This is a genomic window from Plantibacter auratus, from assembly GCF_050587365.1.
Classification (GTDB): domain Bacteria; phylum Actinomycetota; class Actinomycetes; order Actinomycetales; family Microbacteriaceae; genus Plantibacter; species Plantibacter auratus.
Map to the genome: position 1 here is coordinate 115,344 of NZ_JBOBFV010000005.1, position 57,498 is coordinate 172,841.

Consider the following 57,498-nt stretch of genomic DNA (forward strand, 5'->3'; position numbering starts at 1 on the left):
GAAACCGCACGAAGACCGGAGCGGCAGCTCAGCGGCGGCGACGCGTCCCGAAGATGCCCTCGACGACGCCGGTGAGGATCGACCGTGTCGCCTTCGACCCGAGGATCTCCTCGAGCGGACTCTTCGAGGACGTCGACGACGACCTCGTCGACGTTCGGCGGGTCGTGCCGGCGGTCTTCCGGAGCAACCGTTCGTACTCGGCGTCGGCCTGCTTCTGTGCTGCGGCCTGGGCCTTGTCGGCGGCGGCCTGCTGCTTCGCGAGTTCCGCCGCGATGCGCTGCCGCTCGAGTTCGGCCTCGGCGGCGAGCGCGGCCTGGTTGGCCTCCTCGAGCTTCGCCGTCAGGATCTCCCTCGCCGACTCACGGTCGACGGGCGTTCCGTACCGCGCGAGCAACGGTGACGCCGCGATCGCCGCGTCGATCGCGGTGTCGGCACTGGGCGACATGAGTCCCTGCGGCGCCCGCAGTCTCGTCCACGCGACCGGCGACGGCGCCCCTTTCTCGTTCATCACGGTGACGACCGCTTCACCGGTGCCGAGGGAGGTGAGGACCTCGCCGAGCTCGTAGCCGGAGGTCGGGTAGGTCGACACCGTCGCTTTGAGCGCCTTCGCGTCGTCCGGGGTGAAGGCGCGGAGGGCGTGCTGGACGCGCGAACCGAGCTGCGCGAGCACCTCGCCCGGGACGTCCTTCGGCGTCTGCGTGACGAAGAAGATGCCGACACCCTTCGACCGGATGAGCCGGACCGTCTGCGTGATCTGCGCGAGGAAGTCCTTCGACGCGTCGCGGAACAGCAGGTGCGCCTCGTCGAAGAAGAACACGAGCTTCGGCTTCTCGGGGTCGCCCACCTCGGGGAGGGTGTTGAAGAGGTCGGCGAGCAACCACATGAGGAACGTCGAGTAGAGGGCCGGCTGGTTCTGGACGCCCGGCACCTCGAGCAGACTGACGATGCCCTTGCCGCTCGGGTCGAGGCGGATGAAGTCGGCGGTGTCGATCTCGGGTTCGCCGAAGAAGACGTCGGCGCCCTGGTCGGCGAAGGTGATGAGCTCCCGCAGGATCACCCCGACGGTGGCGCCCGACAGCCCGCCGAGCTCCTGCAGCTCACCCTTGCCGTCGTCGCTTGCGAGGTAGGTGAGGACCGCGCGCAGGTCGCTCAGGTCGAGGAGCGGCAGGCCCGCCTTGTCGGCGTAGTGGAAGACGAGACCGAGGCTGGACTCCTGCGTGGCGTTGAGGCCGAGGACCTTGCTCAGCAGCAACGGGCCGAAGGCGGCGATGGTGGCTCGGATCGGGACGCCCTTGCCGACGCCACCGAGCGCGAAGTACTCCGTCGGGGTGGCGGCCGGCGTCCAGTCCTGGCCGATGCCGCGGGTGCGGTCGAGGAGCTTCTCGTTCGACTCCCCCGGGGTCGCGATGCCCGAGAGGTCACCCTTGATGTCCGCGGCGAACACGGGGACGCCGGCGGCCGAGAGCTGCTCGACGAGGCCCTGGAGCGTGCGGGTCTTCCCGGTTCCGGTGGCGCCGGCGACGAGTCCGTGCCGGTTCATGACACTGAGCGGGATGCGGACCTGCACCCCCGGCAGCGGTTCCCCGTTGACCAGGGCGCCCATCTCGAGCGCCGGGCCGTGCACGAGGTAGCCGTCGCGGATCTTCAGCACGTCGTCGAGGCCGAGCGGGCCCGGACCGATGGTGTCGGCGCTGAGCTCCTCGGAGCTGCTGGTGTCGGCAGTGCCAGTGCCGGCGGTGCTGGTGTCGGCACCGACTGCGTCGTCGGTTGGGACGTCTGCTGGGGCCTCGGCGGCCGGCGCATCACTCGCGGAACCGGGGTCCACCGGCTCGACCGGTGACGCTGCTCCGGTGGCCCCGCCCGACGCCGTGATCCCGGCCCCGGCGAGCGCCGCTGCCGCCTCGGCCGCCTTCACTTTGGCTGCGGCGAGTGCCGCCTGCGCCTGGGCGGCTTCGAGCTCGGCCTGGGCTTGGGCGGCGGCAGACTGGAGTGCGGCGATCTGCGGGTCGGATGCTGCATCACTGGGCGTCATGTGCCGAGCCTAGCGACGCGTTCCCCACCGGTCGAGGGGTCGCGCGAGGGCTGGACGACTGCTCCGATCACCACTGTTCGCGGGTGTGCTCCTGGTCGACGACGGCGCGCAGGTCGGACAGTCGGCGCATCCCGGCCAGCGGTTGCGCCATACGGGTGTTGTGCCGGATGCGCGGTTCCACGCGGTCGAGGAAGGCCCAGTACCCGGCGGTGAAGGGGCAGGTGTCCTCGCCCAGCCGCACCTTGGGATTGAAGACGCACCCACCGCAGTAGTCGGACATCTTGTCGATGTACGCACCGCCCGAGGCGTAGGGCTTCGTCGCGACGATGCCGCCGTCCGCGTGCTGCGACATGCCGATGACGTTCGCGGGCATCACCCAGGGGGTGCCGTCGACGAACATGTCGATGAACCAGTCGTTGAGTGCGACCGGGTCGTACCCGTGCTGCAGGGCCCAGTTGCCGAGCACCATGAGCCGCTGGATGTGATGCGCCCAACCGTGGCGACGCATCCCGTCGATCGTCTCGCGGAGACAGTTCGACTGGATGGCGGTGGCGTCGAGTTCGCGGAACTGGCGCGGGAGCGGCTCGTGTGCTCCGAGGGCGTTGTGACTCGTCCGGTACGGCTCGCCGAGGTGCCAGTAGAGATGCCAGACGTAGTCGCGCCAGCCGATGATCTGGCGGGTGAAGCCCTCGACACTCGACAGCGGTGCGCGACCGGCGTGGTACTCGGCGACCACGGTCTCGACGGCGTCGCGCGGGTCGAGCAGGCCGAGGTTGAGCGGCGCGCTCAGCAGGGAGTGCGCCATCGTCCAGTCGCCGCCGAGCATGGCGTCCTCGAACGGGCCGAAGTCGCCGAGCCTCGTCTCGATGAAGTCCGCGAGCGTCGCCTCCGCCTCGGCCGCCGTGGCCGCGAAGCGTCGGGGCCCGTCATCACCGACCAGCTGGACCAGTCCGTCGCGCTGCCACCGGTCGAGGTCCTCCCGGACCTCCGCGTCGATGTCGTCCTCCTCGGGCCAGAGCGGTTCGGGCAGACCGAGCCGGGCGGCACCCTTCGGCGGCGGGTTCCGGTTGTCGTGGTCGTAGTTCCAGCGGCCACCCTCCGGCTGGTCGCCGCGCATGAGGATCCCGGTCCGCTCCCGCACCGTCCGGTAGAAGTCCTCCAGGAGGAGCCGCTTGCCGTCCCGCGTCGACGCCCAGGCTGCGAAGTCCGGTTCCGACGTCACGAAGCCGCGGCTCGGGAGCACCCGGAGGCCACGCTCGCGGACGAAGCGCCGAGCCGTCCACGAGGGTGGGTCGATCACCTCCAGGTCGGCGCCGACCTCGACGACCTCCTCGTAGCGGTCGACCTGGTGGAACTCCGCCCGGTCGCCGAGTTCCGCCGCTCGATGTCGGATGGCCGAGAGGAAGAGGTGTGCCTTCGCCCGGTGCATCGGTCGCTTCGTGAAGGTGGACTTCGATTCGATGAGCAGGATCGGTCCGCCGTCGTCGAACGCCGGGCCGAGCTGGCCGGTGAGGATCCATCGCCGGCGAGGGGCCGCTTCATCGGGGTGCTCGGCGGCGCTCCGGCCGGTGGTGTCCATCGCCTCAGCGTACGTGGGGCGACGGACACCACCGGGGGCTTGCTCAGCCTGCTCCGATGCTGCTCGGTTCTGTTCGGCGGTGCCCCGCTCGGCTCACAACGCTCAGAGCGTCGCGGCGAACGGGTCCCAGTCCTCCGCGACGAGCGGCACCGACGCGACCCGGCTCGCCACGTCGACGGTCTGGCCGGACACCACGGACTCGTCGATCGAGACGAGCGTGTCGAGCACGTGGTAGCCGAGGGCGCCCGAGGCGAGCGGCGTGCCGCCGGAACGGATCGCCCGGGCGAGGTCGAGGACCCCGGTCCCGCGGCCGGCGAGGACGCCCTCGGTCGGCACGACCTCCCACTCCGGGTCCTGCTGCATCCGCTCGATGGGAGCGGCGCGGGTGATCCGCACCTCGCCCGTGAACATGTTCGGGTCGGGGATCACGAGCGTCCCCTCGGTGCCGGTGATCTCGACGACGCCCATCTTCGCGAGCGGCGACTCGAAGCTGAAGACGCTCTGGCTCACGCCGCCGTCCACGAAGCGGGCGATGGCGCTGACGTGCGTCGGCACCTCGACGGCGAACTCGGTGCCGACGCGGTCGCCCTGCTGGATCGTCCGCGTCGCACGCCCACGGGAGCCGGCTGCCGACACCGAGGCGACCGAACCGAACACCTGCACGAGCGTCGTCAGGTAGTACGGCCCCATGTCGAACAGCGGCCCGCCGCCCTTCGCGAACAGGAACTCCGGGTTCGGGTGGAAGATGTCCGGGCCGGCGTACTGCATGACGGTCTGGGCGGTGAGCGGCTGACCGATGTCTCCGCGGGCGATGGCGCGACGCGCGGACTGGACGCCCGGGCCGAGCACGGTGTCCGGCGCGATGCCGACGAGGAGTCCTGCGGCGTCGGCCTGCTCGAGGAGCGCGAGCCCGCTCGCACGGTCGACGCTGATCGGCTTCTCCGTCCACACGTGCTTCCCGGCGGCGAGCACCTGCGACGCGACCTGCGCGTGGACGGCGGGGATCGTGAGGTTCACGACGAGCTCGACGTCCGGGTGCGCGAGGACGTCGTCGGCGGTCCCCCACTCGCCGACGCCCCACTTCTCGGCCTGGGCCTTCGCGCGGTCGACGTCGAGGTCGCCGAGGATCACGACGTGGACGTCGGGGAACGCGGTGAGGTGCTCGAGGTAGGTGTCGCTGATCATGCCGGTGCCGATGAACCCGACGCCGACCGGGCCGCTGCCCTGCGGTGCGCGTGCTGTCGTGCCCTGCGCTGCCGCGGGCATCAGCGGACCACCGCTTCGGTCGAGACGAGCTGTTCGGCGACGAGCGCGTCGACGCTCGCCTGGATGCCGTCGAAGATGTCGCCGGCGCCGTAGTGGTCGAACTCGATGATCGCGAACCGCGCCGAGGGCGCTGCGGCGAGGGACTCACGCAGCGGGACCTCGCCCTGCCCGAACGGTCGCTGGTCGAGACTCGTCGGCACGAAGGGGGCGGCGCCCGGTGCGAACGGGTCGGCGGGCAGCAGGCCGTCCTTGACGTGGAGCGCCTGGACGCGGTCGCCGAGGCGGCCGAGCAGCGCGGGCACGTCCTGACCGGCGGTCGCCGCCCAGAACAGGTCGACCTCGAGCGCGACGTCGTCACGCAGCTGGTCGACGAAGACCTCGAACGCGCTGCGTCCGCCGAACGATGCGACGAACTCCTGGGAGTGGTTGTGGTAGCCGACGCGGAGACCGTGGTCGGCGGCGCGCTCCGCTGCGGCGTTGAGGCGGGCGGCCGTGTCGGCGACGGCGGCTTCGTCGAGCCAGCGGTCGGGGCTCACGAACGCGTCGATGACGATCTCGAGGCCGAGGGCCTTCGCTGCCGCGAACACCTCCTCCTGTGGGGCGACCGGCATGACCTGGTCGCCGAAGCGGATCTCGTCGGAGAGGAGGGTCGCGTGGCCGGTGCGGGCGGCGAGACCGTGGCGGTCGAAGGCCTCGCGGAGCTCGGGCGCGCGGGAGACGAAGTCGAAGGCTTCGACCTCGCGCAGGCCCATGCCGGCGAGCCGGGCGAGGGCGTCGTCGAGGCCCTGGTCGAGGTGCTCCTTGATGCTGTAGAGCTGCACGGAGAGCGCTGGTGCGGTCATGGTGTTGCCGTCCGTTCTGACGCCGTCCTTGGCGTCGCTGGGTGATGGAGTGGAGCTGGTGATCGGGGTGCGAGAGGCGCGACCGGGATCACCCACGGGTCGCGATCGATCCGGTGATCGTCCCGTCGGCGTTCCGGGTCATGCGGTGTCGGACCGGCAGGATCGTCAGCGCGCCGAGCACGGCGATCACCCCGGCGCCCCAGAACAGGGCCGTGTAGTTGTTGCCGACCGCGCCGAGTCCGAGGAGGAACGCGCCCACCGCGCCGGCGAGCGACTGCGGCAGGGCGTTCGCGATGTTGAGGACACCGAGGTCCTTCGCCGCGTCGTCCGGGTTCGGCAGGACGTCCACGACGAGGGCGGTGTCCACCGCGACGTACACGCCGTACGCCGCCCCCATGATCGCCTCGACGACGTAGAACATGGGCACCGTCGTGGTGTGGGCGAGCAGGATGAGTCCGACCGCGAACACCGCCGTCGACCCGATGACGAACACCTTGCGGTTGAGCATCCGGTCCGACAGCCAACCGCCGAGCTTCGCGGTGATGACGAGCGCGATCGTGTAGATCAGCACACCCATGGTCAGGGTGTCGACGGCGCCCTGCTGCGAGAGCCCGACCTCCTCCTGCAGGAAGAACAGGCGGAACGCGACGAAGAGGAACGAGGCGAGCGTCAGCAGGAACCGTGAGAGCCAGACCCAACCGAAGTCCGGGTGCTTGAGCGGGTTCACCCAGAAGGTGAAGAGCAGACCCTTCCATCCGCCGACGTCCGGACGGGTGGTGATCGCGCGGTCGGGCAGGACGAAGCAGTACAGCCACACGGTGATGAGTGCGAAGACGGCCGGAGCGACGAAGAGGAGCAGCATGTCGGTGACGAACCAGCTGGCCACGAAGGCCGCAGCGAGGATGCCGACGTTCTGCATCACGCCGACGTTCGCGGAGACGCTCCCGCGCTGTTCCGGCGGGACCTGGTCGGCGATCGTCGCGAGCAGCGGGCCGAGGATGGCGTTGCCGGTGAGTTGTGCGAGGCACCAGCCGGCGATGAGGACCGGGACGTTCGGAGCGAGGGCGACGATGGTGAGCGAGGCGACGAAGCCGATGGCGCCGAGGAACATCCACGGGCGGCGGCGGCCGAAGCGAGAAAGCGTGATGTCGGACAGGCGGCCGATCACCGGGTTCGCGACGAGGGCGAACAGGGCGGCGATGGAGAGGACGTTGCCGTTGACGACCGCCGCCTGGTCACCGGCGACGAGCTGCTGCGTCTTGAGGGCCAGGCTCACGGTGACCGGGGCGAGCAGGGCCACGAACAGACCGAACTGGGCGAGCGCCATGGTGGTGACGACACGCTTCGATGCTCGTTCCGTCGGTCCCGACGGGCCGGTGACGAGGCTGACGTATGGGCCGCTCGAGGCACGCTGACCGGTGGGTTTTGGGCGGCGGGGTGGGTTGGACATCCGAGTTCCTCTCAACGCTGAGCTGCGGACCGGCTCTGGCCCGCGGGTGGTGCTGTCCTGGCAGGACCGGGAAACCGATCACTGCACGGCTTTGAGTATAGGCGCGAAACCCGAGTGGTCAAAAGGTTTTCACGAAACCTGTCGGTGTGGGCTGCTGCCAGCGCGGTGCGCTGACGCGAGCGCGGCCCAGCCGCGTGAGCGCGGGTCTCCGGAGGGGCGCGCCCACGCGGCCGGGGCGCACCCACGCCGATTCCCCAGCGCTCGCGTCACCGCACCGCGCCGGGCCCCACAGACCCGCGCTCGGGTCAGCGCACCGCGCCGGCGTCACCGACGAGGAGGGCCCAGGCGCGCTCGAGGTCACCGGCCATGTCGACGGAGGGATCGAGCGTCCACTGCACTTGCAGCCCGTCGGCGAGGGCGACCATGACGCGCGCCACGTGCTCGGGATCGATGCCCGCGGTGACCCGCCCGGAAGCCTGGCGATCCCGGACGACGTCGGCGATGCTCCGGCGCACCGCTGTGACGTGATCGACGAAGAACCCGCGCACCGGGTGTTCCGCATCTCCGGCGGCGGCCGCCATCGTCAGGTACAACTCGACGAGGCCCGGGACATCGCTGTTGTGCCGCATGACGGCGACCAGACCCTCGATCGCGTCCTGGGAGCCGGCCGCGGCGAACTCCTCGTAGTCGACGGCGTCGCGCTCCCGCAGGATCGCCGCGAACAGGTGCTCCTTGGATTCGAAGTAGTGCATGAGCCCCGGCAGGCTGACGCCGACCTCACGCGCGACCTCACGGAGCGACGTGCCGCGATACCCCTCGCGCGCGAACACCGCGAGCGCGACGCGCAGGATCTCCTCCCGACGCGCAACACCTTTCGCGTAGGAGCCCCGTGCCGTCATGTGCCGATTGTAGGGCCGCGCGACGTCGGCGGTGGGTGGGATTCCTCCACCCGCCGCCGACGCCGATACGTGCATCACTCAGGACGGGTCCGGCGCGCCGTCCCGCGATCGTCGCGAGCGAGGCAGACCCGCCGCGATCGTCCTGAGTTGCGAACGTCGAGACCCCTGGCTCGCAGTCCGCTTCCCGCAGCCCGCAGCCCGCTTCCCGCTTCCCGCTTCCCGACTCAGGCGCCGAGTGCGACCGCCGTCCACGACACGGGCGGGAGCGTGATCGTGAGGGTGCCGTCGGCGAGCGACGCGCTCTCGTTCGCGACGAGACCGACGCGCTCGCGGTCGTCGATCGTGTTCTTCGCGTAGACGTCCTCGTCGTGGATGCCGTTCGCCTCGACGATCGAACCGACGCCGAGTGCCGAGACGTCGACGGTCACCGTGATCGCCTCGTCCTGGTGGCGGTTCACGAGGAACACGGCCGCGGTCCCGGCCTCGGCGTCGTACGTCGCGACCGAGTCGACGAGCGGTGCGTCGCCGTGGACCTTCGTGGAGTAGCTGCCGACCTCGATGCGCGGAGCGAGCACGACACCCGACGCGAGCCGGCTGGTGACCGAGAACGGGAAGAACGTCGTCTGCCGCCAGGCTCCGCCACCCGGCTCGGTCATGATCGGGGCGATGACGTTCACGAGCTGCGCGAGGCTCGCGGAACCGACGCGGTCGCTGTGCTTGAGGAGCGTCATCAGCAGGTTGCCGAACACGACCGCGTCGGCGACCGAGTAGACGTCCTCGATGAGGCGGGGCGCGTAGGCCCACTCCTCGATCGTGCCCTCGATCGCGTTCCACTCGTCGAGGTACCAGACGTTCCACTCGTCGAACGAGAGCTGGATCTGCTTGTCGGAGTGACGCTTGTGCTGCACGTGGTCGGCGGCCGCGACGACCGTGCGGATGAAGTACTCCATGTTGAGCGACGAGGCGAGGAACGACCCGAGGTCGCCATCGCGCTCCTGGTAGTACGCGTGGCAGGAGATGTAGTCCACCGAGTCGAAGCTGTGCTCGAGGACGGTGCGCTCCCAGTCGCCGAAGGTCGGCATCGAGGAACTCGACGATCCGCAGACGACGAGTTCGAGCTTCGGGTCGACCATCTTCATCGCCGACGCAGTGCGGGCGGCCAGCTTGCCGTAGTCGTCGGCCGACATCGCGCCGACCTGCCACGGCCCGTCCATCTCGTTGCCGAGACACCACATGCTGATGCCGTAGGGCTCTGGTGCGCCGTTCGCGATCCGCTGGTCGGACAGCGCGGTGCCGCTCGGGTGGTTCGTGTACTCGAGGAGGTCGAGCGCTTCGAGCACCCCGCGCGTGCCGAGGTTGACGGCCATCATCATCTCGCTGCCGGTGAGCTTGCACCACTTGGCGAACTCGTCGACGCCGACCTGGTTGGTCTCGAGCGAGTGCCAGGCCAGGTCGCGGCGCACGGGGCGGTTCTCGCGCGGCCCGACGCCGTCCTCCCAGCGGTAGCCGGAGACGAAGTTGCCGCCGGGGTAGCGGATGGTGCTCGTACCGAGCTCCGTGACGAGGTCCACCACATCGCCGCGGAAGCCGTCGGCGTCGGCGGTGGGGTGGCCGGGCTCGTAGATGCCGTCGTAGACGCAGCGGCCCAGGTGCTCCACGAACGAGCCGAAGATCCGGCGGTTGACGGGGGCGACCGTGACGTTCGGGTCGATGGCGATGCGTGCGGTGGTCATGACGGGAGGTGTCCTTCGTTCGGGCCGGAGTCGGCCGTGGCGTGCAGTGCTGGTCGTTCGTGCGTTGCGTGGGCGGTCGTGGTGTCGATGATGTCGTGGAGTGCCCGGTCGGGGCGACGCCGCGGCGGCGCGTCTGTGGAGCGGCTCACTTCACGCTGCCGAGGGAGAGCCCGCCCTGCCAGTACCGCTGCAGGGAGAGGAAGGCGATGATGAGCGGCACGATCGAGATGAACGCCCCGGTGACGATGAGGTTCCACACCTGCTCGCCGCCGGCGCCCGCGTTCGACAGCGCCGTCCAGTTGTTCAGTCCGACCGTCACGGGAAGCAGGTTCGGGTCGCTGAGCACCGCCAGCGGCAGGAAGAAGTTGTTCCACGTGCCGACGATCGAGAGCAGCAGCACCGTGACGATCGCCGGTCGCAGCAGCGGGAGCGCGACCTGGAAGAACGTCCGCAGCTCCCCTGCGCCGTCGACCCGCGCGGCGTCGAGGATCTCGTCCGGGATGGCGTCCTGGGTGTAGATGCGCATGAGGTAGACGCCGAACGGGCTGAGCAGCGACGGGAGGATCACGGCCCAGATCGTGTTGACGAGCCCGACCTGGCTGAGCAGGACGAAGGTCGGGATGACCAGGGCCGTGAGCGGGACCATGACCGCACCGAGCAGCAGGTTGAAGAACAGGGAGCGACCACGGAACCGGTACTTGGCGAAGCCGTATCCGGCGAGCACCGCGAGGACCGTGGCACCGATCCCGCCCGAGAACGCGTACAGGAAGGAGTTCCCGAGCCAGCGCCAGTAGATGCCGCCCTGGTGGGTGGAGAGCTCGGCGACGTTGTCGAAGAAGTTGAACTCACCGTCGAACCAGAGCGGCCCGCCGGAGCCGGTGAAGAGCCCGGAGGTGTCCTTCGTGGCTGCGACGATCAACCACCACAGCGGGAGGATGAAGTAGATGACGAGGGCGAGGAGGAAGAGGTGCGAGCCGACGCGTCGGCCACCGGTACGGGCCTCGGGACCCTGACGTCGTCGTCCGGCCTTCGGGTTGACGGCCGGGATGGCGGTGGTGGCGCTCATCATTTGAGTCCGCTCTGCTTGCGCGTGAGGAAGAGGAAGACGTACGAGCCGATGAACACGATGATCCCGAGCGCGAAGGAGATCGCGGAGGCGTAGTTGAACTGGCTGTACGAGAAGGCGAGGGAGTACGCGTACATGTTCGGTGTGTACGAGATGGGAATGGCACCTTGGGCGACCCCGCGCAGCACCTGCGGTTCGGTGAAGAACTGCAGCGTGCCGATCATGGCGAAGATGAGCACCATGACCATCGACGAGGAGATCATCGGCACCTTGATGCGCAGCGCGGTCTGGAACGCGTTCGCGCCGTCGATGCGGGCGGCTTCGTAGATGGACGGGTCGATGCCGCGGAGCGCCGCATAGATGATGATCATGTAGTAGCCCGACCACTGCCAGGTCACGATGTTGACGAGGCTGCCGAAGATGCTGCTCTGGTCGAGGAAGGACGGCGCCGTGGCCCCGAAGAGCGCGAAGACGTCGGTCGCCGGACCGAAGCGGGGGCTGTAGAGGAAGCCCCACATGAGCGCGCCGATGACCACGGGGATGGCGTACGGGACGAAGATCATGAGCCGCGAGAACTTCGACAGGACGGTCGCCAGGTTGTCGAGCACGAGGGCTGCGACGAGCGCGACGAGCATCTGTGCGGGGATCATGACGAGCGCGAACATCGCCACCCGCGCGAGCCCGCTGAGGAAGATCGGGTCGGTGAAGGCCTTCGCGTAGTTCGCGAGGCCCGTGAACTCGGTACCGGTCGCGAGGGTGGAGGTCTGGAGGCTCATCCAGAACGCGTAGCAGAGCGGGAAGATGAGGAAGGCCGCGAAGACCACGGCGAAGGGGGCGACGAAGAGCCAGCCCCAGCGTTGCCGTCGCCGGTCGATCGCGCCGATGCCGCCTCGTCGCGGACGGACGATCCTGGCGGCCGACGCGGCGGTGGAGGCCGATCCGGTGGTGAGTGCCATGATGCTGCTTTCGAGTCGTGGGGACCACCGGGGCGGCGACTGCGCCGCCCCGGTGACGGAGGACGTGCGGGGCGGCGTCGCGGCCGCCCCGGCGGGCTACTTCGAGGTGAAGCCCTGCTCGGTGGCGTACGTCTCGAGGCTCGCCTGGAGGTCGTCGAGCGCCTCGTCGGCGGTCTTCTCCCCCTGGACCATCGCGTACTGCTGCTCGGTCAACTGGTCGAACGCGTAGTTCTGGAACGGACTGAACGTGAAGCCGCTGTAGCCGGCCGCCGCGGCGAGGAAGACGTCCTTGTTGATCTGCTGACCACCGAAGAACGGGTACTCGAGGTTCGTGAAGTAGTCGGACTCCAGGATCGGCTTGTACGTCGGGAACAGCGCACCCTGCTCGATGCCGATCTTCCACGCCTCGTCGGTGCCGAAGATGTCCTTCGCGACCTCGGCGGCGAGTTTCTTGTCCTTCGCCTGCTCGGTCACGGCGAAGGTGGAACCGCCCCAGTTCACCTGGACGGGGTTCGCCGCGTCCCACTGCGGGAGCGGGGCGGCGCGCCACACGGCGGTGTCGTCGGCGTCGGAGAGGCCCTGCAGGTAGCCCGGGCCCCACGCGGCCGCGAGGTAGACGGCGTAGGTGCCGTCGACGAGGCTCGTGTTGTAGTCGGCGGTGAAGGCGTCGTCGGTGGTGACGAGTCCCTCCTTCACGAGGCCGTCCCAGTAGTTGAGGACCCGCTTGGACGCGTCGTCGTTCACGTCGATCGACACCTCGGTGGGCTTCGTCTTGTCGTACTCGAACGGCTTGGAGCCGGCCTGCGCGAACAACGCCTGGTTGAAGGCCCGGCCGTTCGTCGGGAAGTTGGCGAGGACACCCGTGCCGGCGTCCTTCAGCTGCTTCGCGGCGGCGGCGAACTCGTCCCAGGTGGTCGGGACGGCGATGCCGGCCTTGTCGAAGAGGTCCTGGCGGTAGAGCATACCCATCGGGCCGCTGTCGACCGGGATCGCGTACACCGAATCACCGCTCGTGACGTCGTTCCACGCGCCCTCGGTGTACTTGTCCTTGACCTCGTTCGCGCCCAGCTCGCCGATGTCGACGAGCGCCTTGCGGATCGTGAAGCTGGAGATGACCTCGGACTCGAGCATGATGACGTCGGGTGCGCCGGACTTCGCCTCGATGGCGGTGGAGAACTTCGTGTACTCGTCGTTTCCCTGGCCGGCGTTTGTCCAGCAGACCTGGACGTCGTCGTGCGTCTCGTTGAAGAGGTCGACGACCTGCTCGAAGGCGGGGAACCAAGCCCAGACGGTGACCTGCGGCACGTCCTTCTTGGTGATGGTGTTGGTGCAGGAGGCTTCGCCGCCTCCGCTTGCGCCACCGGTGGAGCATCCGGTGAGGGCCATCGCTGCAACGGCGACCGTGCCGACTGCTGCGAGAACTCGTGACTTCATGTGGGTGCTGTCCTCTCGGAGATGGAACTTCATTGTCATCGTGCCGGGTTTTACAACGTTGAAGGTAAACGTTGTAAAAGCATGATGCCGGGTGGTTCCAGCGATGTCAAGGACGAATCGAAGTGGTGGATCAGACGGCTGGGAGCGCGGTGGACTCCCGCTGGACGAGCTCGAAGTCAGCGAGCACGAGGCGCGGCGGGAAGGACTCGTCGCGCCGCTCGATGCGCTCCAGCAGCAGATCCACGGCCGTCTCGGCGATCTGGTCGCGCCCCGGCGCGATCGTCGACAGCGACGGCAGGGAGTAGCGTCCCTCGTCGATGTCGTCGAAGCCGATGATCGCCACCTGCTCCGGCATGCGGATGCCACGCTCACTCAGCACGCGCATCGCGCCGAGGGCGAGGGCGTCGTTGAAGGCGACGATGCCGTCGAACCGCACTCCCTCGTCGAGCATCGCGCGCATCGCGACCGCGCCGTCCAGGCGATGCCAGATCTCGACCTCCCGCACGAGGGACGCGTCGTACGGCAGCCCCGCGGCGTCGAGCGCTTCACGGTAGCCGACGAGGCGCAGCCCGGCCGAACCGATCTCCTCCCCCGGGTGTGCCCCGAACGCCACGATCCGTCGGCGCCCCGAAGCGATCAGGTGCTCCGTCGCCGCCCGGACACCCTCGGTGTTCTGCATCGTGACGTGGTCGTTCGGAGCGTTGAAGATCCGTTCGCCGAGGAGGACCATCGGTGTGCGCACCTCGGCGAGGATGTCGACGTCCTCCTCCCCCAGCTCGAGCGCGGAGTACAGGATGCCGTCGACGAGCTGCGTCCGCGGACCACGGACGAGCGCCGCCTCGCGCTCGCGGTCGCCACCGGTCTGCTCGATGAGCACGTACAGACCACGCTGCGCCGCGGCGTGCATGACGGCGTCGGCGAGCTCGGCGAAGTAGGAGTTCCGGAGGTCGGGGATGATCAGGCTGATGACGCCGGACCGGCCGGAGCGGAGCCCACGCGCGGAGAGGTTCGGGCGGTAGCCGAGCTCGGCGATCGCCGCGAGCACCCGCTCCTTGGTCGCCTGCTTGATGTGCGGGTAGTCGTTGACGACGTTCGAGACGGTCTTGGCGGACACCCCGGCGAGCTTCGCGACGTCGTGCAGGGTGGTCGCCATGATCCTCCTCGGCGGCGGCATGCCCGGCCGCCCTGTACGCACTCTACAACGTTGAAGGAGCGGCCCTGGATCCGGGCGTGTGGGCGATCACGGAGCCGGTGGACTCCCTCGGGACGACGCGGAAGCCACTGACGATCGCGCGCGGTGCCTCCGGCTGCCCGGGTGCGGCGATCCGCTCGATCAGGAGCTCGACGGCGCGCTCCGCGATCTCCTCCCGGCCGATGTCGACCGTGGACAGGGTCGGGAGGGCGTAGCGCGTCTCGTCCAGGTCGTCGAAGCCGATGATCGCGACGTCGTCGGGGATGCGGAGCCCGGCGTCCTGGAGGACGCGCATGGCACCGAGGGCCATCGCATCGTTGAAGGCGACGACGCCGTCGAACGGCAGGCCCGCGGCGATGACCTCGCGCATCGCGTTCGCCCCGTCGCTACGGTGCCAGCTGACGACGGTGCTGACGTAGGCGGGATCGGCCGGGATGCCCGCGGCTTCGAGCGCCTCGCGATACCCCTGGAGACGGAGGGCGGCCGGCCCGAGGGTGTCGTGCGGGTCGGTGCCGAGTGCGACGATGCGGCGTCTGCCCTGCGCGAGCAGGTGTTCGGTCGCCGCGCGGGCGCCGTCGACGTTGGCCATCGTCACGTGGTCGCGGTCGCCGTCGAACAATTGCTCACCGAGGATCACCATGGGCCCGTCCGGAAGTAGCGCACTGTCGTCGCGGTCGAGGCTGAGCGGACTGTAGAGGATGCCGTCGACGAGCTGCATGCGCGGCCCGCGAAGGATCTCGAGCTCGACGTCGCGACCGCCGGCCACCTGCTCGATGAGCACCGAGAGCCCGCGCGCACGAGCCTGACGCATGACCGCGTCCGCGAGCTCCGCGAAGTAGGCGTTGCGGAGGTCGGGGATGATGAGGCTGATCACGCCGGACCGGCCGGAGCGGAGGCTCCGGGCCGAGAGGTTGGGGCGGTAGCCGAGCTCGGCGATCGCGCGCTCGACCTTGGAGCGGGTCGCGTCGCTCACGTGCGGGTAGTCGTTGACGACGTTCGAGACGGTCTTGATCGAGACGCCCGCGCGTGCGGCGACGTCGTGCATCGTGATCGACACGCGTCTCCTCCCCCGGCCGGCTCCCGGCTGTCAGCAGACTACCGCTCCGCCGGCACGGGGTGTCGTGGCCGCCAGCGCGGTGCGCTGACGCGAGCGCGGGTCTGTGGCGTGAGCGCGGGCCTCCGGAGGGGCGCGCCCAGGCGGTGGACCCGCGCTCACGCCGATCCGAGCGGTCTGGGGTCAGCGCACCGCGCTGGCGTCACGACAGCACGCGAACGACGGGCGGTAGACGTCAAGCGACGAGCGACGGACGTCCACTCGATCAGCCGTCGGTGAGCGGGACCCGTTTCTTCGGTTCGGTCGACATCCGGTGCAGCAACGGCACCGCGATGATGAGCGCGACACCGGCACCGAGCAGCAGCCCACCGATCGTGTCGCTCACCCAGTGGGCACCGAGATAGGTCCGCGACAGCATCATCAGCAGCGTGTAGGCGACACCGATCAGCCACACCCAGACCCGCGGGAAGATGATCCCGAACGCGACGGCGATGGTCGCCGCGTTCGCACTGTGCCCCGAGGGGAAGGAACCGAAGTCCGCGTGGACGAGGATGTCCTCGGGCCGTGACCGACCGACGATGTTCTTGATGATCTGCACCGCTCCGGCACTCAGGGCCGAGACGAGTGCGAAGTACAGGGCGGCCCATGGACGGCGCAACAGCAGCAGGACGGCGATCCCGAGCAGCGGCACGACGAAGATCGCGACGACCCCGCCGCCGAGCCAGTTCATGACGAGCGCAGCCTGGACGAGCCACGGCGAACGCTCCTCAAGGACCTCCTGCATCCACTCCTCGTCGAACCCGAACGGGGCGTTCGGACCGCGCTGGAAGAGCAGTACGCCGAGCAGGAGGACGAGGACCACGGCGATCGCGCCGCTGATCAACGGCCACCGCCGGGAGACCTTCGCGGCGAGCTTCGGATCGGGCCGGATCGACGCCGGGTCCGGATCCATCGCGAGCGAACCCGACTCGTCGAGCGCGGGCGAGACCGCCTCGTGCACCTCGGGAGCCGGTGCAGCTGCGGGATCGTCGTGGTCGTCGGGTGCCGTCATCGTCCCATCATGCCGTGTCGGGCATGTCTCACGCGCGGGCTTGCGCCGAGAGGATGTCGTGCTGATCGCCGCGCCGATGCGCCACCGGACGCGTGCCGATGGGCAGTGACAACCGACGTCCGGCGAGCACGACCCGCGAGCCTGGCGGGCGATACTGGAGCAGTGACGACCGACGCCCGAACCGCTGCCCTCGCCGACGACGCACGGTGCCCCTGCCTGTCCGGTGAGACGTACGGCGCTTGCTGCGGCCGCCTGCACCGAGGCGAGTCGTCGGCGGCGACCGCGGAGGCGCTCATGCGGTCACGGTTCTCGGCCTTCGCGGTCGGCGACCCGGAGTACCTGTTGCGCACGTGGCATCCGTCGACCAAGCCGGCATCGCTCGAGTTGGACGACTCGCTCCGCTGGTACCGGCTCGACATCGTCGCGACGTCCCGAGGTGGGCTGCTCGACACCGAGGGGATGGTCGAGTTCGTCGCGCACCACAAGGTTCCCGGCGTGCGGGGCTCCGCGGGGAGCCAGCACGAACGGAGTCGGTTCTCGAAAGACACCGGCGCGTGGACGTACGTCGACGGCGTGGACCCCTCAGTCTGACCGGGACCCGCCCGACCGATCCGGCCCCGATGCCGGCGTCAGCGCGGTGCGCCGGCCCGAACCGCCCGGAACCGGCGTCAGCGCGGTGCGGCCACGTGAGCGAGCCCGAACTGGCGCGACCGCGGGTCGCAGCCGTGAGCGCGCCGCTCCGGAGACCCGCGCTCACGCCACAGGCCCGCGCTCACGTCAGCGCACCGCGCTGGCGCAACCCACCAGGTCAGCCGGCGAGGGCCGGGACCTTCTTCGGTTGCACGATGAACCAGAGCGCACACACCGACACGACCGAGGTCGCGGCCATCACGGCACCCATGGGGATCGCGGTACCGATCCCGAGCACACCGACGATGGGCGAGATGAGTCCCGCAAGCCCGAAGTTGAGCGCCCCGAGGAGCGACGCCGCAGTCCCGGCCTCGTGCCCGTGGTTCGCGAGGGCGAGCACCTGCACCGCCGGGAAGCCGAAGCCACACGACAGGATGAAGAAGAACAGCGGCACCAGCACACCGAACAGCCCGACGTCGGCCATCGTCAGCGCGACGATCGTCACTGCGGAGATGAGCTGCACGATGGTCGTGCACGCGAGGATCCACTGCGGCCCGTACCAGCGCATGAGGCGCGACGAGATCTGCACCCCGGCGACGATGCCGAGCGAGTTCACCGCGAACAGGAGACCGTACTCCTGCGCGTCGAAGTCGTAGACCTCCTGGAAGAGGAACGACGAGCTCGAGAGGTAGGCGAACAGGCCCGAGAAGCTCATGCCACCGATGAGGGCGACACCGACGAACACGCGGTCGCTGAACACCGAGCGGTAGCGGTCGCGGACGGTACTGTGCCCGGCGTCGCGACGCCGCGCCGGCGGTAGGGTCTCGACGATCCAGAGCGACACCGCGATGACGACGAACAGCCCGTAGGCGGCGAGGAACACGAAGAGTCCGCGCCAGTCGAGGACGAGGAGGAGCTGCGACCCGATGACGGGGGCGGCGATCGGCGCGAGCCCGTTCACGAGCGCGAGTCGCGACAGCATCCGCACGAGCGGCTTCCCGCCGAAGAGGTCGCGGACCATCGCCATCGCGACGACACCACCGGCCGCCGCACCGGCACCCTGCAGCACGCGGAACACCATGAGCCACCCGATGTCGGGCGCGAACGCGGCGCCGACCGAGGCCAGGATGTGGATGCTCGTCGCGAGGATGAGCGGGAGACGCCTGCCGACCTTGTCGCTCCAGGGCCCCATGAAGAGCTGACCCACCGCGAAGCCGATCGTGGTCCCGGTGAGGGTGAGCTGGATGAGGCTGACCGGGACGTCGAGGTCCTGTTCGAGGATCGGGAACGCCGGCAGGTAAAGGTCGATGGTGAACGGCCCGAGCGCGGTGAGCGCGCCGAGCACGAGGATGTAGACGAGGCGCTGCCTGCCCGAGAGCGAGTCCCCTGGGTGGACGACGGTGATTCCTGCGGTGTGCACTGGTGAACGGATTCCTAGCGAGGTGCGGGGTGGGAGGGGTGGTTCGAACCGATGTCGAATCGATTCGAGAAGCGCCGTCAAGGCTAGCAGCCGGGGACGCGTTTTCGCGACACCCCCCGACGACCGATCGGCGTCGACCTCGCTCCACAGGCCCTGGGGAGCAGGGTCGCCTCGACGACCCCCAGGCGACCGCCCAGCATCCGTTTCACGACGTTCGCTAGGCTGATCCGGCTGCAGACGAACCGGTCGCGGTCCGTCTGCCTGGAGCCCGATCCACCCTGCATGTACCCCCGATGCAGGCCCCGTAGCCGCCGACGGAAGAGAGCCATGCCAGACCACTCCCGAGCCCCGCTGCCGTTCCAGGTCGATCTCCGCGGAGTCGTCGACCTGCTCAGCCGCCACATCTACTCGGGACCGCGCGTCTACCTCCGCGAGCTCCTGCAGAACGGACGCGACGCCGTCGCAGCCCGTCGCGCAGACGACCCGACGGCGCCTCCCGGCAGACTCCTCATCACCCCGCACGTGCCGCCGTCCGGCTCGGAGGCGGGTACGCCGTTCCGATTCCGCGACGACGGTGTCGGGCTCACCCGCGACGAGGCCGCCGAGCTGCTGGCGACGGTCGGCCGCAGCTCCAAGCGCGGCGACCTCGACGAACTCCAGCGCGGCGACTACCTCGGCCGGTTCGGCATCGGTCTGCTGAGCTGCTTCATGGTGGCCGACACCATCACCGTCCGCAGCCGTTCGGCTCGTGGCGGTCCGGCCATCGAGTGGATCGGCGACGCCGACGGCACCTTCACGATCCGCGAACTCGACGACGCCACGACCACCGCCATGCCGATCGGCTCGGAGGTCGTACTCGACCCACGCATCGACGGTCCACTGCACGACGGCAGTCTGCTCGGGCACGGCACGGTGCTCGGCCTCGCCACCACCTTCGGACGGTTCCTCGACCTCGACGTCGGGGTGGTCGACCCCTCCGCACCCGACCACCCCGTGCGCATCAACGTCGACCCGGTGTTCCGGACGGCTGAGGCGACCACTCGCGAGGCGCTCCTGGCGTTCGGGGAGGACCTCCTCGGGACGCGCCCCTTCGACGCCGTCGAGATCGTGGTGCCCGGCACCGGCACCCGGGGCACCGCCTTCGTCCTCCCCTCACCGCCTCCGCCGGGCGCCCGGCAGGCGAGTCGGGTCTACCTCGGCGGCATGCTGCTGAGCGAACAGATCGACGACCTGCTGCCCGAGTGGGCGTTCTTCGTCCGCTGCATCGTCGACACGACGGGGCTCCGCCCGACGGCGTCGCGCGAGCAGCTCGTGCAGGACGACGCGTTGGAGTTCACCCGCGAGGCCATCGGAGCAACCCTGCGACGGTGGATCCTCGACCTCGCCCGCCAGCGGCCGCACCGACTCCAGGAGTTCATCGGCGTCCACCAGCTCGGCATCAAGGCGATCGCCGCTCACGACGACGACCTCGCGAGCGCCGTCGTCCGGTGGCTCCCGATCGAGACCTCCGCCGGCACGATGACCATCGACGAACATCTGTCGCAGACCGGTGTCATCCGGTACACGGCATCCCGCGACGAGTTCCGTCAGATCGCCGCGGTCGTCGATCCGGCCTCACCGATCGTCAACGGCGGGTACGTGTACGACCAGGAGATCCTGGAGCGGCTGCCCCACCTGATCGACGGCGTGCGGGTCGAACGGGTGACGGTCGCCGACGAGCTCGACAACCTCGAGCCGCCGCACCTGGACGACCTCGCCGCGACGACGGCACTCGAGGACCGCGCCAGCCGCGTGCTCGCCGAAGTCGAATGCCGGGTCTCGGTGCGCCGGTACCGGCCGGACGATCTCGCCGCGCTGTACGTCGCCGACCCGTCCGTACTCCGACGGCTCGAGCGGCACCGGGCCGCCTCGGTCGCGCCGGGTATCTGGTCGCAGGTCGTCGGGGCCGTCGACTCCTTCCTCGCCGACGCCGGCCCGGGAGGCACTGAGGCCGACACTGCAGCCCGGCTCTGCCTCAACTGGAACGCGGCGCTCGTCCGCCGCTTGGCGACCCTCGACGACGACCTCGTGTTCGAGCGCAGCATCCAACTGCTCTACGTCCAGGCGCTCCTCGCCGGGCACCGCCCCCTCGAAGCACGCGACCGCCGCATGCTCGACGCAGCCATGACCGACCTGATCGGCCTCAGTGTCGGTCTCGACGACAAGGAACTCCGATGACCGACACCACCGACACCCCTGTGAACGACATCGACCCCGACGCGAGCGTCCAGGACCTCCTCGAGGAGGCCGACACCCTGCCGTGTGGTCCCGCCGAGCGCGCCCTGCTCGACGAGGCACTCCGGCGAGCTGAGGCCGCCGGCGACGAGGAGGCCGCGTACGCGACCCGCATGCGGTTGACCCAGTCGGCACACATGACGGGCGACACCGACGCCATGTTCAGCTCCTTCGGCTGGTGCGTCGGCAAGCACGACGCGGACCCGGAGCGCTTCCCGATCACGGTCGACGGCTGCGACCTGCTGTTCCAGTACAAGTGGATGGCCGGCCGGCTGTCGACGAACCCGACGTTCTCGCTCGCGCAGATCGAGGCGATGCACGAGGACATGCGGGCGAGGTACGCGGCAGCGGGCGCCACGATGAGCGGCGTGGTGCAGTCGCAGTTCCACATCGCGACGGTGACCGGTCGCCTCGACGAGGCCGCCGCGTTCCTGGAACGCCGCTCGACCATCGAGGACGACCGCTACAGCCACTGCGAAGCGTGCGTGCGCAATGAGGACGCCTGGTTCCACCAGCTCCGCGGGCACGACGACGACGCGATCCGGATCTACGACGAGATGTTCGAGAACCGCATGAGCTGTGGCGAGGAGCCGGAGACGAGCGAGGCACAGGCGCTCCTCCCCTACCTCCGCGCCGGCCGATTCGACGATGCCAAGGCGGCGCACCAGCGCAGCTACCGGGTCGCCCGTTCCAACGCCGACGGGTTCGGCATCATCGCCGACCACCTCGTGTTCTGCGCCGTCACGGGCAACGAGGCGCGCGGCCTGGCGATGCTCGAACGCCACCTGCCGGCCCTCGTCAACGACCCCATCAACCTGTCCGGGCACGCCGACGGGCTCATCGCGGTCGGCGTCCTGCTGGATGCCGTCGCCCGAGCCGGTCACGGTGATCTGCCCGTCCGCGGTGCCGACGCCCCGGACCTTGCCCGGTACCTCGGCTCCGAGTCGACCGACGCCGCCGACTGGACCGTCAGCGCGGTCGCGGCGCGCGCCTGGGCAGCAGCCGAGCACCTGACCCGTGCCTTCGACGAACGCAACGGCAACGGCTTCCGCACCGAGCGGCTCGAGGCCGCGCGGGCACTCGCGACGGAACACTGGGACCTCCCGCTGTCGGTCGAGGGGTTCGCAGCCCCGGTCGCCGAGCCGGAACCGGCGACCACGGCCGCCGAGTGGCGCGAACGGACCTCCGCGCTCCTGCAGAGCGCCGACCCACGCGGTGCGATCGTCGCCGCCGAGCAGGGCCTCGCGCTCCTCGCGGACGACGCGGATCCCGACGAGAACCTCCGCGCCGGGCTCCTCGGCGCGATCGCGCAGGCAGCGGTCATCGAGGGTGACGACGACCGCGCGAGCGGGGCCTGGGCCGACCGCGACACCGCGCTCCGTGCGGCAGGACGCATCGCGGTCGCCGACGTCGAGGCCCGCTTCGGTGTGGCCCTCCTCGGCACGGCGACCGAGGACCGGCTCACCCTCCTGCTCGCCGAGCTCGACGACGCCCGTCTCGTCCCCGTCGACGCGGACCGGCTCATCCACACGCTCGTCGTCACCGCACGCCATGCGTTCGAGCTGGCGGGAGCGCAGACCGAGCAGGAGTCCGCGGAACGGTTCATGGGGATCGCCGACCGGCTCGCCGGTGAGGCCGTGCTCGCCGCCGCGGTCGACGACCCGGGCGAGGCAGGCCCGCCGGCCCGTCTCCTGCACGCGCACCTCTTCGCCGTGACCGGCCGGATCGAGGAGGCGGCAGAGCTTCTCGACCCACTCCTCGAGCCCGGGCAGCGGGCGTCGGTCCGCCTCCCCGCGCTGACGCTCCGCACCCGGATGCTCGGCGGGGCCGGGGCCTTCGCCGAAGGGGTCGCGCTCGCCGACGAACTCGTCGCCCTCCAGACACTCCTCGGCAACCGGCTCGGCATCATCCAGGCGTGCTCCCTCTCGGCGGCCCTCCTGAGCGACGCCGACCGTGACCGCGAGGCCGCGGCCCGCATGCAGCTGGCGATCACCCACGCGAAGCGGGCGGAGTACGACGACCTCGACTCGCTCACCCTCCAACTCGCGCGGTACCTCCAGTTCGCGGGCGATGCCGCCACGGCGCTCGAGCACTACGACGAGGTCTACCAGGCGAAGCGCGAGCACGCCGCGCCGGGTGAGCTCGCGGACCTGCTCGCCAACATGGGCGAGGCCGCGCGCATGATCGGCGAACACGGCATGGCGTACGGCGTGTGGCGCGCAGCGATCGACGACGCCGCGTCCGTCGGGAACGACCAGGTGGTCATCCGCACCGGCTTCGGGTTGAGCACGCTCCTCGTCCAGTTCGAGGACGACGACGCGATCGAGGTCATCGACCAGGCCCTCGCCGCCGCTCGCCGGCTGGGCGACCCGCAGCTCCTCGTCCAGGCACTCCAGCGTGCGGCGAGCGCACGGGCGGCCTTCGGCGACGACACCGGGCTGCCGCTCTACTCGGAGGCTCGTGACATCGCCTCGGCGCACGAGGCCGCGTGGCTCGTGGCCGACATCACCGATTCGGAGGCCCGCTCGCTCGGTGCGCTCGGACGCGCCGACGACGCGACGGCGACGGCTCGGCTCGCCGCCGCGGGGTTCGTGGCCGCCGGCGACGAGAACGGCGCGGCGGTGGCCGAGGTGTTCGCGGCGAGGTCGCGGGTCGCCGTCGACGACCACGCCGGTGCTGTCGACCTGTTCCGTTCGGCTCGCGGACGCCTGCCTGCCGGCTCGCCCGACTGGACGACGGTCACGGCCGAACTCGCGGACGCGCACGAGCGCTTGGAGCAGCACACCGATGCGGCACTGCTGCGGGCCGAGATCGAGGAGTGATCGGGACCGTCCTCAGCGCGCCGACGGCACCGCGAGGACGGTCTTCCGACCGCGCCTAGGGCAGTCGCGCGAAGGCGCGGACGGGGAAGGTCGCGAAGTCCTCGACGAGCGGCGGCGTCGCGGTGAAGACGGCGCCGCTCGCGGGGAGCTGCTCGAGGCCGGTGAGGTGCTCGACCACCTGGATCCCGGCTTCGAGGAGCAGCGAGTGGGCCGGACGCGCGCCACCGGATCCCGGCTCGGTGTCGTCGATGTTGATGGAGTCGATGCCGACCAGCACCACGCCCTGCTCGACGAGGTACCGCACCCCGTCCTCGGCGAGGTAGGGAGCGTCCTTCGTGTAGGCCTCGGTCGCGAAGTGGCGGTCCCAACCGGTGTGCAGGAGGACGGCGGTCCCGCGCAGCTCGCGCTCGAGGAAGACGTTCGCGCCGATGCCGCGTTCGGTGGAGTCCTGGAGGTGGAACACCTCGGCCGGGAGGTCGACGAGCTGCTCGAGTGTCAGGCTCGCGAGGTCGCCGCCGCCGGCGTAGCGGTGGTACGGGCTGTCGAGGTAGGTGCCGGTGTTGCCGACCATCTCGATGATGTCCATCGCGAACTCGGTGCCCTCGGCGTACTTCGGGCGAGAGTCCTCACGGGTGAGGAACGGACGGATCACGGGTTCCGGCAACCCCGGGTAGGTGCGGAGGCCGGCACGGATCGGGTGGCTGAGTTCGACGAGCGCGCCCTCCGGACGGGGGCGCACGGTGTCCGCATGCGCTGCGGCGTCCGGGATCTCGAGTCCGGCTGCCGCTGCCGCCGCCAGGATCCCGCGGGAGCCCTTGTGCTGCTCGCGCACGATCTCGAGCTTGGTGATGCGGATCTCGCCGACCATCGCGAGACCGAGGTGCGTGACGAGCAGCCGACCGACCTCCTGCTGCTGCGCCTTCCCCTTCGCCTGCGCGATGGCGGGCGGCAGGTCGAGACGGAAGTCCTCGACGGCGAGACCGCCGCCGTTCAGGAAGCTGACGGTGGCATCGAGGACGGCGCGTTGTTCGGTCATGCCCTCATTCTGACGGGTGCTGCGAACCCTGCCGAGGGATTCCCGGCCATGGGCCACCGATATCCGGCCATGACCATGGGGTTCCGTCGACTGGACGGCTGAGTGCACTCCACAAGCAGCCCTCATGAGGCTTTTGTACACAGGGCTTGCATATCACATACCTCATGCTTATCCTCGATATGCAAGGACGGTTGACGAACCCGTCCGCGGACGAGGAGAGCCCCCATGAAGCACCAACGAACCCTGTCGATCGCCGCTGCAGCCGCCACGCTGGCCGTGCTCTCCGCGTGCACGAGCGACGCCGGGGGCGAGCGTGTCGGTCGCTGCGCGATCGCAGACGAGTTCGCCGCTGGCACGCCGGTCGACGCGACGCCGTCCGGCGAGATCACCTTCCAGACCACCGCACTGAAGGCCTCGTTCTCCGAGTACTTCACCGAACTCATCGAGGACTTCGAGGCCGCCTACCCCGGCACGACCGTCACCTGGGAGGACGACCCTGGCGACGGCAGCTTCGCCACCCGGCTCGTCGCGGACGCGCAGGCGTGCTCGCTGGCAGACGTCGTGAACATGCCGCTCGCCACCGCCGGCGGGCTCCGCGAACAGGGCTTCCTCGCCGACATCGACGCCGCGTCACCGGGCATCGGCGACGACTTCATCCCGAGCCTGTGGGACAGCCTGGTCCTCCCCGGCGACGACCACCACTACGTGCTCCCCTGGTACTGGGGCCTCATCGGCCTCCAGACGTACAACACCGAGCTCATGCAGCGCGCCGGACTCGACCCGGAGCAGCCGCCGACCACCTTCGAGGAACTCTTCGACTCGGCCGATCAGGTCGCCGAACGGTCGAACGGCGAGTTCAGTGCCTTCTCCGCGAGTCTCGGTCTGCGACTCCCGCTCGAGTGGCAGCTGCAGGAGGCCGAGGTCATCGCCGACGACGGTTCGGCGTTCGTCTTCGCCGACGATCCGGCCGTGCAGGAGTGGACCGAGCGCATGACGCGACTCGCGCTGGCCGGCGGCATCCCGAAGGACTCGATCGCGTCCGACGACGAGCCCACCGCCCTGTTCACCCAGGGCGCGACCGTCTGGGGCTCACCGAACGCCTCGTCGCTCCGGTACGTGCAGGAGGGCAACCCGGGCGTGTACGAGCACGTGGGCGTCTCTTCCCTCCTCGACCGCCGCGGCACCGCGATCGCCGAGGTGCAGACCATCGGTGTCCCGAGCACGAGCACCAACCCGGCCACCGCCATCGCCTTCGCGCGATTCCTCCTCGCCGCCGAGCAGCAGAACCGCTTCATCAGCGACCCACGCATCCAGAACTTCCCGAGCACCACCGAGTCGCTCGGCATCCCGAAGCTCACGGACATCACCGGTACCGCACCCATCGACGAGGCGAACCGTCTCGCCGTCGACCTCGCCGACGAAGCGGAGATCGTCACCATCGTGCAGTGGAGCGACGCGGTCGCGAACGCGGTCAACGCCGAGCTCCAGCTGGCGCTCACCGGGAAGAAGGCGCCGCGTGAGGCACTCCAGGCCGCCCAGGACGCGGCCAACCGGGTCATCGGAGCCGATGCTCGATGACGACCGCGATCCACCTGAACGGCGCGGCGCGTTATCGACCGCCCTGGGTGCCGCTGCTGTGGTGCGCACCCGCGCTGCTCATGATCACGATCTGGAGCGTCGGGCCCTTCATCGGGACCATCGCGCTGTCGTTCACCGACACCTCCCCGCTCGGCATGGGTGGAGCGTTCGTCGGCCTCGACAACTACCGCTCGATCCTGCAGGACCCCGCGTTCTGGTCCGCGACCGGCAACAGCGTGCTGTACGCGATCATCGCCGTCCCCCTGCTGGTCGTCCTCCCGTTGCTGCTCGCGCAGCTCGTCCACACCCGACTCCCCGGGATGGGGTTCTTCCGCTCCGCCTACGCGGCTCCGATCGTGGCGTCCGTGGTCGCGGTCGGGCTGGTCTGGCAGAACCTCCTCGGTGAACAAGGGCCCGTCAACACGGTGCTCCAGCGGGTCGGTCTCATCCAGCAGGCGGTGCCGTTCCTCTCCGAGGGGTCGCTCATCCTGCTCAGCGCCATCGCCCTCACGGTGTGGCGTGGGCTCGGGTGGTACCTGATCTTCTACCTGGCGGCGCTCTCGAACATCCCTCGCGAGTTGTACGAGGCGGCCGAGCTCGACGGCGCCGGCCCGACGCGACGGTTCCTCACCATCACGGTGCCGGGCACCCGCCTCACGATGCTCCTCGTCGGGCTCCTCGCCGGCATCGGGTCGCTCCGCGTGTTCAGCGAGGTCTACCTGCTCGGCGGCGCCACCGGTGGTCCGGGAGGCGAGGCACGGACACTCCCCTTCTTCATCCGCGACGCAGCGCTCGACCCGATCACCGGGAACGCGGGCTACGGTGCGGCCGCGAGCGTGGCACTCTTCGCCCTCACCGCGGTGTTCGCCGTGCTGGCGCAGCGCTTCGGCGGGGAGCGGGACGCATGAGCGCGCGCATCGAGCAGTCGCCCGCACGACCGCTCCTGCGGCGTCGGCGTCGGCGCTGGTCGAGGACGACACCGGTGCGGTACGCGCTCCTGCTCCTCGTCCTCGTCATCTCCGTCGGCCCGCTGCTGTGGCAGTTCCTGTCGTCGCTCAAGGGCTCCGGCGAAGCACTCTTCGGGCGCGACGCCACCCTGTTCCCACAGCTGCCGACGTTCGACGCCTACGTCACGATCTTCCGGCAGATCCCGATGGACGCCTACCTGACGAACAGCGCGATCGTCTGCGCGCTCACCATCGCCTCCCAGGTGGTGCTGCCGACCGCAGCCGGGTACATGCTCTCCCGACGCGGCTGGCGCGGGCGGCGGGTCACCTTCACCGTGCTGATCGTGTCGATGGTCGTGCCGTTCGAGTCGATCATGGTGTCGCTCTTCCTCATGACCCAGGAGCTCGGTCTGCTCGACACCCTCGTCGGCGCGTGGCTCCCCGGTGCGGTCTCCGCGATGAACGTCCTCATCGTGCGGGCCTCATTCACGGCGGTGCCCGACGAGATCGAAGACGCCGCGTTCCTCGACGGAGCCTCGGAGTGGCAGCGGTTCACCGCCCTGTTCCTGCCGTCGTCCATCGGCGCGATGCTGGTCGTCGTCGTCAACTCGTTCATCACCGCGTGGGACGACTTCCTCTGGCCGCTCCTCGTTCTGCGGAGCGAGTCGTCGTTCACCGTCTCGCTCGGACTCGCACGACTTTCGGCGTCGTCGTTCGGGTTCGACCCCAGGGTCGTGATGGCCGGATCCATCATCGCCGTCGTCCCCGTCCTCGTGGTGTTCATCGTGCTGCAACGATGGTTCCACCGAGGCGTCGCAGCAGGAGGAGTCAAGTGAGTCGACAGCCGCACCACCACGAGCATCGTCCCGTCCCGACCGAGGGCCAGTTGCGTTGGCAACAGGACGGCTTCGGCGTGTTCTTCCACTTCGGGGTCAACACCTTCGCCGGCAAGGAATGGAGCGACGGCACCCTGCCCGCCTCGAGCTTCGATCCGAGCGACCTCGATGTGCGGCAGTGGGTGCGCGTGGCGGCATCGATCGGTGCCGGATACGTCATCCTCACCGCGAAGCATCACGACGGGTTCTGTCTCTGGCCGACCTCGACGACCGACTACAGCGTCGCATCCTCACCGTGGCAGGACGGCCACGGTGACGTCGTGGCCGAGCTCGCTGCAGCCTGTCGCGAGGCGGGCCTCGGACTGGGGCTGTACCTCTCGCCCTGGGATCGCCACGCCCCCGAGTACGCCGACGAGGCGCGCTACGCCGAGGTGTACGCCCGGCAGCTCACCGAACTGTGCACGAACTACGGCGAGCTCGTCGAGCTGTGGTTCGACGGCGCCGGGTCCGAGGGGTACACCTACGACTGGCCCGGCATCTCCGCGATCATCGAACGGCTTCAGCCGCAGGCCATGGTGTTCAACATGGGCGCCCCGACGATCCGCTGGGTGGGTAACGAGAACGGTCTCGCCGAAGACCCGGTCCGGTATGTCGTCGACCACACCGACTTCAGCAACTACACCGTCATCACCAGCCGGTTCGAGGAGGCCCTCTACCTGCCGCCCGAGTGCGACGTCTCGATCCGACGCGGCTGGTTCTGGCACCCGGACGACGAGCCGAAGTCGGTAGAGCATCTGCTCGCGATCTTCTACCGGTCCGTCGGACTCGGCGCGAACCTGCTCCTCAACCTCCCACCCGACACCCGTGGGCTCCTCCCCCACGCCGATGTGGAACGCGTGACCGCCTGGGCCGCGGAGCGCGACCGACGCTTCGCACAGCCGATCCCGGGAACGCTGACCACCGACGGGTCGACGGCCACCGTCACGTTCGCGGAGCCGGTCACCTTCGATCATCTCCGGCTGCACGAGGACCTCACCGCCGGACAGCTCATCGACCGCCACGAGGTCCGGACACCGGACGGCCGCACGCTCGTCGAAGCCGGTTCCGTCGGCGTCTCGAGGGTGCACGTGTTCGAACCGGTCACGACCGACCGGCTGACGATCGCGCTCGTCCCCGACGTCACCGACGACGCGGTTCGCCCCGCGGAAGCACCGGTGCCGGCGCTCCTCGCGGTCACCGCGTTCCGCACTGGCTCGAGCACCGTCCCCGAGCTGCCGGTCGGCTACGAGGCCCCGACGGAGGCCCCCGACTGAGCGGGCCGTGCCTCGACGCGGAACTAGGCTGGAGGGCGTGCAGGCGCTTCCCGAACCACTCGACACGAGTGCGCTCACCCGGCCGCTTCCCCGTCACGAGGTTCACGAGCAGTGGCGAGCCTTCGTCAGGGAGGACCCCGGCGCCCGCGATCGCATCGGGCGAGTCCGACGGCTCACCACCACCCTCGGCGCGATCGGCGGACTGTTCGGCATCTTCTTCTTCGGCCTGGTCGGCCTGCTCGCCTACGCTCAAGGCGGCAGGAACGCGGGAGGGATCGCCTTCGGCATGGGCACGCTCGTGGTGGTCATGATCCTCCTCGCCGTGATCCTCGTCCGCATGACGATCCGGGTCTGGTCGCGTAGGACCCTGCGGCGCACACACCTCCGCCTCGCCAGCTTCGCCGAGGCCAACGGGTTCAACTACCGCGTCGGTCCCATCGCCCTCCAGCGCGACATGCCCTGGCGGAGCCGCGGGTCGGTGAACCTCCACCGAGTCCTCCGGAGCCGGGAGCCGCGCGGCATCGAGATCGCCGACTACGAGGTCATCGGCAACCGCAAGAACCTCGCGGCCCCCTTCGGTGGCTACTGCGCACTCCGGATGCCCGTCGCCCTCCCCCACATCCTGCTCCGCGCCCAGGACGGCCGCCGCCGAGGGATGACTGGCGCCGGCGCCCCGGCCGATGCGCAGCGGCTCAGCCTCGAGGGCGGGTTCGACCGCCACTTCCAGCTGTACTGCCCGGTCGGCTACGAGGCCGATGCCCTCTATCTGTTCACGCCCGACGTGATGGCGCGACTGCTCGACCACGTGCGCGGCTTCGACGTGGAGATCGTCGACGACTGGCTCCTGCTCGTGACCAGCGACGATCTCGTCACGACGAAGGTCGACGATTGGCAGGACATCGCCGCCGCTGTCGACGCCGTGGACGACCGCGTCGAACGCTGGGCACGGTGGCGGGAGACCCGAGGTGACCGGCGAAGCGCCAAGACGGACGAGTCGGCCTCGACCGCGGCGGCCGGCCGCGTCAGCACCCGTGGTCGGCGCCTCAGCGTCCGGATGAGCGTCGACGACATCCTCATGTGGAGCGCGCTCGGGCTGTTCGTCGTCGGCACGATCATCGGGCTCCGGTAGCGCGCTCGAACGCTCCCGACCCGATCCGGGTCAGTCGCCGTACTCGTCGAGGAAGGTGTCCGACTCGGCATCGAGCGCACATCCCTCGGCGGCGGCCTCGGCCGGGGTGCGGTCGCCGGCGTCGACGATGCGGCTCGACTGCTCCTCGATGCACCGTTCCATCGCCCGCTCGGCGGCTGCTGGGTCGGCGGCGGTGAACCCGCCGGTCGCTGCGACGATCACGAGGACCGCTCCGACACCGGCGACGAGGACGGTCCCACCGATCGCGAGCTTCCATCCGAGCCTCGTCGGCTCGGCCGTCCCCTCATCGCCCGGCTCCTGCTGCTCCGTCTGCGTGAACACATCCGTCATCGGTCGACCCGCGTCGCTCAGCGCGCCACCCCCGGCGCGTCGCCCCAGGCTAGCAAGCGCCGTCGTCGCACCGCACGATCGACGACACCACGACGCGAGACGGCCTCCCGCCGGTGGGCGGGAGGCCGTCTCGGTCGGATCGTCCCGGGGCTAGAACCCCTGGGCGAGGCGGTAGTACGCGTTGTTCCAGCGGACCTCACGCTGGAAGTCGCGCGTGGTGGTCGACTCGTCGATCACGAGGAGCTCGGTCTTGGCGATCTCCGCGAAGTCGGCGAAGACCTCGACCCCGACCGCGGTCGACATGACGGTGTGGTGCGCGGCACCGGCGGTCAGCCAAGCGGCGGCAGACGTCGCGAAGTCCGGAGCCGGCTTCCACACGGCGCGCCCGACGGGCAGCTTCGGCAGGGCCTCGATGGGCTGGACGACCTCGACGACGTTCGCCGTCAGCCGGAAACGGTCGCGCATGTCACTCATCGCGACGACCACGGCGGGGCCGGAGTCGGCCGTGAAGACCAGGCGCACCGGGTCCTCCTTGCCGCCGATGCCGAGCGGGTGCACCTCGAGGGTGGCACGAGCCGAAGAGAGCGTCGGGCTGACCTCGAGCATGTGCGCCCCGAGGATGAGCTCGTTGCCGGGCTCCATGTGGTACGTGTAGTCCTCCATGAGCGACGCGCCACCGGGGAGGCCGGCACCCATGACGGACGCGGCGCGCACGAGGACGGCGGTCTTCCAGTCGCCCTCCGCACCGAAGCCGTAGCCGTCGGCCATGAGGCGCTGGACGGCGAGGCCCGGCAGCTGACGCAGCTCACCGAGGTCTTCGAAGCTCGTCGTGAACGCGGCGAAGTCGCCGGCCTCGAGGAAGGAGCGCAGGCCCAGTTCGATCGCGGCACCGTAGCGGAGCGACTCGTGCCGCTCGCCACCCTTGCGCAGCTCGGGGACGACGTCGTACAGCTCCTCGTACTCGGCGACGAGCGCGTCGACGTCGGCGTCCGTCGACGCGTGCACGGCCTCGGCCAGCTCGTTGACGCTCCACGTGTTGACCTGCACTCCGAAGCGCAGCTCGGCCTCGGTCTTGTCGCCCTCGGTGACGGCGACGTAGCGCATGTTGTCGCCGAAGCGCGCGAGCTTGAGCTCGTGCGTGGCCGCCCAACCCGCAGCGGCGCGCTGCCAGGTGCCGACCTCACGCTGAACGCGCGGGTCGGAGACGTGGCCGACGACCGTCTTGCGGGCGACGCCCAGACGCGTCTGGATGTACCCGAACTCGCGGTCGCCGTGCGCGGCCTGGTTGAGGTTCATGAAGTCGAAGTCGATCTCCGACCACGGCAGCTCGACGTTCGCCTGCGTGTGGAGGTGGAGCAGCGGCTTCTGCAGCGCGTCAAGCCCGGCGATCCACATCTTGGCCGGGCTGAAGGTGTGCATCCAGGTGACGAGACCGATGACGCTGTCGTCGGCGTTCGCGTCGAGCATCGCGCGACGGATCGACTCGGAGTCCTTGAGGACGGGCTTCCACTCGATCCGCACGGGGACGTCGGCGGCGGCGCCGAGCTCGGCGGCGATGGCCTGGGACTGCTCGGCGACCTGACGGAGGGTCTCCTCGCCGTAGAGGTTCTGGCTGCCGGTGAGGAACCAGACGGTGTAGTGGTCGAGCGTGGTGGTGGGCTTCGGCATGGGTGGGTTCTTTCTTGAGGTCGTTTCGGTCCCTGAGCCTGTCGAAGGGCGGGACCGTGGTGGGGTGGCCCTTCGACAAGCTCAGGGACCGGGAGGGTGTCAGGGACCGGAGGTCAGTCGGGTTAGAGCGCGCCCTGCGGCGCCTGGCCGTAGACGTTCTGGTAGCGGTCGAAGAGGGCGTCGATCGCCTCGGTCGGCATGGGCTTCGGCTCGCCGAGCTGACGCGAGATGTGCACGGTGCGGGCGACGTCCTCGACCATCACCGCGGCCTTCACGGCGTCGCGGGCGTCCTTCCCGATCGTGAACGGACCGTGGTTCTGCATGAGCACCGCGCGCGACCGGTGACCGGTGAGCGTCTCGACGATGCCGCGTCCGATCGAGTCGTCGCCGATGATCGAGAACGGACCGATCGGGACCTCCCCGCCGAACTCGTCGGCCATCGCCGTGATGACGCACGGGATGGGCTCGGCGCGTGCCGCCCAGGCCACCGCGTAGGTGGAGTGGGTGTGCACGACGCCGCCGACCTCGGGCATATGCCGGTAGACGTATGCGTGTGCCGCGGTGTCGCTCGACGGCGACCGCTCAGCACCGGGTGTGCCCGGTATGACCTTGCCGTCGAGGTCGCAGAGGATCATGTTCTCGGGCGCGAGGTCGTCGTAGTCGACGCCGGAGGGCTTGATGACGAAGAGCTCGGCTCCCGGCACGCGCCCGGAGACGTTGCCGCCGGTCCAGATGACGAGCCCGTACCGGACGAGCTCCCCGTGCAGCTTGGCGACGTCGGACCGGACGCGCGCGATCGCGACCTCGATCTCGGGCGAGTAGGTGTTCACGCGGTTGCTCCTTCGAGGGCGGTGGTCTCGGTGTCGGTCGGCAGGCTGTCGACGCCGCCACCGAGGGCGGCTCGGCGGATGCGCTTCAGGCGCTTCATGACGTCGTTGGCGCCACGACCGAAGTAGTCGTGGAGCGTCGCGTACTCCGCGTAGAGCAGGTCGTACGCGTCGGCCGCGGCCTCGTTCGGCGTGTAGACGGCGCGGTTCACCTTGCCCATCGCGGCGCTGGCGGCCGGGACGTCCGGGTAGGCCCCGGCGGCGACGGCGGCGTGGATGGCCGAGCCGAGCGCGGGCCCCTGGTCGCTCGCCGTGATGGAGATCGGCAGGCGGAGGATGTCGGAGTACGTCTGCATGAGGAAGGGGTTCCGCTGCAGACCGCCGGCGACGATGAACTCGGTGACGGGGACGCCCGAGGCGTTGAACGTCTCGACGATCTTCCTGGTGCCGAACGCGGTCGCCTCGAACAATGCGCGGTAGACCTCCTCGGTGCGGGTCGTGAGCGTCAGGCCGAGGACGGTGCCGGAGAGCTCGTGGTCGACGAGGACCGAGCGGTTGCCCGAGTGCCAGTCGAGGGCGACGAGCCCGTGCGCGCCGACGGGCTGGTCCTGGATGAGCGAGGTGAGGTGCTCGTGGATGCTGACACCACGCGCCGCAGCCTCCTCGGTGTACCGGGCGGGGACCTGGTTCGCGACGTACCAGGCGAAGATGTCGCCGACGCCCGACTGCCCGGCCTCGTAGCCGTAGAGGCCGGCGATGATGCCGCCGTCGACGACACCGCACATGCCCGGGACCTCGCGGAGGACGTCGCCGTTCATGACGTGGCAGGTGGAGGTGCCCATGATCGCGACCATCTGGCCGGGCGAGACGGCCTGCGCCGCGGGTGCTGCGACGTGCGCGTCGACGTTCCCGACCGCGACCGCGATGCCCTCGCGAAGACCGGTCCACGCAGCGGCTTCGGCCGACAGGGTGCCGGCGGCGGCGCCCAGTTCACCGATCTCGTGGGCGACCTTGTCGTCGGCGAACCGCTCGAACGCGGGGTTGAGAGCCGCGAGGAACTCGTGGCTCGGGTAGGCACCGTCCTGGTAGATGCCCTTGTAGCCGGCGGTGCAGGCGTTCCGCACGTAGGTGCCGGTGAGCTGCCAGATGATCCAGTCGGCCGCCTCGACCCAGTGGTCCATGCGCTCGTAGAGTTCGGGGTCCTCCTCGAGGAGCTGGAGTCCCTTGGCGAACTCCCACTCGCTCGAGATGAGGCCGCCGTACCGCGGCAGCCAGGACTCGCCCCGCTCGGCGGCGAGCTCGTTGATGCGGTCCGCCTGCGGCTGCGCGGAGTGGTGCTTCCACAGCTTCACGTAGGCGTGCGGGCGGTCGGCGTACTCGGGCAGCTCGTTGAGCGGCGTCCCGTCGGCGATGACGGGGACCATGGTGCAGGCGGTGAAGTCGGTGCCGATGCCGATGACGGCGGCGGGGTCGATCCCGGCGGACTCGACGGCGCGCGGCACAGCGGATTGCATGACGGCGACGTAGTCGGCCGGCACCTGCAGCGCCCAGTCGGGCGGCAGCGCGGCGCCGGTCGAGGCGAGCTCACGGTCCATGACGGCGTGCGGGTAGTCGAGCACCGCCGACCCGAGTTCGGCACCGTCGGACACACGCACGACGACGGCTCGGCCGGACAGCGTGCCGAAGTCGACACCGATCGTGTAGGTCTCTGCGTGCGTGGCTGTCGCCTGCTCGGGGGCGCTGGCGGCCGGGTTCTGCTCGGTGTTCACCGGTGGGACTCCTTCGTCGATCTGGTGCTCGGTTGATTCGCGATGCTGTGGTGCAAGCGGGTGGGGGCGGATGCTCGGCCGGTGGATCAGGGCTGGGCCGCGCTCCAGTGTACAACGTTGTATATTGCCGTGGCCATGGACAGGGCGATGCGATTTCGACTCATGCGAGACCGCCCATCGCCTCGATGACGGCGCGGGTGTCGAGCGGCTCGGGATCCGGCGCCTCAGCAGCGCCCACGGCCCCCACGATCCGGCCCGCGCGGACGGCGACGACCCGGTCGCAGACGGCCGCGAGCGCCGCAGGGTCCTCGCTCGAGACGACGACCGCCCGGCCGGACGCCGCGAGCGATCGGATCAGGGCGTACCGCTCAGCCCGCCGACGTCCGTCCTCGGAGCCGGGGGCGCCCGCCCGACCGAACGGTTCGGCGAGCAGCACGGCGCGCGCCCGCGTGTCCGCGATGATCCGGAGCGACTCGGTGAACTGGTCGGCGTCCGGCCCGCGGTGCACGCCGGGGAGCGCGGCGACCAGGCCGCTCGGCACGGTGGTCGCCCGGTAGTCGCGCCGCGGGTCGGCCACACCGAGCCGGACCATCCTCGTGAGGGCGTCCGGGGAGACGCTCGACGGTACCCCGCCGAGGAAGGAGAGGTCGAAGCGGATCGGGTGCTCCGTCGTGTAGAGGACCCCCGCGGCGCGCGCCAGCTCCGTCGTCGAGACGTCGACCGCCGCACCGTCGAGCGCCACCGAACCACGGGTCCGTGCGCCGTACGACCGGCCGAAGACGCTCAACAGCACCTCCCCCGCACCGGAGTCGGGCGGACCGAACAGCCCGAGCACCTCCCCCGGCGCGCAGGCGAAGGACAGGTCGTCGACGACGATCCGCTCAGGGTCCGCCGGGTGGCTCGCGGTCCAGTGTTCGACGGTGAGGCCCGCAGCCGTCACCGACGATGCGATCACCGAGGCACCGTCCGACGTCGATGATCCGCCGGCAACCGGACGGAACGCGTCGATGCCGCCCACCCCGGCGGCCAACGCCGCGAGCACCTCGCGTTCACCGTTCACGGCCGACAGCCGGATCGGGGGCGACGGGTCACCACTGACGGCGATCACGGTCGCGGCCGATGCGACGCTCGCCAGCCCGGTCACGGCCCCGGTCGCGAGCAGGACACCGGGTGCGGGGTCGGCGGTTCGAGGAGCTCGGGCCACCTCGACCATCGCCTGCTGCCAACGCTCGACCTCGTCCGCTCGGAGTGCGGGGCCACTGTCGTCGATCACGATGAGCGACGCCTCCGCGGCGACCGCCCTGGCGAGCTCCACGAGCCGACGCTCCACGACCGACAGGGCACCGGCGGAGTCCGTGGGTGACCGGTCGAGCCCGACGACGCCCAGGGCGCGGTGGATCCGCTCGGCATCGCTCTGCCTCAAGGACGTCCGGTCGGCGAGCGGCCCTCGGAGGAGCCGCATGACCGCCTCCCGCAGTCCCACCCCACGCTCGGACCCGAGCAGCACGTTCTCACCGATGGTCTGCGACCAGCTGATGGCCTGCCCGGCCGTCACGACGGCCACCCCGGAGGCACTCGACGCGGCACGGGACGACAACCGCGCCGGCCTGCCGTCGACGAGCACCGTCTCGGAACCGGACACCCTGGCCGCGCCGCGCGGTCCGGTAGACGTCCCGGACAACCGCGCGATCAGGTGCCGGAGGACCGGCACCGGTCCGAGCACGGCGTGCACCGTACCGAAGGGCACCTCGAGCAGCGGCCAGCCGTCCCGCAGGATCGCGAGCGCCGCCGGCGGGACCGACGAGGAGTCGCGCTCAGCGGTCGCATCGCCACAACGCACGGAGGCGAGGGCACCGGCCAGGTCGCCGGTGCTCTCGCCTCCGTGGTGGATGTCCATGCGTCGGATCGATCCGGGTTCCGCGGTCGCGGACCTCGGGATCAGCGTCCGCCGCTGCGGCGCTTGTTGTAGACGTCGAACGCGACGGCCAGCAGCAGCACGAGGCCCTTGACGGCCTGCTGCCACTCGATGCCGAGGCCGATGATCGACATACCGTTGTTCAGCACACCGATGATGAGACCACCGATGATCGCGCCGCCGATGGTACCGACGCCACCCTGCACCGCGGCTCCACCGATGAAGGCCGCGGAGATCGCCTCGAGTTCGAAGCCGTCACCGGCCTTCGGACCGGCGAGGTTCAGGCGGGCCGTGAAGATGAGGCCGGCGAGCGCCGCGAGGAAGCCCATGTTGACGAACAGGAAGAAGTCGACCTTGCGGGTCTTGATGCCGGACAGCTCCGCGGCGTGACGGTTGCCACCGATCGCGTAGATGTGGCGGCCGAAGACCGAGCGGTTCATGACGATGCCGTAGACGAGCACGAGGACGGCCAGCACGATGAGCGTGACCGGGATGCCCTTGTACGCGGCGAGGGCGTACACGAAGAAGCCGATGCCCGCGATGATGAGCACGAGCTTGGCGACGAACCACGGGAACGGCTCGGTGTCCTGGCCGTACTTCTGACGGCCGAGGCGCGTGCGGACCTGCTGCACGACGAGGCCGACGACGGCGATGACGCCGATACCGAGCGTCAGCGGGTCGATCGGGAAGTCACCGAACACGTCGTTCAGGAAGCCGTTGCCGAGCGCGCGGTACTCCGCTGGGAAGGAACCGATGTTGGCGTTGCCGAGCACCACGAGCGCGAGGCCGCGGAAGATGAGCATGCCGGCCAGCGTCACGATGAACGCCGGGATCCCGACGTAGGCGATCCAGAAGCCCTGCCAGACACCGACGAGCGCGCCGATGGCGAGCGACAGGATGATCGCGATCCACCACGGCATCTGCATCTGCACGGCGAACACACCGGACACCGCACCGACGAAGGCCGCGACGGAACCGACCGACAGGTCGATGTGGCCGGCGATGATGACCATCACCATGCCGATCGCGAGGACGAGGATGTACCCGTTCTGCACGATCAGGTTGGAGATGTTCTGCGGCCGCAGCAGGATGCCGTCGGTGATGACGGCGAAGAACACGACGACGAGCAGGAGGGCGATGAAGATGCCGTTCTTGCCGAGGTCGCTGAGGATGTGGGTCAGCCAGCTCGTGAAGCGGTTGGTGGCCGGGTTCACGAGGCCGCCGGCGGCGGTGCCGTCGCCTGCCGGGACGGTGGGTTTGGTGTCCAGATCGGACATTGCGGTTCTCCTTCGATCCGTCCGCGCCCGCGTCAGCGGGGCTTCTCCATGGTCATGAGTTTGAGGAGCGCTTCGGGGTTCGCTTCCTCGATCGGCAGTTCGCCGGTGATGCGGCCCTCGCTGAGGGCGTAGATGCGGTCGCAGATGCCGATGAGCTCGGGGAGCTCGGAGGAGATGACGATGACGCCCTTCCCCTCGGCGGCGAGGCGGTTGATGATCGTGTAGATCTCGTACTTCGCACCGACGTCGATGCCGCGGGTGGGCTCATCGAGGATGAGGACGTCGGGGTCGGAGTAGATCCACTTCGACAGGACGACCTTCTGCTGGTTACCGCCCGAGAGCTTCCCGGTCTTCGCGAGCACGTTCGGAGCCTTGATGTTCATGCTCTTCCGGTACTCCTCGGCGACCTTGTACTCCTCGTTGTCGTTGACGAGTCCGCCGCGTTCGAGCTTCTTCAGCGAGGCCATCGAGATGTTCCGCTTGATGTCCTCGATGAGGTTGAGGCCGTAGTACTTGCGGTCCTCGGTGGCGTACGCGAGGCCGTTGTCGATCGCCTCCGACACCGTGCGGGTGCGGATCTCGGTGCCGTTCTTGAAGACCTTGCCGCTGATGCGGCTGCCGTACGACTGACCGAACAGGCTCATCGCGAACTCGGTTCGCCCGGCGCCCATGAGGCCGGCGATGCCGACGATCTCACCGGCGCGGACGTTGAGGTTGACGGCGTCCACCATCACGCGGGTCGGGTCCTGCGGGTGGTGGGCGGTCCAGTCCTCGACGCGCAGGATCTCCTCGCCGATGTTCGGCGTGTGGTCCGGGTAGCGGTGCTCGAGGTCGCGGCCGACCATGTCCTTGATGATGCGCTCTTCGGTGACGTCGTTCTTCACGATCGTCTCGATGGTCTTGCCGTCGCGGATGACGGTGACGGTGTCGGCGACCTTCTTGATCTCGTTGAGCTTGTGGCTGATGATGATCGACGTGATGCCCTGCTCCTTGAGGTGCAGGATCAGGTCGAGCAGGTGGTCGGAGTCCTCGTCGTTCAGTGCGGCGGTCGGCTCGTCGAGGATGAGGAGCTTCACGCGCTTCGAGAGGGCCTTCGCGATCTCGACGAGCTGCTGCTTGCCGACGCCGATCTCGAGGATCTTGGTCGTCGGGTTCTCCCGCAGGCCGACCCGGGCGAGCAGTGCTGCCGCCTCCTGGTTGGTGCGGTTCCAGTCGATGAGGCCGAGCGGCCCCTTCAGCTCGTTGTTGAGGAAGATGTTCTCCGCGATGGAGAGGTAGGGGCTGAGGGCCAGCTCCTGGTGGATGATGACGATGCCCTTGGACTCCGAGTCGCGGATGTCCTTGAACTCCATCGTCTCGCCCTCGAAGACGATGTCGCCCTCGTAGGTGCCGAACGGGTAGACGCCGGACAACACCTTCATGAGCGTCGACTTGCCGGCGCCGTTCTCACCGCAGATGGCGTGCACGGTACCGCGCTGCACATCGAGCGTGACGTTCGAGAGGGCCTTGACGCCGGGGAAGGTCTTGATGATGTTGCGCATCTCGAGGATGCTCGTGGTCTCGCCTGACACCGTGTCTCCTTACAGGTGATCGTCGTTGAACCGGGCCCTCCGACAGGCTCAGGGATCGGAAGTGATTCCGTTCCCTGAGCCTGTCGAAAGGGGTGTTGCAGGACTGACTAGCCCTTGATCTCGTCTTCGGTCCAGTAACCGGAGTCCACGAGGACCTCCTGGATGTTGTCCTTGACGACGATCTGCGACTCGAGGAGGAAGGACGGGACGACCTTCTTGCCGTTGTCGTAGTCCTCGGTGTTGTTGACCTCGGGCTTCTCACCGTTCAGCACGGCGACGGCCATCTTGACGGCTTCGCTCGCCAGCTGGCGGGTGTCCTTGAAGATGGTCGCGTACTGCTCGCCGGACTCGATGGCCTTGACCGAGTCGAGCTCGGCGTCCTGGCCGGAGATGACGGGCCAGCCGTCGCCCACCGAGTAGCCGGCGTCGGTCAGCGCCGAGATGATGCCTCGCGAGATGCCGTCGTAGGGCGACAGGACCGCGTTGACCTTGCTGCCGTCGGAGTAGGTCGACGTGAGGATGTTCTCCATACGCTTCTGCGCGGTCTCACCGTCCCAACGGAGCGTTGCAGCCTGCTCGAAGGAGGTCTGGCCGCTGGCGACCTTGAGGGTGCCCGCGTCGATGAACGGCTTCAGGGTGTCCTGAGCGCCGTCCCAGAAGAACGTGGCGTTGTTGTCGTCGGGCGAGCCGGCGAACATCTCGATGTTGAACGGACCGGCGGGTGCGCCCTCGGTGGGCTTGCCCTCGAGGTCGACGAGGCCGAGGCCGTTGAGGACCGAGTTGGCCTGCTGCACGCCGACCTTGTAGTTGTCGAACGACGCGTAGTAGTCGACGTTCTCGCTATCGCGGATCAGGCGGTCGTAGGCGATGACGGGGATGTCGCCGTCCTTGGCCTCCTGGAGCACGCTCGTGAGCGTGGTGCCGTCGATCGAGGCGATGATCAGGACGGAGGCGCCCTTGGTGATCATGTTCTCGATCTGCGAGACCTGGGTGGGGATGTCGTCCTCGGCGTACTGCAGGTCGACCTTGAAGCCCTCCTTCTCCAGCTGCTCCTTGACGGCGTTGCCGTCCTGGATCCAGCGCTCGGAGCTCTTGGTGGGCATCGCGACGCCGACGAGCTTGCCGTCGCCTTCGCCGCCGCCCGATCCGCCGCTTGCGCCGCCGGAGCAGCCGGCGAGCGACACGACCATCGTGCCTGCGGCCAGCGTGGCGAGGAGCATTCTCTTCTTCACTGTGTGGTTCCTTCCCTAGGGAGTTGCTTGGACGTCATTGTCATGCGCAGGTCTGTCGGCTTCGATGTGTCCAGCTCATCGAGGCCGCTCGTCGGCTACGTGGCGTTCGCGGGTGCGGGTGCGGACGCCTCGTCGTGGTGTCGGCGAGGGTGCAGGGAGAGGTGGCCGGCGGAGAGCCGGGCCGAGAGGGAGCTGTGGTCGGATCGATCGGTGCCGTGGATCGGGAGGCGGCTCATCGCCGACCTGCTCGCTCCATTGCGCTTCGTTCCCACGTCGACTTCCTCGTCACTCCGAATGTGACCGTTCACATTGTGTGTCACACGATAGCCCCAGACCTCCACCTGATGTCAAGTCGGGATGGGTCTCATTTTCATAACCGGCGACTGTCGGGGCATGGTCGCGCTCTCAGTGAGCCCGTGCGGGCACGTGCCGGGGGCGCGGGTACGCCCCGATCGGCGTGGCCGGAACCAGGGGATGTGCCCCGGCGATCCCAGTAGGAGCCTAGAGTTCGGCGTCGATCGCGCGGATGACGTCCCACGCGCCGTCCTCGGAGTTCGACAGCACGACGACGTCGATGGCGTCGGCGGCCGTCGGGCCGAAGTAGGTGCGCACGATGCCGCTCGCGCCGGGGTTGACACCGTCGAGGTACATCGATCGCACCTGGCCGTCCTCGTCGACGTCGAACTCGAAGCCGAAGCCGTAGGAGATCTCCTCGTCGACCTCGATCTGCGGAGAGGTGAACTCCTCGGTCAGCTCGGCGGTGAGGATCTTCGCGTCGCGGGCGGCGCGCAGGAAGGTGATGAGGTCGGCCGCGGTGGACTGTGCACCGGCGTCCGGGCCGCCGAGCGGCGGGAAGGCGTCGGTGTTCGAGTGCCAGACGCCGTCGTCGTCGACGTCGCCGCCCTCGGCCAGGCCGGGCTCGCCCGTCCGGCGGTCGACGAAGCCCGAGTGGTCCATGCCGAGCAGCGCGAACACCTGCTGCTCGATGAGCTGGCGGTAGGGCAACCCCGTCACGCCCTCGAGCGCGAGCCCGAGCAGCACGTAGCCCGCGTTGACGTAGTTCGCCTCCTCGCCAGGGGCCGCGAGCGGCTCCTTGTCGGCGAAGAGCGGCAGGAGGTCGGCGGTCTCGCGGATCGACGAGGCCGGGCGCTCGGCCCAGAGGTCGTCGTAGCTCTCGCCGGCGGTCTCGTCGGCGTCGTCGGCGATGCCGGAGGTGTGGGTGAGGAGGTGGAGCAGCTGGACGTCGCGGCGGATGGTGGTGCCGTCGAGGTCGACGTACTCGTGGATCGACTCGTCGAGGTCGATGTGTCCGGCGTCGACCTGCTGGAGCACGGCGGCGGCGGTGAAGAGCTTCGTGATGGACGCCGTGTCGAAGCGGGTGTCGAGCGTGATGGGCTCGTCGCGCTCCCGGGAGGCGAGGCCACGGGCAGCCTCGAAGAGCGTCTCGTCACCGCGCTTGACGAGCACGACGCCCGAGAAGTCGGTGGCTTCGATGACGCGGGCGACGCTTTCGGTATCCATCCCCCAACGGTACCGTCGCGGACCCCTCCGTGGCTCCACGCACCCTGGGGGACCCGATCCGTCGGGGGCCTGAGGCGTGTGCATAATGGGTGCAGCACGAAATGTGACCGTGCACATCGAGGTCCGAGGAATCCGTGAGCGACGACGCCGAACGGGGGCGAGCCCCCAATATCCGTGATGTCGCGCGCCTGGCCGGGGTCTCCCACCAGACGGTCTCACGAGTGCTCAACAACCACCCGAGCATCCGCGACTCCACCCGCGACCGGGTCCTCGCCGTCATGGACGAGGTCAACTACCGTCCGAACCGCGCGGCCAGGGCGCTCGTGACGAGTCGGTCGCGGACCATCGGCGTGCTCGCGAGCCAGCGGTCGCAGTACGGTCCGGCGAGCATGATCCAGGCGATCGAGAACGCGAGCAAGGACGCCGGATACCTCGTCAGCACGGCGAACCTGCCCGACGTCTCCGACGCGTCGATCGTCGCGGCCGTCGAGCATCTGCTCGCGCAGTCGGTCGACGGCATCGTGGTCATCGCGCCGCAGGTCCGGGTGTTCCGGGCGATCGAGGAGCTGCAGGTGCGGGTGCCGTTCATCGCGGTGCAGTCCGGCGGCGACCTCGACGACCACTCGATCGGCGTCGACCAGGTCGCCGGTGGACGATTGGCGACGCGGCACCTCATCGAGCTCGGGCATCGGAACATCTACCACCTCGCCGGCCCGCAGGACTGGATCGAGGCGGAGGCGCGCATGCACGGGTTCCTCGCCGAGATGAGCGCGCAGGACGTGCCGACGACCGCGCCGATCCTCGGTGACTGGACCGCCGACTTCGGGTATCGCGCCGGGATCGAACTCATGCGGGTGCGCGACTTCACGGCGATCTTCTCGTCGAACGACCAGATGGCGCTCGGCCTCATCCACGCGATCCGCGACGAGGGGTACGACGTGCCCCGGGACGTGTCGATCGTGGGGTTCGACGACATCCCGGAGGCACCGCACTTCTGGCCGCCGCTCACGACGGTGCGGCAGGACTTCGACGAGCTGGGGCGTCGTTGTGTCGCGCGATTGCTCGGCAACCTCGAGGTCGACGCCGTCGGGTACCGCGGAACGATCGAGCCGGAGCTGATCGTGCGGAAGTCGACGGGTCGCCCGGCCTTCTGACCCCTCGTGGTCGTGGTCCGGTGGTGGCGCCAGCGCGGTGCGCTGACGTGAGCGCGGGTCACACGCGTGAGCGCTACCCTCCGGAGACCCGCGCTCGAGTCCACGCCCCGCGCCCACGCCTGTTCCGGTGATCTCGCGTCAGCGCACCGCGCCGACGCCGGGTGACCACGTCTCACGCCAGCGCGGTGCGCTGACGACCAGGCCGACAGCAGCACCCAGGGCGACGATCACCAGGCGGCGGGGTCCGCGATGAGTCGATCGAAGGCGAGTTCCGCGGCACCGATGAGCAGGAGGTCCTGGCCGAGTGCCGCACGCACGATCGCGACGTCCTCGAACGGCGGGACGAGCGCCCGCTCACGGACCGCGTCGTGCAACTCCTCCGACGCCAGTTCGAGCACGATCCCGAGATGCCCACCGAGGACGACGAGTTCGGGATCGAGGATGTTCACCGTCCCGGCGAGCGCCCGTCCGAGCGTCCTGGCCTGCCGGACGACCTCCTCCCGCATCGCCCCAGCCGGATCGGCCGCGATGCCCTCGGCGAGCGCCGCTTCGAGGACCGCGTCGTCCCCGGCGGCGAGGCCGGCGACATGGAGCAGCTCACTGCGCCGGACGGCGTCTTCGAGTGCGTTGCCGGCGGCCGTCGCCGAGGTGTGACCGAACTCCCCCGCGTACCCGCGCGCGCCACCGACGGGTCGGCCACCGGCGATGATGCCACCACCGATACCGCTCGCGCCACCGTTCAGGTAGACGAGGTCGTCGATGCCGCGGCCCGCCCCGAAGGTCCGCTCCGCCCGAGCGCCGAGACTCGCGTCGTTGGCCGCGAACACCGCTCGACCGGTCGCGGCACGCAGCCGTTCGACCAAGGGCTCGTCGACCCACCCGAGGTGCGGCGCGAGCCGGACGACGCCGTCGGCGTCCCGGACGAGACCGGGGATCGCGAGCCCGATCCCGCCGCCACCGCGCGCCTCGTCGGGCAGGCGGGCGGCGAGTTCCGCGACCAGCTCCGCGATGATCGCCGTGGCCTCGGCCGCCGTCGGTGTCGTGTCGACCTCGCGACGCACGCGCTCGAGGACCTCGCCGCCGAGTCGCACGGCCGCCACCGTGATCGCGTCGAGTTCCGGGTTCGCCGCGAAGGCGACGGCTCGCGGGCCGGCCGAGACGAGTGGCGACGGCCGACCGACACCCTGCCCGCCGACCGGGACCGACTCCGTGACGATGCCGATCGAGGCGAGTTCCGTGACGAGCGCGGCGACCGTGGACCGGTTGAGGCCGGTCGTCCTCGTGAGCGCCGACCGCGACTGCACCCCGCCCTGGTGCACGAGCTCGACGATCCGCCCGAGGTTGCGACGGCGCACCGAGTCGAGTCCGCTCCCCATGCCGGATCCGCCCGCCGGACCCGCCCCGACCGCTGTCGACTCGCTCACACGCACACCCTCTGCTCGATCCCTCCAGTGTTCCCTATCCGGGCATGCGCCGGTTCACCCGCCGCCAGCCGCGGATGGTTGACTGGACGGATGCCCGCCGCCTGGACACTCCGCCCCGCCACCATCGACGACTCGACCTGGATGGCCGAGCTGCGCGCCGTCGTCATGCGGCCCGACCTCGAGCGCCTCGGTCGCTACGACGAGACCCGCGTCCGCCGTCGCTTCCTCGACGGATATCGACCGGAACACACCTCGGTGATCGAGGTCGACGGCATCACGGCCGGGCTGGTCGCCCTCCGTCCGGAACCCGACGAGCGGTGGCTCGAGCACTTCTACCTCGCACCCGAACGCCAGGGCGCGGGCCTCGGCACCGCGGTGCTCGCGCGGCTCCTGGCCGACGACGGCGACCCGCGCCCGTTCCGTCTCAACGTCCTGCAGGGCAGCCCGGCCCGTCGCCTCTACGAGCGCCACGGCTTCACGCTCGAACGCGAGGACGAGGTCGACGTCTGGATGGTCCGCCGAGCCTGAACACCCAGCGGCACGGCAGCAGGAGATCCGCTCGGCAGCAGGACGTCCGGCTGAGGAACGTCCTGCCACCGAGCGGATCTCCTCCTGCCACGACGCCGGCACCGGCTAGCGGGTGAGCCGCGCGACCCCGGAGCCGCTCACGCCGGCTGGCGGACCGTGGTGACGATGTCGACGAGGTGCGGGTCGGCCGGCGCGGAGCCGAAGCCGAAGCGCACGGGCGGGTCGAGTCTGGCGAGGGTGCCGAGGTCCGCACCGGACCAGCTCGCGGTGGCGGCGGTGATGCGGCGAGCGCCGGTCACGCCGTAGTACTCGCGTCGACCGTTGCCGGCGGAGCCCGCCGTCCGGGCGCCGGGTTGGAGCACGCGGGCGAGGGGGTCGATGGTCTGCAGCCAGACGGGGTTCACGGCCACGGGTTTGGGGACGACCCGGAGCGCACGACCGAGCGGCGAACTCCCACCGATGCGGAGGGTCGTGTCGAGCGGACCGCCCACGAAGCGGAGCCCCGTCGGCAGGCGCGTCCAGCCGACGGTGCCGATCTCGACGTCGTCGAAGGTGTACGTGGAGGAGATGAAGTCGGCGATCTCCTGCGTCGGCGCGAGCAGCAGGCGTTTGCCGCGGGAGTCCTCGATCATCGCGTCGGCGAAGGAGCCGAACGGCGAGGTGGACCAGAGCCCGAGGACGATGCGGACGCCGCCCGTGGTGCCGTAGCCGGCGATCCTCCCGGAGAAACGAAGGTCGGTTGCGGGCATGGGATCACCCTAGTCGCCCACTCTGCGTGGGTGTCCGTGAACGGCGGTCCGCGGCCCGGTCCCCGAGCCTGGTCCTGTCCCCGAGCCTGGTCCTGTCCCTGGTCCTGTCCCTGAGTCCGGTCCGGTCCCTGAGCCTGTCGAAAGGCGCCGCTCGACAAGCGCCGGTCCCCGAGCGGGTCGACGGGCGCGGGAGCACCACCCGGTTGACGGCGTCGGCGCGATCCGCTTCCGTGGGAACATGCCGACCTCGCTGCTCCTCCTCGCCGACACCCACCTGCCGAAGCGGGCGAAGGTCCTGCCGGACGCGGTCTGGGCCGCCGTCGACGCAGCGGACGTGGTCGTCCACGCGGGTGACTGGGTCGACGAGGCGACCCTCGACGCCCTCGAAGCCCGCGCCGCCCGCCTCGTCGGCGTCTTCGGCAACAACGACGGCCCCGACCTCCGCGCGCGTCTTCCCGAGGTCGCGCGCTTCGAGCTCGACGGGCTGCGGTTCGCCGTCGTCCACGAGACCGGGGCGGCGACCGGTCGCGAGCGACGGGCCGACGAGGCCTTCCCCGACACCGACGTCCTGGTCTTCGGGCACAGCCACATCCCGTGGGACTCGGTCTCCCCCGCCGGTCTGCGTCTGCTCAACCCCGGGTCGCCGACGGACCGCCGTCGTCAACCGGAGTGCACGATGATGACCGCTCGGGTGGAAGACGGCGCGCTCAGGGACGTCCGGGTCGTCCCGGTCGCCCGCTGAGGCGGATCAGCCGCAGTATTCGCTGTCGATCTTCGCTTCGTCGCGGACGACGATGCCGTCGACGAGGTCGTCGGTCACGGAGAAGTTGATCCAGTGTCCGGCGTCGTCGGTGACGGCGTAGAAGATGGCGTACTTGCCCTGCTGCTCGGTGAGCGCCGGGTAGGCGGCCCGGAGTTCCTCGAGGGTGGATCCGACGCCGACGCCCTCAGCGGTCATCGGCGAAGCGGCGACCGCCGCAGACGCCGGCCCGCCCCACGCCTGCAGGACGATCTGGTTGACGACGCCGGTGCTCTGCGGATCGGGGAGCCAGACGGAGGGCAGCCCGTCGGCGGCGTAGGCGGTCACCCAGGGGCACGGCTCCTGCGTCGCGACGGTGAAGGCGGTCATGAACGACGCCGTGCCCTCGATCGGCGCGCCGACCTCGATGGGGCCGACCCCGGTGAACGACACGATCCAGGACGCGGGATCGGCGAGGTCGGGACCGGTGGGTGTCGGCGTCGGCGACGGTGTCGGCGTGGCCGTCGTGGTCGCGGTCTCGGTCGGTGCGGGGGTCGATGCCCCAGCGCCGCCCGAGCATCCGGCCAACGCCAGTGCTGCGGCGATCGCCAGGACGGTGACGACCGGACGTCGGTGTGCTCGTGTGAACGACATCATTCCCCCAAATGTGTGCTCGGATCAGCCCATCCTCGCACACCGACCGGTCCCACCCCTGCCCGCGAACTGTCACTTCGGCACACTTCCAGCCGCCCGGACCAGCGCCGAGTGACAGTTCGCGGGCAGGGGAGGAACTCAGGCGACGGTCGCGGGCTGCAGCACCGGTGCAGGGCGGGGGACGGTACTGGTCAGTTCCACGACGCGGTGCTCACGACCGGCGACGATGATCGCCTCCATGATCTCCAACACGTGGAACGCGAGGTCGCCCGAGGCCCGATGCGGTCGGTCCTGCTCGATCGCCTCGGCCAGGTCGGACAGGCCCACGCCGCGGCCGGCGTCGACGAAGCCGGCGCTGTCGGGGACGGCACGCCAGGTGCGGTCGTCGGCCGTCGCGATCTCCACCGGGTCCGAGAACCGGTTCGGGTCGGGCACGGCGACCGTCCCGCCCGTCCCGTAGACCTCGAAGAGCGGCACGCGGCTCGCCCACACCTCGAACGAGACCGTCACGGTCGAGACCACCCCGTTCGCGTGCTCGAGGATCGCGGTGACGTGCGTGTCGACCTCCTCGTGCACCGGGATCGGCGTCCCGGCCAGCGCTCCGGTCGCGACCGACCGCTCGCGATCCGACCGCGCGACCGCCCCCGACACCCGCACGACGGGACCGAAGAACGACACGAGGCTCGTCAGGTAGTACGGCCCCATGTCGAGGAGCGGCCCGCCACCCGGCTGGTAGTAGAACGCGGGGGCCGGGTGCCACAGCTCATGGCCGGGGGCGCTCCAGGCGACCGCCGCGGCGATCGGCCGACCGATGGCGCCGCTGTCGAGCACGGCGAGCGCCGTCTGGACGCCCGACCCGAGGACGGTGTCCGGCGCGCTGCCGACGCGGAGGCCCTTCGCCGCGGCGAGCTCGAGCACCGGTCGCGCCTCGGCGGTCGACAGTGCGAGCGGCTTCTCCCCGTAGACGTGCTTGCCGGCCTCGAGGGCTCGGAGCGCGACCTCGGCGTGCGCGGCCGGGATGGTCAGGTTCAGGACGACGTCGACCTCGGGGTCGGCGAGCAGCTCGTCGACGCTCGACGACCGCACGCCCTGTTCGGCGGCGACCTCAGCGGCGCGGGCGAGGTCGAGGTCCGCGACGACGACGAGCTCGAGGTTCGGCAGCTTCGGGAACTCGGCGAAGTACTGCTTCGAGATGTTGCCGACGCCGATGACGCCGACCCGGAGGACGGACCCTCCGGTGGTCTCCGATGCCCCGTTCAGCGTGCTGCCCACAGCAGGCCCCTTTCGATCATGGCGCGGCCGGCGTTTCGGCACCGGTCCTCGACGATCCCGTTCAGCGTGCTGCCCACAGCAGGCCCCTTTCGATCATGGCGCGGCCGGCGTTCTGGCACCGGTCCTCGACGATCCCGTTCAGCGTGCTGCCCACAGCAGGCCCCTTTCGATGATGGTGCGGACGTTCGGGTCTTCGACGATCTCGATGCGGTGGCCGGGAGCGGACACGAAGATCCTGCCTTTCCCCCACTGCCGCGTCCAGATGGCGGGCGCCGTGACGGGACGGTTCCACGCGTCCCACGGCCGCACCTCCTGCGTCGTCGTCGCGAGGACGTCGTTGTACTCGTCGCTCAGCACCCAGTACTGCTCGGTGACGAGGTCGAAGTCCTCGATCCCCTCCGTGATGGGGTGCGTCCGGCCGTACTCGGTGATGTGGACGGTGTAGGGGATGTAGTTGTCGGACTGCTCCCCCGTCCGCTCGGCCGGGTCCTTGCCGGCGTGGTGCGCGAACTGGCCGCCGATCATGTGGAGGTAGTCGGCGTTGTTGCGGTAGGAGTCCGCGATCCCGCCGTGCCAACCGGCCATGCCCGTCCCGTTCAGGACGGCGCGTTGCAGGCCGGCGAACTCCTCCGGCTCGATGGTGTTCATCGTGTTGATCTGAACGATGAGGTCGACCGTGTCGAGGTAGTCGGTGTCCGTGTAGACGGTGGTCCCGTCCTCGACGCGGACGGTGAACCCGTTCGCCTCCAGGAAGGGGATGAAGGCCGCGGTCGTCTCGACGGGCATGTGCCCGTCCCAGCCGCCTCGCACCACGAGCGCCTGCTTGTCAGTCATGTGTTCCTCTCAGGGGATGGTCGGGTGTCCGGTCGGCTCGCGACCGGCACTACTTGCTGAAGCCGGCGGTCATGCCGCTGATCAGCTGGCGTCGGCCGAACAGGTACAGGATGAAGATCGGCAGGGTCGACAGCACCACGGCGGCGAGCACGGCCGGTACGTTCACGCTGAACGACCCTTGGAACGTCCACAGCGACAACGGCAGCACCCGGTTGCTCGGCGACTGCGTGAGCACGAGTGGGAACAGGAAGCCGTTCCACACGTTGAGCGCGTTGTAGAGCGCGACGGTGACGATCGCCGGCCGGGCGAGCGGGAGGACGAGCGAGACGAGGGTCCGCCAGCTCGACGCCCCGTCCACGGTCATCGACTCGAACAGCTCCTTGGGGATGTCGCGGATGAAGTTCGACAGGATGAGCACGGTGACGGGCACCGCGAAGCCGATCGACGGCAGGATCAGCGCCAGGAGGGTGTCGTAGAGCCCCGCCTTGCTGAGCATGTAGAACAGCGGGATGATCGTCGCCTGCAGCGGGATCGCGAGGCCGAGCAGGAAGAACGAGAACGCTCCCCGCGTGAACCGGGAGTTGGTGCGCACGATCGCGTACGACGCCATGAGGCAGACGAACACGGTGACGGCGACGCTCGCGACGGTGATGATGACGCTGTTGCCGAGGTAGAGGAAGAAGTCGCTCTGCAGCACGAGGGCGTAGCCGTCGAGGGTCGGGTCGGTGGGCGGGATGAGCTGGTTGCTCGAGAAGAACCCGGCCTGCGGGCGCACGCTCGTGATGACGATGTAGTAGATCGGCAGCACGATGATGAGCAGCCAGATCCAGGCGCCGATCCCGCCGAGGATGTTCGGTTTGCGGCGGGCACCGCGGGGGCGCTTGCCTCGCGTCTCGTGCTCGCCGGGGCGTCCTCGCTTGGACCCGGCGGTCGAGACGCTGACCGTGTCGAGGCTGCCCGTCGGGAGCGCGCCGGGCTTCGTGAGTGGGTTCGTCGCTGACATCAGAGGCCCTCCTGCTGACTGTCCATCTTGGCGAAGCCGCTCAGCTTGGTGAGCAGCAGGGCGATGGCGAGACCGATGACGGCCAGGATGATCGCCATGACGCTCGCCTGCCCGAACTGACTCGCGGAGAAGCCCGTCACGTACATGAGGATCGGGAGGATGCGGGTACCGGCGCTCGGAACGCCGCCGGTGAGCACGAAGATCACGTCGAAGTAGGTGAGCGAACCGATGATCATGAGCGTGGACGACGTCACGAGCGTGTACCGCAGCTGCGGGAGCGTGATGTGGAAGAACTGCTTGACCGTCCCGGCCCCGTCGATCTCGGCCGCCTCGTAGAGTGACGCCGGGATCTGCCGCACGCCGCCTTGGAACAGGAGCGTGTGGAAGGGCACGAACTGCCACGCGATGATGAAGATCACGACGAAGAGCACGAGCTGCTGGTTGCCGAGCCAGTCCTGCTTGAGGAACGGGATGCCGAGTGACGCCGACAGGCCGAAGTTCGGGTCGAGGATCGCCTTGAACGCGATGGCCGTCGCCGCAGACGACAGCAGGAGCGGCAGGAAGAAGATCGCGCCGAGGACGGCCCGGTTGCGCTGCTTGCCGGCGGTCCAGGTCCCGAGCAGCAGGCTGATCGGGGTCTGGACGATCCAGGAGATCACGATGACCTTGAGGGTCAGGACGAGGGCGTCGATCGCGACCGGGTCGACGAGGACGGATGCCCAGTTGTCGAGGCCGACCCACGCGGGGTCGGTGATCGCGTCCCAGCGGGTGAAGCTCAGGTACAGGGCGACGATGAGCGGGATGATCGCGAAGACGAGGAAGAAGCCCAGCGCCGGCGCGACCATCCAGCCGCTGGGGCCGGTGCGGCGGCGCATCGCTGCCGCACCGGCCCCTCGGGCCCCGTTCAATGGACGGGTGACGGTCATCGGGAGATCACTGTCCGATCGTCTTGTTCATGTTGTCGGAGAACTCCTGCGGGGTGATCTGCAGGTTGAACAGCTGGTCGAGGTTCGTCAGCAACGCGGTCGCCTGTGCGGGCGGGAGCGCCTGGTCCCACGACATCTGGAAGTTCTTGGCGTTCTTCGTGAGGTCATAGACGGTCGTGCCGAAGTCGCCGCCGGCGTCCGCGATCTGGTCGTCGATACCCGTGATCGGCGGCACCTGACCGGCCTCGACCATGCGGTCGATGTAGCCCTTGTCGAAGACGCCCTCGGTGAGGTACTTCAGCGCGCTGGCCTGCTGCTCCTTCGTCGCCGAGGCGGAGATGGAGAAGTACCCGGACGGGTTGCCGACGATGTTCGACGGGTCGCCCTTGCCACCGGTGACGGCGGGGAAGGTCGTGTAGCCGAGCCCCTTCTCGGCGAACTCGGCCGCCTGCTGCTTGAAGGTCGTCATGACCCAGGCGCCCTGGAGCATCATCGCGGCCTTGCCCGTGTAGAGCAGGGCGACGTCGGCGTTGCTGTCGGCGGTGACCGAGGCGTAGCCGTCGACGAACGCGCCGGCCTTCACGAGCTCCTGGATCTTCTCGTTCGCCTCGATGATGCCGGGGTCGCTCCACGCGTCGGCTTCACCGGCCATGATCTTGTTGAAGGCCTCGGGGCCGGCGACGCGGTCGACGAGGTACTCCTCCCACATGAGCGACGGCCACTTGGACGCACCGGCGAGCGAGAACGGGGCCACGCCTGCGGCCTTGAGCTTGGGGATGGCGTCGATGATCTCATCGAAGTTCGTCGGGACCTCGACGCCGGCGGCCTTCAGGACGTCCTTGTTGTAATAGAACATGATCGGCGTGGTGGCGTTCATCGGCACCGCGTAGACCTTGTCGTCGATGACGCCCTGGTTCCAGACGGACTCGAGGAACTTGCCCTTGGCGTCCGCGGTCTCCGAGGTGATGTCGGCGACCTTGCCGGCGTCCACGTAGGAGTTCAGGGTGCCGCCCGCCCAGCTGTAGATGATGGTCGGGGCGCTGCCCGCGCCGACGGCCGTGCGGATCTTGGTCTTGTAAGCGTCGTTCTGGAAGTAGGTCGCTGCGACCTGGCCGTCGGGGTTGGCGCCGTTCCACTCCTTGAGCGACGGGCCGAGGACAGTGTCCTCGTCGGTGCCGGTGAGGCCCCAGAGGGTGGCGCTGCCACTCGGGGCGCCACCGCCGCTGGAGCAGGCGGTCGCGCCGAGCATGAGGGCCGAGACGCCGAGGGCGACTGCGGCCAGTCGGGTCCGACGGCGGGATGAAGTACGAAGCGTCATTGCGTTCTCTCCTTGGTGGGTGCTGCTGCTGATGGTGCGATGGGGTCGGGTCAGTCGGTGGGTGTCCAGGCGCTGCCGTTCGCGGCGCTCGACTCGACGGCGCGCAGGACCCGCTGGACCTGCAGGCCTTCGGCGAAGGACGGTTCGGGATCGGTGCCGCCGATGATGGCCTGGACGAGGTCCCGCACCTGGTGCGAGAACGGGTGCTCGTAGCCGATGCCGTGGCCGGTCGGCCACCAGGCGGCCATGTACGGGTGCTCCGGCTCGGTGACGACGATGCGCGTGAAGCCCTGCTTGCCGGCGGGAGCGGTGGCGTCGTACACCTCGAGCTCGTTCATCCGCTCGAGGTCGAAGGCGATGGCTCCGCGGGAGCCGCTCAGCTCGATGCGGAGCGCGTTCTTCCGGCCGGTCGCGTAGCGGGTGGCTTCGAAGGCACCGATGGCGCCGTCCGCGAGTCCGCCCGTGAGCTTCGCGGTGAACCAGGCGGCGTCGTCGACGGTGACCGCGCCGCGTTCGTCCGAGGCGGTCCCGCTCAGGCCGACGGTCTCGCCGAGGAGCGGTCGCTCGGTGACGAAGGTCGCGAGCGTCCCGCTGACGGTGTCGAGTCGGGCGCCGGTCAGGTGCTGCACGAGGTCGATGGCGTGCGCGCCGATGTCGCCGAGCGAGCCGGAACCGGCCTGGTCCTTGTCGAGGCGCCAGGTCATCGGACCCTCGGCGTCGCTCAGCCAGTCCTGGAGGTAGAGCGCGCGGATCTGGCGGACGTCCCCGAGCGCTCCCTCTGAGATGAGCTGGCGGGCGTAGCCGATGGCGGGCACGCGACGGTAGCTGAAGCCGACCATGGAGCGGACGCCGCGGGCCCTCGCCGCCTCGGCTGCGGCGACCATCAGCTCCGCCTCCTCGACGCTGTTGGCGAGCGGCTTCTCGCAGAGGACGTGCTTGCCGGCTTCGAGGGCGGCGATCGCGATCTCGACGTGCGAGGAGCCGGGCGTGCAGACGTCGACGATGTCGATGGACGGGTCGGCGATGACGCTCCGCCAGTCCGTCGAGGCCGACTCCCAGCCGAACTTCACGCGGGCCGCCTCGAGTGCCTCGGCGTTGCGGCCGACGATCGTCGCCATGACCGGTTCCGCGTCGAGGTCGAAGAAGCGCGGTGCGGTGCGCCAGGCCTGCGAATGTGCGGCTCCCATGAAGCCGTATCCGATCATCGCGACCCGGAGTTCCGGCCGTCCGCTTCCCGCCATGTGCAACGCTCCCGAGCTGCTCGCGCAGCTGCGGCCCCGGGGTTCCGGATCGCTTCGCTGCGGTGCCCTGAAGCTAGCCCCGCCGCCTGTCTCCCCGCAACTTCCCTCTCCCGCATTGGAAACTTTTCGCGCCCGCCCGCACCTACCCACCCCACCCCTGCCCGCGAACTGTCACTCCGACACAGTCCCGCTCGCCGGGACTAGCGGCGAGTGACAGTTCGCGGGCTACGGGGTGGGCGGGGCTGCGGTCGAACCCCGGACGACGAGGGAGGTGGCGAGGTCGAGGCGGATGTTGTCGACCGTCTCGGACCGGAGCTTCAGCACCAGGCGGGTCGCCTCCTCGGCCATCTCGATGAGCGGCTGCCGGATGGTCGTGAGGGCCGGACCGACCCACTTGGCCGGCGGGACGTCGTCGTACCCGACGACCGACAGCTGCTCCGGGATCGAGATCCCGAGCGAGCGCGCCGCCTCGTAGACGCCGAACGCCTGCATGTCGTTGCCGGCGAAGATCGCAGTCGGTCGGTCCTCGAGCTGCAGCAGTTCGAGCGCCAGGACGCGTCCGGCCTCCGGGATGAACTCACCGCGCCGCAGGATGGTCTCGTCGAGCGGGATCCCGGCCTCCTCGAGCGCGGACCGGTAGCCCGAGACCCGCGCCCGCGAACACATGAGGTCCTGCGGACCCGAGATCAGCCCGATCCTGCGGTGTCCGAGCTCGATGAGGTGGCGCGTCGCGGCCATCCCGCCGGACCAGTTCGTGGAGCCGATGGCGGCGACCTCCGGGCCAGGGTCCCCCGCCGGGTCGACCACGACGACCGGGATGTTGCGCGTGTGGAGCTGGCGCCGGTACGCCGGGTCGATGTCCGAGAACACGAGGATGACCCCGACCGGCTTCCGCGAGATGATGCTCTCGACCCAACCCTCGCCGGTCGAACGCCGGGCGCCCGTCTCGGTGAGGGTGACGCTCATGCCGTGCTGACGCGCGACCTTCTCGACACCGCGGATGATCTCGAGCGACCAGGAGCTGTCGATGTACTCGAAGACGAGCTCGATGAGCGAACCTTGCGCGAGCTCGGCACCGCGGCGACTGTAGCCGTGGCGGTCCAGGAGTCGCTCGACGATCTCCCGGGTGTCCGGCGACACCCCCGGTCGCCCGTTGAGCACCTTCGAGGCGGTCGACACCGACACGGAGGCCTCCCTGGCGATGCGCGACAGGGTCGCGCGCCCGCCACCGGCACCGGGTCCAGCGGTCTGCGCCGCGGGGTCGTCGCTCATCCGAGTCCTCCGATCCCGCTCCGTCGGGCCGGACGGCCGTCTCTGCAGCGAGAAGTTCTGCCCATGCTAACGAAATATTTCGCGACACTCGACCGGTGACGCGCGGCCGACGATCTGCTAGTCTCGACTATAAGTTGTGGTTAACAACAAATCATCCGCTCACCAACGACGTTGAAGGACTGCACGCATGAGCCTCACCCCCACCAAAGCCGATCGGTTCTCCTTCGGCCTCTGGACGATCGGCTACAACGGGACCGACCCGTTCGGTGGCCCCACCCGCCCCGACCTCGACGTGGTCGAGGCCGTCACCCGCCTGAACGACCTCGGCGCCTACGGCCTCACCTTCCACGACGACGACCTGTTCGCCTTCGGTTCGACCGACGCCGAACGCCAGAAGCAGATCGACCGTCTCAAGCAGGCGCTCGCCGACACCGGCGTCATCGTGCCGATGGTGACCACCAACCTGTTCAGCGCGCCCGTCTTCAAGGACGGCGGCTTCACCTCGAACGACCGCGCCGTCCGCCGCTTCGCCCTCCGCAAGGTGCTCCGCAACCTCGACCTCGCCGCCGAGCTCGGCGCCAAGACCTTCGTCATGTGGGGCGGCCGCGAGGGCGCCGAGTACGACTCCGCGAAGGACGTGCAGGCGGCGCTCGAGCGCTACCGCGAGGCGGTCAACTTCCTCGGCGACTACGTGACCGACAAGGGCTACGACATCCGCTTCGCGATCGAGCCGAAGCCCAACGAGCCTCGCGGCGACATCCTGCTCCCGACGCTCGGCCACGCGATGGCGTTCATCGAGACCCTCGAGCGCCCGGAGCTCGTCGGCATCAACCCCGAGGTCGGCCACGAGCAGATGGCGGGCCTCAACTTCACCGCCGGCATCGCCCAGGCGCTCTACCAGGGCAAGCTCTACCACATCGACCTCAACGGCCAGCGGGGCATCAAGTACGACCAGGACCTCGTCTTCGGTCACGGCGACCTGCAGAACGCGTTCTCGCTCGTCGACCTCCTCGAGCACGGTGGCGTGAACGGCGGCCCCGCGTACGACGGCCCGCGTCACTTCGACTACAAGCCGAGCCGCACCGAGGACATCACGGGCGTGTGGGACTCCGCAGCCGCCAACATGCGCATGTACCTGCTGCTCAAGGAGCGCGCCGAGGCGTTCCGCGCCGACCCCGAGGTGCAGGAGGCGCTGGCCGCCGCCCGCGTGCCCGAGCTGCGCGAGCCGACGCTCAACCCCGGCGAGACCGTCGAGCAGTTGCTCGCCGACCGCTCGTCGTACGAGGACTTCGACGCCGACGCCTACTTCGGCGGCAAGGGCTTCGGGTTCGTCCGCCTGCAGCAGCTGGCGGTCGACCACCTCATGGGTGCGCGCTAACCGACACCCGCGAACCTGGCGTTCCGTCTCCTGATCCGAGAGGATCGGGGGCAGAACGCCGTTCCGCGTTCCACCCCACAGCAGACCCGGCGGTCACCCGACCGCCCAACCACCGAGAACAGGGAGAGCGATGACGCTCGTCGCCGGCATCGATTCGTCCACCCAGAGCTGCAAGGTCGTCATCCGCGACGCCGAGACCGGAGCGCTCGTCCGCGAAGGACGCGCGGCGCACCCGGCCGGCACCGAGGTCGACCCGGCCGCGTGGTGGCAGGCGCTGCAGGAGGCGGCCGCCGCCGCCGGCGGGTTGGCCGATGTCGCCGCGGTGTCGGTCGCGGC

At 69.6% G+C, this 57,498-nt stretch carries 48 protein-coding genes (1 of these 48 cut by a window edge); 13 read left to right on the forward strand and 35 right to left on the reverse strand.

Annotated elements, in window-relative coordinates; translation table 11 throughout:
* Positions 1 to 28: 28 nt before the first annotated feature.
* The 13 genes from ACQ3HE_RS17530 to ACQ3HE_RS17590 form a co-directional block, all read right to left on the reverse strand.
* A complete protein-coding gene (locus tag ACQ3HE_RS17530; protein ID WP_430893634.1) occupies positions 29 to 2,032 on the reverse strand; it encodes a helicase HerA-like domain-containing protein in 2,004 nt (667 codons plus the stop codon).
* Positions 2,033 to 2,099: 67 nt separating this feature from the next.
* A complete protein-coding gene (locus tag ACQ3HE_RS17535) occupies positions 2,100 to 3,611 on the reverse strand; it encodes a cryptochrome/photolyase family protein (protein ID WP_430893635.1) in 1,512 nt (503 codons plus the stop codon).
* A 102-nt stretch (positions 3,612 to 3,713) separates the two neighbouring features.
* Entirely contained in the window at positions 3,714 to 4,877 is a 1,164-nt protein-coding gene (locus ACQ3HE_RS17540) for a Gfo/Idh/MocA family protein (protein WP_430893636.1), read from the reverse strand.
* Complete coding sequence (locus ACQ3HE_RS17545; RefSeq protein WP_430893637.1) at positions 4,877 to 5,719, reverse strand: sugar phosphate isomerase/epimerase family protein; 843 nt, start codon at positions 5,717 to 5,719, stop codon at positions 4,877 to 4,879. The genes ACQ3HE_RS17540 and ACQ3HE_RS17545 overlap by 1 nt, the downstream gene beginning before the upstream one ends.
* Before the next feature lie 88 nt (positions 5,720 to 5,807).
* Positions 5,808 to 7,169: an MFS transporter gene (locus ACQ3HE_RS17550; protein ID WP_430893638.1), complete on the reverse strand. Its 1,362-nt coding sequence runs from the start codon at positions 7,167 to 7,169 to the stop codon at positions 5,808 to 5,810.
* Positions 7,170 to 7,474: 305 nt separating this feature from the next.
* Complete coding sequence (locus ACQ3HE_RS17555; protein ID WP_079706794.1) at positions 7,475 to 8,068, reverse strand: TetR/AcrR family transcriptional regulator; 594 nt, start codon at positions 8,066 to 8,068, stop codon at positions 7,475 to 7,477.
* Between the two features lie 224 nt (positions 8,069 to 8,292).
* Complete coding sequence (arfA, locus tag ACQ3HE_RS17560) at positions 8,293 to 9,801, reverse strand: arabinosylfuranosidase ArfA (protein WP_430893639.1); 1,509 nt, start codon at positions 9,799 to 9,801, stop codon at positions 8,293 to 8,295.
* Between the two features lie 145 nt (positions 9,802 to 9,946).
* On the reverse strand, positions 9,947 to 10,867 hold the full coding sequence (locus ACQ3HE_RS17565; protein ID WP_138945098.1) for a carbohydrate ABC transporter permease: 921 nt from the start codon (positions 10,865 to 10,867) through the stop codon (positions 9,947 to 9,949).
* Positions 10,867 to 11,823: a carbohydrate ABC transporter permease gene (locus ACQ3HE_RS17570; RefSeq protein ID WP_159879807.1), complete on the reverse strand. Its 957-nt coding sequence runs from the start codon at positions 11,821 to 11,823 to the stop codon at positions 10,867 to 10,869. The genes ACQ3HE_RS17565 and ACQ3HE_RS17570 overlap by 1 nt, the downstream gene beginning before the upstream one ends.
* 96 nt (positions 11,824 to 11,919) lie before the next feature.
* Positions 11,920 to 13,257, reverse strand: coding sequence for an extracellular solute-binding protein (locus ACQ3HE_RS17575; RefSeq protein WP_430893640.1), 1,338 nt, complete (start codon positions 13,255 to 13,257; stop codon positions 11,920 to 11,922).
* Positions 13,258 to 13,387: 130 nt separating this feature from the next.
* A complete protein-coding gene (locus tag ACQ3HE_RS17580) occupies positions 13,388 to 14,410 on the reverse strand; it encodes a LacI family DNA-binding transcriptional regulator (protein WP_159879811.1) in 1,023 nt (340 codons plus the stop codon).
* A 43-nt stretch (positions 14,411 to 14,453) separates the two neighbouring features.
* Positions 14,454 to 15,506: a LacI family DNA-binding transcriptional regulator gene (locus ACQ3HE_RS17585; protein WP_159879813.1), complete on the reverse strand. Its 1,053-nt coding sequence runs from the start codon at positions 15,504 to 15,506 to the stop codon at positions 14,454 to 14,456.
* A gap of 262 nt (positions 15,507 to 15,768) precedes the next feature.
* Positions 15,769 to 16,554 (reverse strand): phosphatase PAP2 family protein, encoded by a 786-nt coding sequence (locus tag ACQ3HE_RS17590; RefSeq protein ID WP_231884318.1) that lies wholly within the window; start codon positions 16,552 to 16,554, stop codon positions 15,769 to 15,771.
* Between the two features lie 162 nt (positions 16,555 to 16,716).
* Between ACQ3HE_RS17590 and ACQ3HE_RS17595 the strand changes: the two genes are divergently transcribed.
* A complete protein-coding gene (locus tag ACQ3HE_RS17595; protein ID WP_430893641.1) occupies positions 16,717 to 17,145 on the forward strand; it encodes a YchJ family protein in 429 nt (142 codons plus the stop codon).
* 217 nt (positions 17,146 to 17,362) lie between these two features.
* On the opposite strand, the gene ACQ3HE_RS17600 is transcribed toward ACQ3HE_RS17595, so the two are convergent.
* A complete protein-coding gene (locus tag ACQ3HE_RS17600; RefSeq protein ID WP_205858686.1) occupies positions 17,363 to 18,604 on the reverse strand; it encodes a multidrug effflux MFS transporter in 1,242 nt (413 codons plus the stop codon).
* A 327-nt stretch (positions 18,605 to 18,931) separates the two neighbouring features.
* On the opposite strand from ACQ3HE_RS17600, the gene ACQ3HE_RS17605 reads away from it, so the two are divergent.
* Complete coding sequence (locus ACQ3HE_RS17605; protein WP_430893642.1) at positions 18,932 to 20,821, forward strand: HSP90 family protein; 1,890 nt, start codon at positions 18,932 to 18,934, stop codon at positions 20,819 to 20,821.
* Entirely contained in the window at positions 20,818 to 23,700 is a 2,883-nt protein-coding gene (locus tag ACQ3HE_RS17610) for a hypothetical protein (RefSeq protein WP_430893643.1), read from the forward strand. The genes ACQ3HE_RS17605 and ACQ3HE_RS17610 overlap by 4 nt, the downstream gene beginning before the upstream one ends.
* Positions 23,701 to 23,755: 55 nt before the next feature.
* On the opposite strand, the gene ACQ3HE_RS17615 is transcribed toward ACQ3HE_RS17610, so the two are convergent.
* On the reverse strand, positions 23,756 to 24,736 hold the full coding sequence (locus tag ACQ3HE_RS17615) for a cyclase family protein (protein ID WP_430893644.1): 981 nt from the start codon (positions 24,734 to 24,736) through the stop codon (positions 23,756 to 23,758).
* Between the two features lie 225 nt (positions 24,737 to 24,961).
* Here ACQ3HE_RS17615 and ACQ3HE_RS17620 point away from each other — a divergent pair, with 225 nt between their 5' ends.
* From ACQ3HE_RS17620 to ACQ3HE_RS17640, 5 genes are read left to right on the forward strand one after another with little or no spacing between them, the layout of a single operon-like run.
* A complete protein-coding gene (locus tag ACQ3HE_RS17620; protein WP_430893645.1) occupies positions 24,962 to 26,314 on the forward strand; it encodes an extracellular solute-binding protein in 1,353 nt (450 codons plus the stop codon).
* Positions 26,311 to 27,222 (forward strand): carbohydrate ABC transporter permease, encoded by a 912-nt coding sequence (locus tag ACQ3HE_RS17625; RefSeq protein ID WP_079706784.1) that lies wholly within the window; start codon positions 26,311 to 26,313, stop codon positions 27,220 to 27,222. Before ACQ3HE_RS17620 ends, ACQ3HE_RS17625 begins: the two co-directional genes overlap by 4 nt.
* Entirely contained in the window at positions 27,219 to 28,097 is an 879-nt protein-coding gene (locus ACQ3HE_RS17630) for a carbohydrate ABC transporter permease (RefSeq protein WP_430893646.1), read from the forward strand. Before ACQ3HE_RS17625 ends, ACQ3HE_RS17630 begins: the two co-directional genes overlap by 4 nt.
* Positions 28,094 to 29,410, forward strand: a complete 1,317-nt coding sequence (locus ACQ3HE_RS17635) for an alpha-L-fucosidase (RefSeq protein ID WP_430893647.1) — start codon at positions 28,094 to 28,096, stop codon at positions 29,408 to 29,410. Before ACQ3HE_RS17630 ends, ACQ3HE_RS17635 begins: the two co-directional genes overlap by 4 nt.
* 37 nt (positions 29,411 to 29,447) lie before the next feature.
* The gene (locus ACQ3HE_RS17640) at positions 29,448 to 30,539 is read left to right on the forward strand and encodes a hypothetical protein (protein WP_430893648.1); all 1,092 of its coding nucleotides are present in this window, start codon (positions 29,448 to 29,450) and stop codon (positions 30,537 to 30,539) included.
* Between the two features lie 30 nt (positions 30,540 to 30,569).
* Here ACQ3HE_RS17640 and ACQ3HE_RS17645 read toward each other — a convergent pair whose 3' ends face one another.
* The 10 genes from ACQ3HE_RS17645 to ACQ3HE_RS17690 form a co-directional block, all read right to left on the reverse strand.
* Positions 30,570 to 30,890, reverse strand: a complete 321-nt coding sequence (locus tag ACQ3HE_RS17645; protein ID WP_430893649.1) for a hypothetical protein — start codon at positions 30,888 to 30,890, stop codon at positions 30,570 to 30,572.
* 150 nt (positions 30,891 to 31,040) lie between these two features.
* Positions 31,041 to 32,558, reverse strand: coding sequence for an L-arabinose isomerase (gene araA, locus ACQ3HE_RS17650; protein ID WP_430893650.1), 1,518 nt, complete (start codon positions 32,556 to 32,558; stop codon positions 31,041 to 31,043).
* Positions 32,559 to 32,680: 122 nt separating this feature from the next.
* On the reverse strand, positions 32,681 to 33,388 hold the full coding sequence (locus ACQ3HE_RS17655; protein WP_430893651.1) for an L-ribulose-5-phosphate 4-epimerase: 708 nt from the start codon (positions 33,386 to 33,388) through the stop codon (positions 32,681 to 32,683).
* Positions 33,385 to 35,082: a ribulokinase gene (gene araB / locus ACQ3HE_RS17660; protein ID WP_430893804.1), complete on the reverse strand. Its 1,698-nt coding sequence runs from the start codon at positions 35,080 to 35,082 to the stop codon at positions 33,385 to 33,387. Before araB ends, ACQ3HE_RS17655 begins: the two co-directional genes overlap by 4 nt.
* Positions 35,083 to 35,314: 232 nt before the next feature.
* Entirely contained in the window at positions 35,315 to 37,051 is a 1,737-nt protein-coding gene (locus tag ACQ3HE_RS17665) for a hypothetical protein (RefSeq protein ID WP_430893652.1), read from the reverse strand.
* 41 nt (positions 37,052 to 37,092) lie between these two features.
* Positions 37,093 to 38,346, reverse strand: a complete 1,254-nt coding sequence (mmsB, locus tag ACQ3HE_RS17670) for a multiple monosaccharide ABC transporter permease (RefSeq protein ID WP_085512640.1) — start codon at positions 38,344 to 38,346, stop codon at positions 37,093 to 37,095.
* A gap of 32 nt (positions 38,347 to 38,378) precedes the next feature.
* Complete coding sequence (gene mmsA / locus ACQ3HE_RS17675) at positions 38,379 to 39,887, reverse strand: multiple monosaccharide ABC transporter ATP-binding protein (RefSeq protein WP_064295024.1); 1,509 nt, start codon at positions 39,885 to 39,887, stop codon at positions 38,379 to 38,381.
* Positions 39,888 to 40,024: 137 nt separating this feature from the next.
* Positions 40,025 to 41,137: a multiple monosaccharide ABC transporter substrate-binding protein gene (chvE, locus tag ACQ3HE_RS17680; RefSeq protein ID WP_079706775.1), complete on the reverse strand. Its 1,113-nt coding sequence runs from the start codon at positions 41,135 to 41,137 to the stop codon at positions 40,025 to 40,027.
* A 107-nt stretch (positions 41,138 to 41,244) separates the two neighbouring features.
* Positions 41,245 to 41,385: a hypothetical protein gene (locus ACQ3HE_RS17685; protein WP_158596666.1), complete on the reverse strand. Its 141-nt coding sequence runs from the start codon at positions 41,383 to 41,385 to the stop codon at positions 41,245 to 41,247.
* 265 nt (positions 41,386 to 41,650) lie between these two features.
* Entirely contained in the window at positions 41,651 to 42,670 is a 1,020-nt protein-coding gene (locus tag ACQ3HE_RS17690; RefSeq protein ID WP_430893653.1) for a serine hydrolase domain-containing protein, read from the reverse strand.
* 134 nt (positions 42,671 to 42,804) lie between these two features.
* Here ACQ3HE_RS17690 and ACQ3HE_RS17695 point away from each other — a divergent pair, with 134 nt between their 5' ends.
* A complete protein-coding gene (locus tag ACQ3HE_RS17695) occupies positions 42,805 to 43,824 on the forward strand; it encodes a LacI family DNA-binding transcriptional regulator (protein WP_064294998.1) in 1,020 nt (339 codons plus the stop codon).
* Between the two features lie 227 nt (positions 43,825 to 44,051).
* On the opposite strand, the gene ACQ3HE_RS17700 is transcribed toward ACQ3HE_RS17695, so the two are convergent.
* Complete coding sequence (locus tag ACQ3HE_RS17700; protein ID WP_430893654.1) at positions 44,052 to 45,248, reverse strand: ROK family protein; 1,197 nt, start codon at positions 45,246 to 45,248, stop codon at positions 44,052 to 44,054.
* Positions 45,249 to 45,338: 90 nt separating this feature from the next.
* Between ACQ3HE_RS17700 and ACQ3HE_RS17705 the strand changes: the two genes are divergently transcribed.
* On the forward strand, positions 45,339 to 45,776 hold the full coding sequence (locus ACQ3HE_RS17705; RefSeq protein ID WP_430893655.1) for a GNAT family N-acetyltransferase: 438 nt from the start codon (positions 45,339 to 45,341) through the stop codon (positions 45,774 to 45,776).
* 137 nt (positions 45,777 to 45,913) lie between these two features.
* Here ACQ3HE_RS17705 and ACQ3HE_RS17710 read toward each other — a convergent pair whose 3' ends face one another.
* On the reverse strand, positions 45,914 to 46,525 hold the full coding sequence (locus ACQ3HE_RS17710; RefSeq protein WP_064295001.1) for a hypothetical protein: 612 nt from the start codon (positions 46,523 to 46,525) through the stop codon (positions 45,914 to 45,916).
* 238 nt (positions 46,526 to 46,763) lie between these two features.
* On the opposite strand from ACQ3HE_RS17710, the gene ACQ3HE_RS17715 reads away from it, so the two are divergent.
* The gene (locus ACQ3HE_RS17715; protein WP_430893656.1) at positions 46,764 to 47,267 is read left to right on the forward strand and encodes a metallophosphoesterase family protein; all 504 of its coding nucleotides are present in this window, start codon (positions 46,764 to 46,766) and stop codon (positions 47,265 to 47,267) included.
* A gap of 6 nt (positions 47,268 to 47,273) precedes the next feature.
* On the opposite strand, the gene ACQ3HE_RS17720 is transcribed toward ACQ3HE_RS17715, so the two are convergent.
* The 8 genes from ACQ3HE_RS17720 to ACQ3HE_RS17755 all read right to left on the reverse strand — a co-directional run bounded on the left by ACQ3HE_RS17720 (position 47,274) and on the right by ACQ3HE_RS17755 (position 55,784).
* Positions 47,274 to 47,921 carry a hypothetical protein gene (locus tag ACQ3HE_RS17720; RefSeq protein ID WP_430893657.1) on the reverse strand — a complete coding sequence of 216 codons (648 nt, stop codon included), beginning with the start codon at positions 47,919 to 47,921 and terminating at the stop codon, positions 47,274 to 47,276.
* Between the two features lie 135 nt (positions 47,922 to 48,056).
* Positions 48,057 to 49,190 carry a Gfo/Idh/MocA family protein gene (locus ACQ3HE_RS17725; protein WP_430893658.1) on the reverse strand — a complete coding sequence of 378 codons (1,134 nt, stop codon included), beginning with the start codon at positions 49,188 to 49,190 and terminating at the stop codon, positions 48,057 to 48,059.
* A gap of 138 nt (positions 49,191 to 49,328) precedes the next feature.
* Positions 49,329 to 50,024, reverse strand: coding sequence for a ThuA domain-containing protein (locus tag ACQ3HE_RS17730; protein WP_064295003.1), 696 nt, complete (start codon positions 50,022 to 50,024; stop codon positions 49,329 to 49,331).
* A gap of 49 nt (positions 50,025 to 50,073) precedes the next feature.
* Positions 50,074 to 51,027 carry a carbohydrate ABC transporter permease gene (locus tag ACQ3HE_RS17735; protein WP_079706768.1) on the reverse strand — a complete coding sequence of 318 codons (954 nt, stop codon included), beginning with the start codon at positions 51,025 to 51,027 and terminating at the stop codon, positions 50,074 to 50,076.
* A complete protein-coding gene (locus tag ACQ3HE_RS17740; protein WP_071258845.1) occupies positions 51,027 to 51,953 on the reverse strand; it encodes a carbohydrate ABC transporter permease in 927 nt (308 codons plus the stop codon). The genes ACQ3HE_RS17735 and ACQ3HE_RS17740 overlap by 1 nt, the downstream gene beginning before the upstream one ends.
* Before the next feature lie 7 nt (positions 51,954 to 51,960).
* A complete protein-coding gene (locus ACQ3HE_RS17745; protein ID WP_430893659.1) occupies positions 51,961 to 53,271 on the reverse strand; it encodes an extracellular solute-binding protein in 1,311 nt (436 codons plus the stop codon).
* 50 nt (positions 53,272 to 53,321) lie between these two features.
* Complete coding sequence (locus tag ACQ3HE_RS17750; protein WP_430893660.1) at positions 53,322 to 54,512, reverse strand: Gfo/Idh/MocA family protein; 1,191 nt, start codon at positions 54,510 to 54,512, stop codon at positions 53,322 to 53,324.
* 225 nt (positions 54,513 to 54,737) lie between these two features.
* A complete protein-coding gene (locus ACQ3HE_RS17755) occupies positions 54,738 to 55,784 on the reverse strand; it encodes a LacI family DNA-binding transcriptional regulator (protein ID WP_192005792.1) in 1,047 nt (348 codons plus the stop codon).
* 187 nt (positions 55,785 to 55,971) lie between these two features.
* On the opposite strand from ACQ3HE_RS17755, the gene xylA reads away from it, so the two are divergent.
* Both xylA and xylB read left to right on the forward strand, forming a co-directional pair.
* Positions 55,972 to 57,162 (forward strand): xylose isomerase, encoded by a 1,191-nt coding sequence (xylA, locus tag ACQ3HE_RS17760; RefSeq protein ID WP_064295008.1) that lies wholly within the window; start codon positions 55,972 to 55,974, stop codon positions 57,160 to 57,162.
* A gap of 130 nt (positions 57,163 to 57,292) precedes the next feature.
* A protein-coding gene (xylB, locus tag ACQ3HE_RS17765) for a xylulokinase (RefSeq protein ID WP_426737783.1) crosses the window boundary here: on the forward strand, positions 57,293 to 57,498 show its start. It continues 1,228 nt past the right edge of the window; 206 of the gene's 1,434 nt are visible here — the first part of the coding sequence; it begins with the start codon at positions 57,293 to 57,295; its stop codon lies beyond the right edge, outside the window.

Excerpts from the sequence above, each read along its gene's own strand:
- ACQ3HE_RS17530 (WP_430893634.1), bottom strand. The coding sequence starts at position 2,032 with ATGACGCCCAGTGATGCAGCATCCGACCCGCAGATCGCCGCACTCCAG.
- ACQ3HE_RS17535 (WP_430893635.1), bottom strand. The coding sequence starts at position 3,611 with ATGGACACCACCGGCCGGAGCGCCGCCGAGCACCCCGATGAAGCGGCC.
- ACQ3HE_RS17540 (WP_430893636.1), bottom strand. The coding sequence starts at position 4,877 with ATGCCCGCGGCAGCGCAGGGCACGACAGCACGCGCACCGCAGGGCAGC.
- ACQ3HE_RS17545 (WP_430893637.1), bottom strand. The coding sequence starts at position 5,719 with ATGACCGCACCAGCGCTCTCCGTGCAGCTCTACAGCATCAAGGAGCAC.
- ACQ3HE_RS17550 (WP_430893638.1), bottom strand. The coding sequence starts at position 7,169 with ATGTCCAACCCACCCCGCCGCCCAAAACCCACCGGTCAGCGTGCCTCG.
- ACQ3HE_RS17555 (WP_079706794.1), bottom strand. The coding sequence starts at position 8,068 with ATGACGGCACGGGGCTCCTACGCGAAAGGTGTTGCGCGTCGGGAGGAG.
- arfA (WP_430893639.1), bottom strand. The coding sequence starts at position 9,801 with ATGACCACCGCACGCATCGCCATCGACCCGAACGTCACGGTCGCCCCC.
- ACQ3HE_RS17565 (WP_138945098.1), bottom strand. The coding sequence starts at position 10,867 with ATGAGCGCCACCACCGCCATCCCGGCCGTCAACCCGAAGGCCGGACGA.
- ACQ3HE_RS17570 (WP_159879807.1), bottom strand. The coding sequence starts at position 11,823 with ATGGCACTCACCACCGGATCGGCCTCCACCGCCGCGTCGGCCGCCAGG.
- ACQ3HE_RS17575 (WP_430893640.1), bottom strand. The coding sequence starts at position 13,257 with ATGAAGTCACGAGTTCTCGCAGCAGTCGGCACGGTCGCCGTTGCAGCG.
- ACQ3HE_RS17580 (WP_159879811.1), bottom strand. The coding sequence starts at position 14,410 with ATGGCGACCACCCTGCACGACGTCGCGAAGCTCGCCGGGGTGTCCGCC.
- ACQ3HE_RS17590 (WP_231884318.1), bottom strand. The coding sequence starts at position 16,554 with ATGACGGCACCCGACGACCACGACGATCCCGCAGCTGCACCGGCTCCC.
- ACQ3HE_RS17605 (WP_430893642.1), top strand. The coding sequence starts at position 18,932 with ATGCCAGACCACTCCCGAGCCCCGCTGCCGTTCCAGGTCGATCTCCGC.
- ACQ3HE_RS17610 (WP_430893643.1), top strand. The coding sequence starts at position 20,818 with ATGACCGACACCACCGACACCCCTGTGAACGACATCGACCCCGACGCG.
- ACQ3HE_RS17615 (WP_430893644.1), bottom strand. The coding sequence starts at position 24,736 with ATGACCGAACAACGCGCCGTCCTCGATGCCACCGTCAGCTTCCTGAAC.
- ACQ3HE_RS17620 (WP_430893645.1), top strand. The coding sequence starts at position 24,962 with ATGAAGCACCAACGAACCCTGTCGATCGCCGCTGCAGCCGCCACGCTG.
- ACQ3HE_RS17625 (WP_079706784.1), top strand. The coding sequence starts at position 26,311 with ATGACGACCGCGATCCACCTGAACGGCGCGGCGCGTTATCGACCGCCC.
- ACQ3HE_RS17630 (WP_430893646.1), top strand. The coding sequence starts at position 27,219 with ATGAGCGCGCGCATCGAGCAGTCGCCCGCACGACCGCTCCTGCGGCGT.
- ACQ3HE_RS17645 (WP_430893649.1), bottom strand. The coding sequence starts at position 30,890 with ATGACGGATGTGTTCACGCAGACGGAGCAGCAGGAGCCGGGCGATGAG.
- araA (WP_430893650.1), bottom strand. The coding sequence starts at position 32,558 with ATGCCGAAGCCCACCACCACGCTCGACCACTACACCGTCTGGTTCCTC.
- ACQ3HE_RS17665 (WP_430893652.1), bottom strand. The coding sequence starts at position 37,051 with ATGGACATCCACCACGGAGGCGAGAGCACCGGCGACCTGGCCGGTGCC.
- mmsB (WP_085512640.1), bottom strand. The coding sequence starts at position 38,346 with ATGTCCGATCTGGACACCAAACCCACCGTCCCGGCAGGCGACGGCACC.
- mmsA (WP_064295024.1), bottom strand. The coding sequence starts at position 39,887 with ATGCGCAACATCATCAAGACCTTCCCCGGCGTCAAGGCCCTCTCGAAC.
- chvE (WP_079706775.1), bottom strand. The coding sequence starts at position 41,137 with ATGCTCCTCGCCACGCTGGCCGCAGGCACGATGGTCGTGTCGCTCGCC.
- ACQ3HE_RS17685 (WP_158596666.1), bottom strand. The coding sequence starts at position 41,385 with ATGAGCCGCCTCCCGATCCACGGCACCGATCGATCCGACCACAGCTCC.
- ACQ3HE_RS17690 (WP_430893653.1), bottom strand. The coding sequence starts at position 42,670 with ATGGATACCGAAAGCGTCGCCCGCGTCATCGAAGCCACCGACTTCTCG.
- ACQ3HE_RS17705 (WP_430893655.1), top strand. The coding sequence starts at position 45,339 with ATGCCCGCCGCCTGGACACTCCGCCCCGCCACCATCGACGACTCGACC.
- ACQ3HE_RS17710 (WP_064295001.1), bottom strand. The coding sequence starts at position 46,525 with ATGCCCGCAACCGACCTTCGTTTCTCCGGGAGGATCGCCGGCTACGGC.
- ACQ3HE_RS17715 (WP_430893656.1), top strand. The coding sequence starts at position 46,764 with ATGCCGACCTCGCTGCTCCTCCTCGCCGACACCCACCTGCCGAAGCGG.
- ACQ3HE_RS17720 (WP_430893657.1), bottom strand. The coding sequence starts at position 47,921 with ATGATGTCGTTCACACGAGCACACCGACGTCCGGTCGTCACCGTCCTG.
- ACQ3HE_RS17730 (WP_064295003.1), bottom strand. The coding sequence starts at position 50,024 with ATGACTGACAAGCAGGCGCTCGTGGTGCGAGGCGGCTGGGACGGGCAC.
- ACQ3HE_RS17735 (WP_079706768.1), bottom strand. The coding sequence starts at position 51,027 with ATGTCAGCGACGAACCCACTCACGAAGCCCGGCGCGCTCCCGACGGGC.
- ACQ3HE_RS17740 (WP_071258845.1), bottom strand. The coding sequence starts at position 51,953 with ATGACCGTCACCCGTCCATTGAACGGGGCCCGAGGGGCCGGTGCGGCA.
- ACQ3HE_RS17745 (WP_430893659.1), bottom strand. The coding sequence starts at position 53,271 with ATGACGCTTCGTACTTCATCCCGCCGTCGGACCCGACTGGCCGCAGTC.
- ACQ3HE_RS17750 (WP_430893660.1), bottom strand. The coding sequence starts at position 54,512 with ATGGCGGGAAGCGGACGGCCGGAACTCCGGGTCGCGATGATCGGATAC.
- ACQ3HE_RS17755 (WP_192005792.1), bottom strand. The coding sequence starts at position 55,784 with ATGAGCGACGACCCCGCGGCGCAGACCGCTGGACCCGGTGCCGGTGGC.
- xylA (WP_064295008.1), top strand. The coding sequence starts at position 55,972 with ATGAGCCTCACCCCCACCAAAGCCGATCGGTTCTCCTTCGGCCTCTGG.